The sequence below is a fragment of the Chryseobacterium ginsenosidimutans genome (genome assembly GCF_024807225.1).
GTDB lineage: Bacteria > Bacteroidota > Bacteroidia > Flavobacteriales > Weeksellaceae > Chryseobacterium > Chryseobacterium ginsenosidimutans.
Map to the genome: position 1 here is coordinate 2,364,536 of NZ_JANUCO010000001.1, position 57,671 is coordinate 2,422,206.

General features: G+C 35.0%; 50 protein-coding genes and 2 pseudogenes (2 of these 52 running past the window's edge). 33 read left to right on the plus strand and 19 right to left on the minus strand.

Annotated elements, in window-relative coordinates:
* On the plus strand, nt 1-377 hold the 3' portion of the coding sequence (locus J3D55_RS11190; RefSeq protein WP_259131104.1) for a cbb3-type cytochrome c oxidase N-terminal domain-containing protein. Its footprint begins 511 nt before the window's first position; only the last 377 of its 888 coding nucleotides appear in the window; the start codon falls outside the window, past its left edge; its stop codon occupies nt 375-377.
* A 745-nt stretch (nt 378-1,122) separates the two neighbouring features.
* On the opposite strand, the gene J3D55_RS11195 is transcribed toward J3D55_RS11190, so the two are convergent.
* Together J3D55_RS11195 and dinB are read right to left on the minus strand one after the other, a co-directional pair.
* Nucleotides 1,123-4,176 (minus strand): DNA polymerase III subunit alpha, encoded by a 3,054-nt coding sequence (locus J3D55_RS11195; protein ID WP_259131106.1) that lies wholly within the window; start codon nt 4,174-4,176, stop codon nt 1,123-1,125.
* Nucleotides 4,177-4,187: 11 nt separating this feature from the next.
* Entirely contained in the window at nt 4,188-5,330 is a 1,143-nt protein-coding gene (gene dinB / locus J3D55_RS11200) for a DNA polymerase IV (RefSeq protein WP_259131108.1), read from the minus strand.
* Between the two features lie 61 nt (nt 5,331-5,391).
* On the opposite strand from dinB, the gene J3D55_RS11205 reads away from it, so the two are divergent.
* The 9 genes from J3D55_RS11205 (at nt 5,392) to J3D55_RS11245 (ending at nt 13,415) form a co-directional block, all read left to right on the plus strand.
* Nucleotides 5,392-6,162, plus strand: coding sequence for a LexA family transcriptional regulator (locus J3D55_RS11205; protein WP_259131110.1), 771 nt, complete (start codon nt 5,392-5,394; stop codon nt 6,160-6,162).
* A 115-nt stretch (nt 6,163-6,277) separates the two neighbouring features.
* Nucleotides 6,278-6,439: a hypothetical protein gene (locus J3D55_RS11210; RefSeq protein ID WP_259131112.1), complete on the plus strand. Its 162-nt coding sequence runs from the start codon at nt 6,278-6,280 to the stop codon at nt 6,437-6,439.
* Nucleotides 6,432-6,893, plus strand: a complete 462-nt coding sequence (locus tag J3D55_RS11215; protein ID WP_259131114.1) for an alpha-ketoglutarate-dependent dioxygenase AlkB family protein — start codon at nt 6,432-6,434, stop codon at nt 6,891-6,893. Before J3D55_RS11210 ends, J3D55_RS11215 begins: the two co-directional genes overlap by 8 nt.
* Nucleotides 6,894-7,216: 323 nt before the next feature.
* On the plus strand, nt 7,217-8,041 hold the full coding sequence (locus tag J3D55_RS11220) for a helix-turn-helix domain-containing protein (RefSeq protein WP_259131116.1): 825 nt from the start codon (nt 7,217-7,219) through the stop codon (nt 8,039-8,041).
* Nucleotides 8,042-8,118: 77 nt separating this feature from the next.
* Nucleotides 8,119-8,697, plus strand: coding sequence for an NAD(P)H-dependent oxidoreductase (locus J3D55_RS11225; protein WP_259131118.1), 579 nt, complete (start codon nt 8,119-8,121; stop codon nt 8,695-8,697).
* 143 nt (nt 8,698-8,840) lie between these two features.
* A complete protein-coding gene (locus J3D55_RS11230) occupies nt 8,841-8,990 on the plus strand; it encodes a hypothetical protein (RefSeq protein ID WP_259131121.1) in 150 nt (49 codons plus the stop codon).
* 413 nt (nt 8,991-9,403) lie between these two features.
* Complete coding sequence (locus J3D55_RS11235) at nt 9,404-9,685, plus strand: helix-turn-helix domain-containing protein (RefSeq protein WP_259131122.1); 282 nt, start codon at nt 9,404-9,406, stop codon at nt 9,683-9,685.
* A 105-nt stretch (nt 9,686-9,790) separates the two neighbouring features.
* Complete coding sequence (locus tag J3D55_RS11240) at nt 9,791-11,185, plus strand: DUF3945 domain-containing protein (protein ID WP_310466885.1); 1,395 nt, start codon at nt 9,791-9,793, stop codon at nt 11,183-11,185.
* Between the two features lie 106 nt (nt 11,186-11,291).
* The gene (locus J3D55_RS11245) at nt 11,292-13,415 is read left to right on the plus strand and encodes a DNA topoisomerase 3 (protein WP_259131123.1); all 2,124 of its coding nucleotides are present in this window, start codon (nt 11,292-11,294) and stop codon (nt 13,413-13,415) included.
* Nucleotides 13,416-13,661: 246 nt separating this feature from the next.
* Here the strand turns inward: J3D55_RS11245 and J3D55_RS11250 are convergent, their stop codons facing one another.
* Nucleotides 13,662-14,840: an NUMOD4 domain-containing protein gene (locus tag J3D55_RS11250; RefSeq protein WP_259131125.1), complete on the minus strand. Its 1,179-nt coding sequence runs from the start codon at nt 14,838-14,840 to the stop codon at nt 13,662-13,664.
* A 353-nt stretch (nt 14,841-15,193) separates the two neighbouring features.
* On the opposite strand from J3D55_RS11250, the gene J3D55_RS11255 reads away from it, so the two are divergent.
* The 11 genes from J3D55_RS11255 (at nt 15,194) to J3D55_RS11305 (ending at nt 27,716) form a co-directional block, all read left to right on the plus strand.
* The gene (locus tag J3D55_RS11255) at nt 15,194-16,735 is read left to right on the plus strand and encodes a T9SS type A sorting domain-containing protein (RefSeq protein WP_259131127.1); all 1,542 of its coding nucleotides are present in this window, start codon (nt 15,194-15,196) and stop codon (nt 16,733-16,735) included.
* A gap of 3 nt (nt 16,736-16,738) precedes the next feature.
* Nucleotides 16,739-19,567, plus strand: coding sequence for an RHS repeat domain-containing protein (locus J3D55_RS11260; RefSeq protein ID WP_259131129.1), 2,829 nt, complete (start codon nt 16,739-16,741; stop codon nt 19,565-19,567).
* Between the two features lie 2 nt (nt 19,568-19,569).
* On the plus strand, nt 19,570-23,517 hold the full coding sequence (locus J3D55_RS11265; protein ID WP_259131130.1) for a polymorphic toxin-type HINT domain-containing protein: 3,948 nt from the start codon (nt 19,570-19,572) through the stop codon (nt 23,515-23,517).
* A 4-nt stretch (nt 23,518-23,521) separates the two neighbouring features.
* A complete protein-coding gene (locus J3D55_RS11270) occupies nt 23,522-23,941 on the plus strand; it encodes a hypothetical protein (protein WP_259131132.1) in 420 nt (139 codons plus the stop codon).
* A 25-nt stretch (nt 23,942-23,966) separates the two neighbouring features.
* Nucleotides 23,967-24,422 (plus strand): intein-containing protein, encoded by a 456-nt coding sequence (locus J3D55_RS11275; protein WP_259131133.1) that lies wholly within the window; start codon nt 23,967-23,969, stop codon nt 24,420-24,422.
* Nucleotides 24,423-24,442: 20 nt separating this feature from the next.
* Nucleotides 24,443-24,994, plus strand: a complete 552-nt coding sequence (locus J3D55_RS11280) for a hypothetical protein (protein WP_259131135.1) — start codon at nt 24,443-24,445, stop codon at nt 24,992-24,994.
* Between the two features lie 69 nt (nt 24,995-25,063).
* A complete protein-coding gene (locus J3D55_RS11285; protein ID WP_259131136.1) occupies nt 25,064-25,402 on the plus strand; it encodes a hypothetical protein in 339 nt (112 codons plus the stop codon).
* 140 nt (nt 25,403-25,542) lie between these two features.
* Nucleotides 25,543-26,232 (plus strand): hypothetical protein, encoded by a 690-nt coding sequence (locus J3D55_RS11290; RefSeq protein ID WP_259131138.1) that lies wholly within the window; start codon nt 25,543-25,545, stop codon nt 26,230-26,232.
* A gap of 274 nt (nt 26,233-26,506) precedes the next feature.
* Nucleotides 26,507-27,010 (plus strand): Hint domain-containing protein, encoded by a 504-nt coding sequence (locus J3D55_RS11295; protein ID WP_259135092.1) that lies wholly within the window; start codon nt 26,507-26,509, stop codon nt 27,008-27,010.
* A gap of 4 nt (nt 27,011-27,014) precedes the next feature.
* The gene (locus J3D55_RS11300; RefSeq protein ID WP_259131139.1) at nt 27,015-27,266 is read left to right on the plus strand and encodes a hypothetical protein; all 252 of its coding nucleotides are present in this window, start codon (nt 27,015-27,017) and stop codon (nt 27,264-27,266) included.
* A gap of 123 nt (nt 27,267-27,389) precedes the next feature.
* A complete protein-coding gene (locus J3D55_RS11305) occupies nt 27,390-27,716 on the plus strand; it encodes a hypothetical protein (protein WP_510185683.1) in 327 nt (108 codons plus the stop codon).
* Here the strand turns inward: J3D55_RS11305 and J3D55_RS11310 are convergent.
* Nucleotides 27,682-28,832 (minus strand): annotated as a pseudogene (locus tag J3D55_RS11310) (IS3 family transposase). The gene J3D55_RS11305 and the pseudogene J3D55_RS11310 sit on opposite strands and share 35 nt — an antisense overlap.
* Before the next feature lie 104 nt (nt 28,833-28,936).
* On the opposite strand from J3D55_RS11310, the pseudogene J3D55_RS11315 reads away from it, so the two are divergent.
* Nucleotides 28,937-29,614: pseudogene (locus J3D55_RS11315) on the plus strand (type 1 glutamine amidotransferase domain-containing protein).
* A 71-nt stretch (nt 29,615-29,685) separates the two neighbouring features.
* Here J3D55_RS11315 and J3D55_RS11320 read toward each other — a convergent pair.
* The gene (locus J3D55_RS11320) at nt 29,686-30,570 is read right to left on the minus strand and encodes an NmrA family NAD(P)-binding protein (protein ID WP_259131141.1); all 885 of its coding nucleotides are present in this window, start codon (nt 30,568-30,570) and stop codon (nt 29,686-29,688) included.
* 74 nt (nt 30,571-30,644) lie between these two features.
* Here J3D55_RS11320 and J3D55_RS11325 point away from each other — a divergent pair, with 74 nt between their 5' ends.
* The 4 genes from J3D55_RS11325 (at nt 30,645) to J3D55_RS11340 (ending at nt 33,147) form a co-directional block, all read left to right on the plus strand.
* Complete coding sequence (locus J3D55_RS11325; protein WP_259131143.1) at nt 30,645-31,031, plus strand: winged helix-turn-helix transcriptional regulator; 387 nt, start codon at nt 30,645-30,647, stop codon at nt 31,029-31,031.
* Between the two features lie 471 nt (nt 31,032-31,502).
* The gene (locus J3D55_RS11330) at nt 31,503-32,345 is read left to right on the plus strand and encodes a transporter (RefSeq protein ID WP_259131144.1); all 843 of its coding nucleotides are present in this window, start codon (nt 31,503-31,505) and stop codon (nt 32,343-32,345) included.
* 175 nt (nt 32,346-32,520) lie between these two features.
* Nucleotides 32,521-32,658 carry a hypothetical protein gene (locus tag J3D55_RS11335; protein WP_259131145.1) on the plus strand — a complete coding sequence of 46 codons (138 nt, stop codon included), beginning with the start codon at nt 32,521-32,523 and terminating at the stop codon, nt 32,656-32,658.
* Nucleotides 32,659-32,970: 312 nt separating this feature from the next.
* Entirely contained in the window at nt 32,971-33,147 is a 177-nt protein-coding gene (locus tag J3D55_RS11340; RefSeq protein ID WP_259131147.1) for a BF3379 family histone-like protein, read from the plus strand.
* 55 nt (nt 33,148-33,202) lie between these two features.
* On the opposite strand, the gene J3D55_RS11345 is transcribed toward J3D55_RS11340, so the two are convergent.
* The 8 genes from J3D55_RS11345 to J3D55_RS11380 form a co-directional block, all read right to left on the minus strand.
* The gene (locus tag J3D55_RS11345; RefSeq protein WP_259131149.1) at nt 33,203-33,961 is read right to left on the minus strand and encodes an SDR family NAD(P)-dependent oxidoreductase; all 759 of its coding nucleotides are present in this window, start codon (nt 33,959-33,961) and stop codon (nt 33,203-33,205) included.
* Nucleotides 33,962-34,291: 330 nt separating this feature from the next.
* Nucleotides 34,292-34,882, minus strand: a complete 591-nt coding sequence (locus J3D55_RS11350) for a Crp/Fnr family transcriptional regulator (protein WP_259131152.1) — start codon at nt 34,880-34,882, stop codon at nt 34,292-34,294.
* 106 nt (nt 34,883-34,988) lie between these two features.
* Nucleotides 34,989-35,240 (minus strand): SDR family oxidoreductase, encoded by a 252-nt coding sequence (locus J3D55_RS11355; protein WP_259131154.1) that lies wholly within the window; start codon nt 35,238-35,240, stop codon nt 34,989-34,991.
* A gap of 518 nt (nt 35,241-35,758) precedes the next feature.
* The gene (locus tag J3D55_RS11360) at nt 35,759-36,112 is read right to left on the minus strand and encodes a nuclear transport factor 2 family protein (protein ID WP_259131156.1); all 354 of its coding nucleotides are present in this window, start codon (nt 36,110-36,112) and stop codon (nt 35,759-35,761) included.
* A gap of 102 nt (nt 36,113-36,214) precedes the next feature.
* The gene (locus J3D55_RS11365; protein WP_259131157.1) at nt 36,215-36,337 is read right to left on the minus strand and encodes a hypothetical protein; all 123 of its coding nucleotides are present in this window, start codon (nt 36,335-36,337) and stop codon (nt 36,215-36,217) included.
* Between the two features lie 90 nt (nt 36,338-36,427).
* A complete protein-coding gene (locus tag J3D55_RS11370) occupies nt 36,428-36,631 on the minus strand; it encodes a hypothetical protein (protein WP_259131159.1) in 204 nt (67 codons plus the stop codon).
* Nucleotides 36,597-37,058 (minus strand): aspartyl protease family protein, encoded by a 462-nt coding sequence (locus tag J3D55_RS11375; protein ID WP_259131160.1) that lies wholly within the window; start codon nt 37,056-37,058, stop codon nt 36,597-36,599. Before J3D55_RS11375 ends, J3D55_RS11370 begins: the two co-directional genes overlap by 35 nt.
* Before the next feature lie 461 nt (nt 37,059-37,519).
* Nucleotides 37,520-37,675, minus strand: a complete 156-nt coding sequence (locus tag J3D55_RS11380) for a hypothetical protein (protein ID WP_259131161.1) — start codon at nt 37,673-37,675, stop codon at nt 37,520-37,522.
* An 842-nt stretch (nt 37,676-38,517) separates the two neighbouring features.
* Here J3D55_RS11380 and J3D55_RS11385 point away from each other — a divergent pair.
* The 4 genes from J3D55_RS11385 (at nt 38,518) to J3D55_RS11400 (ending at nt 45,815) form a co-directional block, all read left to right on the plus strand.
* Entirely contained in the window at nt 38,518-38,961 is a 444-nt protein-coding gene (locus J3D55_RS11385; RefSeq protein WP_259131163.1) for a JAB domain-containing protein, read from the plus strand.
* A 108-nt stretch (nt 38,962-39,069) separates the two neighbouring features.
* The gene (locus tag J3D55_RS11390) at nt 39,070-40,302 is read left to right on the plus strand and encodes a DUF3945 domain-containing protein (protein WP_259131165.1); all 1,233 of its coding nucleotides are present in this window, start codon (nt 39,070-39,072) and stop codon (nt 40,300-40,302) included.
* A 489-nt stretch (nt 40,303-40,791) separates the two neighbouring features.
* On the plus strand, nt 40,792-41,049 hold the full coding sequence (locus tag J3D55_RS11395) for a transposase (RefSeq protein WP_259131167.1): 258 nt from the start codon (nt 40,792-40,794) through the stop codon (nt 41,047-41,049).
* 506 nt (nt 41,050-41,555) lie between these two features.
* Complete coding sequence (locus J3D55_RS11400) at nt 41,556-45,815, plus strand: hypothetical protein (RefSeq protein WP_259131169.1); 4,260 nt, start codon at nt 41,556-41,558, stop codon at nt 45,813-45,815.
* A gap of 240 nt (nt 45,816-46,055) precedes the next feature.
* On the opposite strand, the gene J3D55_RS11405 is transcribed toward J3D55_RS11400, so the two are convergent.
* Complete coding sequence (locus J3D55_RS11405; protein ID WP_259131171.1) at nt 46,056-46,490, minus strand: hypothetical protein; 435 nt, start codon at nt 46,488-46,490, stop codon at nt 46,056-46,058.
* A 62-nt stretch (nt 46,491-46,552) separates the two neighbouring features.
* The gene (locus J3D55_RS11410) at nt 46,553-46,987 is read right to left on the minus strand and encodes a hypothetical protein (RefSeq protein ID WP_259131173.1); all 435 of its coding nucleotides are present in this window, start codon (nt 46,985-46,987) and stop codon (nt 46,553-46,555) included.
* Nucleotides 46,988-47,482: 495 nt separating this feature from the next.
* On the opposite strand from J3D55_RS11410, the gene dndC reads away from it, so the two are divergent.
* From dndC to J3D55_RS11425, 3 genes are read left to right on the plus strand one after another with little or no spacing between them, the layout of a single operon-like run.
* Nucleotides 47,483-48,847 (plus strand): DNA phosphorothioation system sulfurtransferase DndC, encoded by a 1,365-nt coding sequence (dndC, locus tag J3D55_RS11415; RefSeq protein ID WP_259131174.1) that lies wholly within the window; start codon nt 47,483-47,485, stop codon nt 48,845-48,847.
* A gap of 2 nt (nt 48,848-48,849) precedes the next feature.
* Nucleotides 48,850-50,940, plus strand: a complete 2,091-nt coding sequence (locus J3D55_RS11420; protein ID WP_259131177.1) for an AAA family ATPase — start codon at nt 48,850-48,852, stop codon at nt 50,938-50,940.
* Complete coding sequence (locus J3D55_RS11425; protein WP_259131179.1) at nt 50,924-51,343, plus strand: DndE family protein; 420 nt, start codon at nt 50,924-50,926, stop codon at nt 51,341-51,343. Before J3D55_RS11420 ends, J3D55_RS11425 begins: the two co-directional genes overlap by 17 nt.
* 48 nt (nt 51,344-51,391) lie before the next feature.
* On the opposite strand, the gene J3D55_RS11430 is transcribed toward J3D55_RS11425, so the two are convergent.
* The 4 genes in view from J3D55_RS11430 to J3D55_RS11445 are tightly spaced (at most 28 nt apart) and all read right to left on the minus strand, a layout consistent with a single transcriptional unit that may run on beyond the window.
* Nucleotides 51,392-52,624, minus strand: coding sequence for a DGQHR domain-containing protein (locus tag J3D55_RS11430; protein ID WP_259131181.1), 1,233 nt, complete (start codon nt 52,622-52,624; stop codon nt 51,392-51,394).
* Nucleotides 52,624-53,262: a hypothetical protein gene (locus J3D55_RS11435; protein ID WP_259131183.1), complete on the minus strand. Its 639-nt coding sequence runs from the start codon at nt 53,260-53,262 to the stop codon at nt 52,624-52,626. The genes J3D55_RS11430 and J3D55_RS11435 overlap by 1 nt, the downstream gene beginning before the upstream one ends.
* Before the next feature lie 18 nt (nt 53,263-53,280).
* A complete protein-coding gene (locus tag J3D55_RS11440; protein ID WP_259131186.1) occupies nt 53,281-57,072 on the minus strand; it encodes a helicase HerA domain-containing protein in 3,792 nt (1,263 codons plus the stop codon).
* 28 nt (nt 57,073-57,100) lie between these two features.
* Nucleotides 57,101-57,671, minus strand: the end of a protein-coding gene (locus J3D55_RS11445) for a hypothetical protein (protein WP_259131188.1). It continues 764 nt past the right edge of the window; only the last 571 of its 1,335 coding nucleotides appear in the window; its start codon lies beyond the right edge, outside the window — the gene reads right to left on this strand; its stop codon occupies nt 57,101-57,103.

Sequence of the window (57,671 nt, forward strand, 5' to 3'; positions counted from 1 at the left end):
CTCAGATTACTCTCGAAAATGCAAAATACAGCGCAGATAATATCGCAGAAGGTCAGGAATTATTTAAAACAAACTGCGTAACCTGTCACGGTGAAAACGGAAAAGGTGGAATCGGACCTAATTTAACAGATACTCAATGGATCAACATACAACAAAAAAGCCTTTTCAAAAATGTAATCTGGATGCTGGAAAACGGTTCGCCTAACAATCCTACAATGCGTCCTTTGATTAAAGAAGGAACGATTACAGGAAGAGATGCAGAGAAAATTGCAGCTTATATTTATCACATCAATCAGGAAACTGCTCCGATTACTCAGGCTCAAGGTGGTGCAGATCCGCAAGGTGAGGAAGTAAAATGGGAAAATGGAAACGACTAAAACAAATTTATTATCTCAATATATAAATTATCAATGCCCCTTTAAATAACTAAAATAACATTTGAATTTTTTAAACCTTTTCAACATTAAAAAATGATAAAAAGGGGGTTTTTAAAAATAATCCGTGCTTTGGCTGTCATCATCAACTATTCACTTGACAACTAGAAAACTAAATTCCATAAATGGGCAGTCAGGGCAGGGTTTTAATTATGTGTTTTATTGACTTTCAGGATGGTGTATTTCGTATCCTAGAGCTTAGTTCTTAAAGTTATGAAGTATGAACTTTTTAAATACAAAAGAATTGTCCTGTGTATTTGCAAATAACTCCTAGATTATTGAAGGTAATTGCTGTCCTACTTTATGGAAAGTTTCTTATTACTGATCTTAATATTCTAATTATTTGAATTCTGGCGTTTGCTAATTGCTTTTCGCTTCAAGGGATTGTACTCCAATTACTCCATCCTCCTGAATAACGATTATAGCCACATTTTAAAGGCTTGTAAATAAACGTTATAATTTTTCTAATGACAATTACATGTCAATGGCAGATTTGAAAATTGTCCTGTTGGATTTACTTCCAAGAAATAATATTGATTATATTATCTTTAGTTAAAACCCAATCTATTGAACCCGTATCTATGTTAAGATCATTCATAACTAAAAGTTTATCCACTAAATCCTTGGAAAGTTTAAATAAAGTATTTCCATTTGGTTTTTATAGAATTGAATTATATGATCGTTTTTCTCAACCCATTTTTTGTCTCGGCAATCCTATTTCATGCTCCTGAGGATAAGGTTTTCTCTGCGTCATACTGATATCTTCATGTAGAATTCTTGCTGTTTCCAAGGACTTTTCTCTGTCCATTGAGTATCTGGGATCTGGAATAAAAGGCATCTTGGCCATTTTATGTATGGTAATTGTCGGAAAATGAAAATCTACTTCTACCGTTCCCAGCAATAAATAACAACCTCCACCCTGAAACGGATATTCTGTAAGAGAGTTTGGAAAGTAGGCTGTATCAAAATATTCACCCTCTGCATCGATCCAGGTTCCGAAGAACATGATTCCTCTTTTAGTAGGGACATGTTTTCTGGATATAAGGTAAGCGAGCATTTTAATCTGTTTCTTATGATGCTTAACAAGATCTTTGGCCATCACAGTGCCCCTGTATTTTGTCTGCAATAAATCAAACGGACTGAAAGACACGGAAAAACCGAGAATCTCTATTTCATCGAAAGCGTCTTCAAATTTATTCTTATCAATAATTGGTAATTTATAATCTTTTTGAGGTTCATCAAATAAGGAAATGATCTTAGTTTTATAATGACCTTTAGAGAACAGGAATCTGGCTTCGATCAGCAATTCATGTTTTTGTTTTCCAGTAAATCTGAATGCGCCAATAAAGATGAGGGTCTGTAATGATTCAATGCCAATAGGTACTCGTTTTACAAAGTCTTCCAGCGATCTGTAATCTCCCTTGTTTTTTCGTTCTTCAGCAATGAACTGTTTGATCGCAGCTTCCAGTTTTTCGATATGCATAAAACCCAGATATACATCAGTTCCATAAACCGTTGTATGAAACTCGCTGAGGTTGGCGCAAGGGTTATGGATGGTTGCTCCGGACATTTTAGCTTCGTGAACATATACTTCCGTTCTGTAAAATCCACCACCGTTATTGATAGCGGAAACCATAAATTCAATGGGGTAGTAGGCCTTTAAATAAAGACTCTGATAACTTTCTACCGCATAAGATGCTGAATGAGCCTTGCAAAAAGAATAGCCTGCAAAGGATTCGATCTGTCGGTATACTTCCTGCGAGAGTTGTTCTGGATGCCCTTTTCTCTCGCAGGATTCAAAAAAATCATCTTTTAATTTCTGTAAGGCAGTTAGTGAACGTCCCTTACCACTCATTGCTCTTCTTAAAACATCACCATTTTCCGCAGAAACACCACCGAAATGCATGGCAATTTTGATCACATCCTCCTGATAAACCATGATACCATAGGTCTCGCCTAGTTCCTTTTCAAAGACCTCGTGAAAATATTCAAACTGGTCTGGATGGTTATGCCTAAATATATATTCCCGCATCATCCCGCTTTGTGCCACACCGGGGCGAATGATGGATGAGGCAGCAACCAATACTTTATAGTTATCGCATTTCAGTCTTCTCAATAACCCACGCATTGCAGGGGATTCAATATAAAAGCAGCCTATGGTCTTTCCGATACTTAAATAGTCATTGCATTTGCTCTCATTCTTTGAGATCCTGGCATCTTCAATGTTTACGGTAATCCCTCTTTTTTCCTCGATCAGTTTAACCGAATCTTTAATGGTTCCCAGTCCCCTTTGAGAGAGGATATCAAATTTTTCAAGACCGATATCTTCGGCCGTATACATATCGAACTGCACGATTGGGAATTCCTTTGGAGGAAATTCCAAGGCAGAATAATTGGTGATCGGTTCTTCTGAGATCAGGATCCCACAGGAATGCATGCTTCTTTGATTAGGAAAGCCTATTAATAATTTCTCATATTTATAGATCTCCTGAACGATGGAGTTCTGGTCATGCTGATCTTTCGGCCTTTTAGAAAGCTGATCCAGTTCATCTTTGGGAAGCCCGAATACTTTCCCCAATTCTCTGAATCTCGATCTGCTCTTAAACTCCACATTGGTTCCGCAAAAGGCAACGTGGTCTTTTCCGTATTTGTTAAAGATGTATTTGAGAATAGCATCCCTGTTTTTCCAACTCCAATCCAGATCAAAATCGGGCGGAGTTTTCCGGTTGAGGTTTAAGAAACGTTCAAAATACAGATCCAGTTCCAAAGGACATATATCAGTGATCCCGATACAATAGCTGACAATGGAATTGGCGCCACTCCCTCGTCCCACATGCATAAACCCCATACGGTTGCTGTACTGGACAATGTCCCACGTGATTAAAAAATAACTGCAGAAATTCAGTTGATTAATCACTGCGAGTTCTTTATCTACTCTGATTTTTGCCTGTAAGTTCTCATTAGGATATCTTTTGCCCAGGCCCTCATATGCCAATTGTTTCAGCAATTTAAAATCACTCTCTTTACTTTCGGTAAAATGTTTTTTATTTTTAGGTGTTTTAAAGTCAAAGTCAAAACTGCATTCATCTACAATGTACTTTGTGTTTTCAATGATCTCCGGATATGGGGAATACTTCAACAGCAGTTGTTTTTTATTTGTAAAAGTTTCATTGTCTTTACAATGATTATTTTCAGTCAACTTAGTAATCAGTGTATTTCCTGCTATGGCTCGTAAAATCTTATGCAGCTTATATTCTTCATCCGCTTTAAAGGTTACCGGATGCAGGATGATCATTTTATGGGTCAGCGTTTTTAATTCAGGTTTTATTAAAAAATTTAATTCGTCCTGTTTTATTCCTATATATTCGTGTTCCAGCAGTTTTTCAGGTATATTCTGTAAAGGATAAACCACAAAGGTATTTTCCAATTCAGGATTAGCCTTAGGTATTTCAGCTCCTTCACAGTTATAATTGGTCAGAAGCCTGTTAACTTCTGCAATGCCTTTTGAGTTTCTTGCAAGGCATATATAGTATTGTTCATTCTTAACCCTGACATCAACCCCGACGACCGGTTTGATTCCCTTTTCCTGACAAAGCTTATAAAATTGATAAATACCGGTAACCGTATTGATATCGGTGAGTGCCAAAACCTTTAGTTTGTGGTCAACAGCCAACTGAACCAGATCTTCAACAGAAATGGTCCCATAATGTAAACTGTGATATGAGTGGCAATTGAGATACATCTAATTATACTTTACTGTAGAAAACCTGAAGCTCTGCCTATACTCTCTGAGCCGAACCTATTCTTGAGATAATCCATGGTCTGATATAATGAGATTAGTTCCTCCGTGTCCTCAAAAAGATCCATTTGGTGGAGTCCGTGAACCAATCCTGTGAATTTAACACCGATTAGCCGTATTCTCATCCTTCTGGTATATAGCTTATTAAAAAGCTCCAATATATATCTGAGCAAAGTATGGTCTGCCGAGGTGTATGGGATTCTGCATTGCTTGATCTCGGTGTCAAAATTGGAATACCTGATCTTTACCGAAACTGTTGAGGTCAGCCACTTTTCCCTTCTCAGCTGGAAAGCAAGCTTTTCAACCATACCGGATAATAGGCTTCTGATCTTCAGTATATCGATTGTGTCCTGAGCAAATGTATCCTCCGTGGAGATCGACTTTCTTTCGGAATAGGGAATGACGGGTGTTTCATCAATGCCATGGGCTTTTTTCCAAAGTGTTTGTCCGTTCTTTCCAACCAGCTCCTGTAAAACATCGACCGGCATTTCAGAAAGAGTTTTGATCGTCTTGACTCCCAATCTTGAAAAAAGCTGGAAGGTCTCAGGTCCTACCATAGGGATCTTTTTTATCGATAATGGATCTAAGAAATGCTGAATCTCTTTTTCCTTGACCTCAAATCTTCCTAGCGGCTTTGATTCCCCTGTCCCGATCTTTGAAACCGTTTTATTGGTGGAAAGGGCAAAACTGATCGGCAGACCTGTATTCTTTGTAACGGCATCTGCAATTTCATTGGTCCATTGGTAGCAGCCAAAGAATTTGTCCATTCCGGAAAGGTCAAGATAAAATTCATCAATGCTCGCTTTTTCCAATACCGGTACTTTTTCCTGAATCACCTCTGTCACCAAATGAGACATATTGGAATAATATTCCATATCTCCCTTGATCACTCTGGCTTCGGGGCATAGACGCAACGCCATCCTAATGGGCATTGCCGAACGGACACCAAATTCTCTTGCTTCATACGAGCAGGACGCCACCACACCACGATCTCCACCTCCAATGATGATCGGCTGTTTCTCTAATACGGAGTTTTTCAGTCGTTCGCACGAGACAAAGAACGTGTCCATATCCATATGCGCAATTGCTCTTTCCATATTGTAAACTTAGTCACGTTTTTGTACAAATTTTGTATATTTGTTGTCATAAATTATGACAATGTCAATTTTTTCAGATAACATGGTGTTTTTGAGAGGTAAGAAAAATCTTACACAGCAGAAGCTTGCAGATGACCTGATCCTTACACGGGCCAGATATATTTCTTATGAATATGAGAAAGCACAACCTCCTATTGATGTACTGATAAGGATATCTAAGTATTATAGCATCAGTATTGATCTTTTGGTGACGGTCAATATCAGAAAGTACCCATTGGATGACATTTTAAATTTACCTAATAATCGAATCTTGCTTCCGGTTATTGTGGATAAAGAAGGAAATAATTATATCGAAATTGTTCCCCAGAAAGCGTCGATGGGCTATTTGAAGGGCTTCAGTGATCCTGAATATATTGAAAATCTTATGAGGATCCTCCTGCCATTTTTAAAAAACGGAAAATACAGAGGCTTTCTGGCAGATGGCGATTCAATGCCGCCTTTTGCCGATCAATCGATCATTATCGGAGAGTATGTCGAAAAACTGGATGACCTCAAACCTGCTAAGGACTATATTTTTGTGACTAAGGAAGGTATAACTTACAAAACTTTTTTAAAGAGAAATAAAAAATCGATTACCATAGCTGCTGATAACCTGTTCTATGAGCCTTATGAGATTGCTTTAGGAGATGTCGTGGAAGTGTGGAGCTATGTTATGGGAATTTTACCTAAAGATTATAAGCCTTTAATGCCGGATTATGTCAATTTAAAAACAATGATCGGGGATTTAAAGACGACCATTCTTAACCTGGAAAATAAGGTTTCTGGTTTTTAAATATAGTTCTTAACGAAAAAACTCCCCGAAGGGAAGTTAAAAACACAAATGATGAAAAAAAATTATCCCGTAGAAACGGGATAGTGTAAAGGTAATATTTTAAAAGAAAATTGCAATGGGTCAGCTGAGTTTATTTGAGTCGGAAGAGTTTTACGAGTTTCCAAAAGATCTTTTGGAATACAAGGAAAATTTCCTGAGCGGGGAAGAGGCAGACCGACTAAAGAAACCATCTGCTTCAGACAGCTCCATGGGAACAGCGTACCCAGAAAATGTATGATAAGACAGTCATAACCCCACGACTAACCGCGTGGTATGGTGATGACAAAAAATCTTACAAATCGGCTGATAATAATGCTTCAAGTACCAATCTCTGGACTCCGGAGCTGCTGGCACTAAAAGAAAAAATTGAACACGAATTCGGTTATCGGTTCAATGGTGTTCTACTTAACCTGTACCGGGACAATAATGATTCCGTTGCCTGGCACAGGGATAAGGAAAGCAGATATGGAAAACGTCCTGTTATTGCATCCATCAGTCTCGGTCAGACCAGAAACTTTGATTTTAGAAAGAAAGACCATCATCAAAGCAAATACAGCCTGCCACTTCCGAACGGCTCCTTGCTTATTATGAAAGGAGACCTGCAGGAAAACTGGGAACACCGGATTGCCAAATCTATTGTGCCTATGAAGAAACGTATTAATTTAACATTCCGATTGATTCATGAGGGATAAACTATCCTATTTTATATCAACAAAAACATTTAAATAAAAACACTATGTCTATTTCGTATTATGATTTTAAAAATCTAACAGACCAATCTCAGCAAGAACTTGTTATTACTGAAGGAGTAGTGATCAATGAAATATATAAAAATGAGCTCAGATTTGTTATCTATAAGTTGTCATCTTTTTCCGTTGAGATTGTTTACAATACGGTCAATGGAAAGATTGAAAGTTTTACTGCCTTTCAAACCATAGGGAGATGAAAGCAAATTACCGCTGTATGTTATAAGATTTGGAAGTAAATAGTTGTAACTTTACGATATTCATTAAAAATGGCAAAAAACGAAGAAAATTACAGCAGCTTTAAAATAGCTGTTCCGGCAGATTATGAAGAAGTTTTTTCTCATTTTTACTTTGCCGAAAATACGGGCGTTGAAACCATTACCAAAACATTACTCCCTTCATATCAAACCATTTTAATATTCAATTTTGGAACACCAGCTGTTCTCTATTCCAGCCAAAAAACAGAATTAAAGATTGATAAATGTTTAGTTTTAGGACCTGTAAAACAGGCTTTTACCTATTCGCTACCAGAAAATTCCGGGATTTTGGTTGCTAATTTTAAAGATGATGCATTTTACAATTTCTTTGGGAATGCTGCCGTTGCAGAACATTTGCCTCTCAATCCGGATGACTTATTAGGTGAGAATTGTTTTACTTCTCTATGGACACAACTCAATAGGATTAGTGATAATAATGATAGGGTAGAATATATTTTAGAATTCTCAAAACCTTATCTCAGACAGAGAAATATCATCGCAGAGCAGTTAGCCAATTTTAAAGGTGCCAATTTGAATCCTATTAAATCTATAGCTGATGCTCAAAACCAGACAGAAAGAAATATCCAGCTCAACCATAAGAAACATTTGGGGTATACGGCTAAAGAAATTAACCGTTATCAAAGGTTCTTAAAGGCTGTTGAACTCATACAAAGTGTTGCGTCCACTTCCGATAAAATGGATTGGTTTAACATCATCAACGAATGCGGTTTTTACGACCAAAGCCAGCTGATTCACGATTTTAAACATTATATCAATCTTAGTCCTACAAAATATCTCAAATTCCAACAGGATATTTGCAATCCTAAAGCTACATAGTCCACATTTCGTTTTCTTACAATTTTACCAGACTTCGCTCATCTACTTTTGTTCTATCAAATTAAAAGAGTAGAACAATGAAACATTTAATCATTTATGCCCATCCAAATCCCGAGAGTTTAAACAGCTATTTAAAGCAAACACTTATAGAACATCTGTGGGATTCAGGAGACGAAGTAATCGTTAGGGATTTATACGAGCTCAATTTCAGCCCGGTCCTTTCCTTGGAAGATATGCAGGGACAAAGACTCGGAAAAGTGTCAGAGGAAGTTAAACAAGAACAGGAATTTATTTCTTGGGCAGATCACATTACCTTTATTTACCCTATTTGGTGGACAGGAATGCCTGCCATAATGAAGGGATTTATCGATCGTGTCTTTAGTTACGGTTTTGCCTATCGTTACGACGGAGGTATACAAAACGGCTTGCTTACCGGCAAACAGACCACAGTGATCAATACACACGGAAAATCAAAAGCAGAATATGAAAACATAGGAATGGATAAAGCACTTTCACTGACATCGGATAAGGGTATTTTCACTTATAGCGGACTTGAAATCAACCAGCATTTCTTCTTTGAAAAGGCGGATCGACCATTACCGGAAAGCGTGGAAAACTGGGCAAGCCAAATTGTATCTTCCTATAAAGCTGAGTGATGAAAAAAAATAGAAGGCTTAGAAATATAGGATTGGGGGTAGTCTCATTTCTTTTGGCAATATATGTCAATAGAGTATTGACTCAACTCATTAAAAATTAAAGCGGAAAAATAGTTTATTTAACAACAATTAAAATCAAAAAAATGGAAAAGACAACAAAATTACCTTTCGACAAATCGGTTTACAATCCGGTATTATTTAAAAGCTACAAAGTAGCAAAAAAGATTCTGAAATATAGCTTGTATACATTTGTTTTATACTTTGTCTACGAAGAATTTATGGATTGGGAATAGTAGCTATACCTGCTTCGGCTTTGCTTCAAATCATTTTAAGTATAGTGATGGAAACCGTGATTCAATTCGGAGGCGTAGTCTAATCAAAACCATCTGTATTAAGTGAAGAAAGCAAATCATCTGGAAGTTTATAAAGCCTGCTAATAATTATATTTAGCAGGCTTTTTCTTTGCCCTTAATTTGTGTGCACACTCCTTGCCGATTCCCAAAAGCTAGGAGGTGAAATGCTGGGATATGATGGGCTTTTATTATGCTTAAAATGATAAATTTCCGATGCTTACTTTTTATTTACTAAAAAAATATTTTCGGTACTACGAAAAGGTAGTGATTTTATTTGATGTGCAATTTCCAACTTTACCCCAATAAAAAGTTGATCAACTGTTCAAACCCTATTAACCTCAAAAATCACCGTTATGAATACCGAAAGAACAGAATTTATAGCATGGATGGAGAAGATCATGGAACGATTTGACATCCTTAAAGAACAAGTAGCATCAAGCCAATCCAGATTTATCGAGATCGACGGGGAGGTACTGTTAGACAATCAAGACGTGTTGCAACTCTTAAAAATCAGTTCTAGATCACTGCAACGTTACCGCACTAACAAGAAGCTTCCATACTATTCCATCAGTGGCAAGCTGTATTATAAGTTGTCCGATGTCCATCAGCTTATCAGAGAATGTCTACGTTCATAATAGAAGATAGACATTAAATGCCAAAGAAACATTGGGAATACCATTTTTAAAGATTGGGAATAAGGTTCATTTATTTTCGTCTCATCAAAATTAAAATTGATTGTGATGGAAGAAATAGCACAGAATGAAGCCAATGAGATCAAGCCAACGTCAGATACACTGCTTGTTCTGAATATCAATACCCATACTATTGAGATGGTGAAAGGAGTAGACAAGGATGGAAATCTGCAAAAGTTCCCTCCGGATGAAAAGAAAGACAATGATCAGCTGATCAGGGTTGACAAGCATGGTGACTTTTTCTCCAACTTCTTTTCCAATTTTTACCGGCAGCTTAAAAACCCTTCCCATTTTAATTTCTTCAAAGTCTCGGAATATGATGCTGTTGATACGGCAAAAGACCTTCAGCAGTATGTCAATCAGGCATCACCTGAAGAAAAAGAAAAATTGAAGGAATACGAGCTCTTACCTAAAAATACAAACCCATTAAAAAATCAGAATACAATGGAAAACAACACAGAAACTCAGGAATATCGTTTTCAGCCGGAACAGATCGACTGGAAAACGATGGAAAAATTCGGGCTAAATCGGGAAAAACTCGAAAAAATGAATGCTTTGGATCCACTTCTCAGAGGCTTTAAGACCAATACCTTAATTCCCATCACCATTAATCTGGGAACAGCGGTCAGTAAAATGGATGTCAGGCTGTCGCTACAGACAGCAGACACCGGCGAGGTGGCTATCAACCTGCACGGTATCCGCAAAGAGCCAAACTACAATCTTAAGTTCCTCGGTCACGAGTTCACCGAAGAAGACAAGAAAAGCCTCAAAGAAAGCGGAAACATGGGCAGGGTCGTAGACCTCGTGAATCCTAAGACCGATGAGATCATCCCATCCGTCATCAGCCGTGATCGCCTAACCAACGAGTTGGTTGCTTACAGAGCTGAGTATATGAAGATCCCGGATGAGATCAAAGGCATCAAGCTGGATGATCATCAAAAACAAACATTGCTGGAAGGTAAGCCGCTTTATTTGGAAGGAATGACCTCTAAAAAAGGAGAGCTGTTTGATGCGACCGTTCAGTTCAATGCGGATAAGCGCTATGTCGAATTCATTTTCAACAATAACCAAAGCCACCAGCAATCCCAACAACATACCCCGTCCAGTCAGCAAGTTCAATCCAAAGATGGGGAAGCCCCGAGAGTATTCAGAGGGAAAGAACTGGATGATGCACAATACGACAAATTCAAAGCAGGGCAGACGGTGTATGTTGACGGTCTTGTGGACAGCAAGGGAAAAGCATATCAAGGCTATATCACCTTCAACCAAGAAACCTCTAAAACAGATTTTTCGTTCAATAATCCCAATAGGCTTAGGGAACAAGCCCAGCCATCGGAAAATCATAAGACTCAGAAGGCGGTCAATTCAGATGGCAAAACCAATGAGGCTACCAGGAAGATCAAAGAAACCCTTGGAGTCCAAACAGCAACAACCTGCCAATAAACAGCAGGAAGAGCAACAGCAACAACCGACCAGATCCAAAGGACGCAAGATGTAGTCAACTGCTGACAATTAAAAATAAAATTCCAACCACAATAAATCCAATCCTATGAAAGCCATTATCGCAGAAAAGCCCATTGTTGCAAGAGAAATAGCCCAATTGTTACATGCCAATGAAAGAAAAGACGGTTACCTGGAAGGCAACGGGTATTGTGTGACCTGGGCATTAGGTCACCTGGTGTCGTTAGGAATGCCGGAGGATTATGGGATAAGAGGCTTTGACAAAGCCTCTTTGCCTATCTTTCCAAATCCATTCCTATTAATCCCAAGACCCTTCAAAAAACAAAATTACAAAGGGTATCAAGCTGATCCTTCCGCACTCGAACAATTAAAGATCATACAAAATGTCATCAGTCGATGCAGCAGTATCATTGTGGCGACCGATGCAGGAAGGGAAGGAGAGTTGATATTCCGATATATTTACGATTACCTCAAATGCAATAAACCTTTTGAAAGGCTGTGGATCAGTTCCTTGACTGAAAAAGCCATACAAGACGGTTTCAAAAAACTTCAATCAGGTTCAGTATTCGACGGTTTGTATGAGGCAGCTAGGGCCAGAAGCGAAGCAGACTGGTTGGTCGGGATCAATGCCACTCACGCATTAAGCATTGCAGCCAACCAAGATGTTTATTCTTTAGGAAGGGTACAGACCCCAACACTGGCTTTGATCTGCAAAAGGTCTGAAGACCATAAAAATTTCACCCAAAAGAAATATTGGCAGATCCAGCTGAAGCACCGGAAAGAATATCTGGACTTCAGCAGCCTTTCCAATGAGCAATGGGAAGATAAAAAACAGGCAGAACAGACCTTAAAATCAATAGAACGAGAGGGCAGGGCCACTGTCGAAGATGTATCCATCAAGACGGTACAGGAGCAGTCGCCTGTTCTGTTTGACCTGACAGAACTTCAAAAAGAAGCCAACAGGAAGTTAGGTCTGTCAGCCGATGAGATCCTACAGACGGCACAGGGTCTTTATGAAAAGAAATTCATCACGTATCCACGAACCGGCAGTAAATATATTCCGGAAGATCTTTGGGCGGAGATCCCGGAACAGGTCAGAATTCTGAATACCATCGATCAATTCAAACCCGCTGTTTCAACACTCAAATTCGGCAACTTTAACAAGCGTATGGTCAATGACCTGAAGGTAACCGACCACCACGGACTGTTAATCACCACCAAAATACCATCTGCGCTCACTGCAATGGAGAAAGCTATCTACGATATGATTGCCTACCGTTTGCTGGAATCCCTTTCGGAACATTGTTCCAAACAGGTCAGTCATATTACGATCAAAGTACATCATTATGAATTCAGCATCAAAGGATCAAAAATACTCACCAAAGGCTGGCGAGCCATCAAAAGGATACTCTCAGACCAAAACCAGAATAGCAAAAATGACGAAAGCACTTCCAATAAACATAAGGTTGAAGAAATGCTCACTGAACTCCCTGAACTTAAGATCGGGGATGAGCTTAAGATCTCCCAGGCGGATCTACAGGAAAAAATAACCCAACCGCCCAGATTATATACTGAGGCAGATTTATTATCGGCGATGGAAAATGCAGGAAGATTGATTGAGGATAAAGAAGAACAAAAAGCACTCTCAAATATCGGTATCGGGACTCCTGCAACCAGAGCCTCCATTATTGAAACCCTGATCAGCAGAAACTACATTACCCGAAAAAGCAAAACTCTCATTCCAACTGAAAAAGGAATCAAAGTTTATGATCTTGTCAAAGGAAAAAAGATCGCCAATGTACAAATGACCGCAGAGTGGGAAATAGCATTGGACAAGATCGAAAAAGGTGAACTCAATGCCAGACAATTCATCACCGGTATCAAAGACTACACAACAGAGATCACTGAGGAACTCTTATCATTAGCCATCCCTCACGAAAACATTCCAGAACTCAAATGCCCAAAATGCCAACAACAAAATCTCATCATCAATGACAAGATTATTAAATGTCCAAATGTCCAGTGCAATTGGATATTATTCAGAACAATATGCGGAGTACAATTAAATATGGATCACATTTCCACTTTAATTAAAAAAGGGAAAACTCCCGTGATCAAAAACATGAAAAGCAAAAACGGTAAAAAGTTTGACGCCTTTATATTGCTAAATGATAATTGTAGTACAGTATTTGAATTTCCAGGCAGAAATTAAATTCCTGACAAAGTCGATATTTTAATGTATTGTCTTCCTATTGTTCAATACCATATGTATAGAACTCCGAATACAGACAGGCTGAATCCCGAAAAACATGAATAAGATTTGTAAAAAGTATCCGACTATAGCCATATTCCTTTTCTGCTTTTGAGGAGTTTTTTAAAGGCTCCGTAATTGGAGCCTTATTTTCTTTATTGTAAGTTGAAGAAAATGACAATCTATTAAGATGATTGTTGAGCCAATTTAATCTTCCTTCGATTTTTTTTGGTTATTAGGTGTAAGGACAGAATTTCTGGAGCATAATTTAAGCTTTGAAAGATCTATATTCCCAAACGGGTCGCTTTGATTTACTATGGTAAGCTTCTTGTCATTCATGTCAAATTGCTCAATAAAACAATAATAAAGCAATCGGTTAATTGCCACATGAAATTTTTTTCCGTTATAGCTTAATTTAGTATAAAAATAATAAGTTTTGCTATCAGGTCTTAATACAAAGAGCGAGATAATATGCTCCTTCCAAAAAGTTTTGTTTTTATTCTCAGTCCAGGTATTTAGCCGTTTTATTCTTCCTTTATTGGAAATCATAAAATATTCTTTTAGATCGGGAACTGGTTTCCACTTTTCACCGGGAAGGTTTTTTAGTGATAAATTCATACAGGCAGGAGGGTTGTTTTGATCAATGGGTGGTTCCCCGAGTCTTTTCCAAAGACTTGTATTGAGTATTTTTTCCGGTATGCTTTTAGTCTCCGGTATAAAATCTTCTTTAACAGGTGTATAGCCTTTTATAAACCATCGGAATGTTCCCGCAGTAGTCCTTTTTTTGTTGATAACAGCCAGTATATGAGTATGATGGATTCCTAAGGTTTCACTTGCTGCATAAATATTTTCATAGCTGGCTATAAAATCACCATCAACAGTATATTGGGTTACTGCCTGCTGATAATTTCCTTTTTTTCCTCTGCCTGTATTCAATACTTTATTACGAAGCTCAATGGCAGTTATTTTCTCTAAGTTGCTAAAATGTACATTAAAGCGATTTTCATCTTTAAATGATATACGGAATGAAAGATCATCCATATCAAATTTTTCAACAAAATGATAATAAACCAAACGGGCTGTTGATCTTCCATGTACTTTCCCATCGATACAGAGATTGCATCTCACATTATAAAAATGAGTCTTTAGATGCTTGTTGAAATATCTGAAGGCTTGTGGCTTCATAATCCTGGCTAATATTTTCTGTTCTCCGCCGTTGGGAACTGAAACCCATCGCTCCAGGCTTTTTACTCGCCCATAATTGGAAACTGCATAGTTCTTAAAACCTTCAATAAACTCCCACTGCTCATCCGGAAGATCTTTTAAGGAAAAATTGGAAAGGACGGTATTGATATATTTATCTCCTAATTCTGTAGGCAGCTTCATAAGTCGAAATATTTCTTTTAAGTGATTTTTTTTATTGGTGTGCCATCAATATGATACAACAAAAATATACATTTGATATTAAAAAAGCATCTTATATGGTATCCCGTAACGGATGTGCCATTACCTTTCTTAATTTTGATTTCCAACCTTCAAAGAGTTTTTAGCATCTTTATAATACGACATGGTTTGTCGCTTTGGAGATGTATGTTTGCATTAGTTGTAAGAAGACAGGGATTATGAAGATTTGAAGCAGGTATTAAATGTGTTTAATAAACCTTATGGATATGAAATAAAAGCGATATTTTTGCAGCGTTAAAAAAATTAATAATTAATAACTCAAAATAAACACGGGAATGAACAAATTCTATACGGGTGCATTATTTTTATGCACTGTCTTGGGTATGTCTGCTCAGGAAGTGGTTTGGCAGAAAGATATCAAATCCTCGACACAGGATTTCCTTTCTCAGGTCACTACAACCATTGACGGACAGTATCTGATAACAGGCAGTTCGATTCAATCAAAAAAGCTTCAAACAGAAAGTAAACAAAACAACGGTTACGATTTTCACTTGGTTAAGCTTAATCAGCAAGGAGATGAAGTCTGGGAAAAATATTTCTCAGGGAAAAACCATGATTTTTTATCGGCAACGGTGAATACTCAGGAAGGTGGATTTTTACTGGCCGGAACTTCATATTCAGGAAAAGGACTGGATAAAAAAGAAGAATCTAAAGGAGGATCTGATATCTGGCTTATCAGAATCAATGAATTTGGAGATGAATTGTGGCAAAAAACCATTGGTGAGACTTCTGATGAAGAAGCCAGAGCAGTGATCCAGACGACGGATTTCGGATTTTTTGTCGCGGGAAATACCCAAAACTCAGCCAAAGGTTACGGATCCAAAGATGTTCTGATCGTAAGACTGGATAAAAATGGAAAAGAGATTTCTCAACTTGTTTTAGGCGGAAAAGGCTTGGATGAAGTGGAAAAAATGATTCCGACTAAAGATGGCGGAGCTTTACTGGGAGTTTATTCGAGAAGCAATGCAGGGGGAACAAAGAAAACCGAAAACTTTGGAGAGGGAGATTACTGGATCATTAAATTAAATAAGGACGGAAAAGTAGAATGGGAAAAGAACTTTGGAGGGAAAGGTGATGATCATTTAAGAACACTGGCTTTAACATCAACCGGATATTTAATCGGTGGAGAATCAAGATCGGAAAGATCAGGAAACAAATCGGTTGGAATTGAAGAAGGAACAGATTTATGGCTTGTTTCACTGAATGAAAGAGGTGAAGAAATCTGGCAGAAGTCTTACAATTTCAAAAACAGGGATGTTTTAATGGGGATGAGTGTCTTGCATGCTTCTGATGCTCAATCTTCGAAAGGGATTTTATTGGGCGGTTACACTCAGGCAGAAGGAAGAATTGAGAATGATGATGAAAAATTCTGGATGTTATATTTGGATCAAAACGGAAATGAACAGTGGAGAAAATATGTGAAAGGTGAATCTAGTAAACGTGAAGAAAGGCTTTCTGATATTAAATTGAACAGAGACGGATCGATCATTTTAGCCGGAACGAGCGCCGAAGAACTCGGAAAGGAAAACTGGAAGATTGTAAAACTGGGGGACAAACAAATCGACCAGTTGATCGAGAAACAAGATATTAAGATTTATCCGAATCCTGTATCAGATTATGCGTATGTAGAAATCGGTTTTGATTTTAAAGATGCTGATATTGTGATGTATGATATGGGAGGAAGACAACTCCAAACACTGAAAACTAAAAACAAAGTGACCAAGATGAATACTCAGGCTTTGATTCAGGGAGCTTACCTTATTGTTATAAAAACAGATACGAACAAAACGGCTAATGCTAAACTCATAAAAAAATAAACAATGAAGAAAAATTATAAAGCCTTCACAAAATATATGATGGCGATCTTTTTACTTTTAATAAGTAGTGCTATTTTAAAAGCACAGGGCTTTGAGGTACAGAAAGATTCTTACAATAAAATTCCTAATGGAAATATGGCCAACGGATTACCACAAATTGGATTTCCCTTACTTTCTGTTCCTACGAGTTCACCCAAACTGTCTTTTAATTTTGGGGTAGATTATAATGCTAATAGAACTTCCAATCAGAATTTACCCGGTGATGTAGGGAAAGGCTGGAGTCTGTCTTCAGATTATGCGGTTATTCGCGTGTCACATGGTTTGCCTGCGGATTATAATATTACTCATACAGCAGGATTTTATGCAGATAATATTAACAACGGAAATGTATTTCAATACAGCATCCCGGGAGAGTCTGCCAGATTCATGATCAACTATGATAAAGCAACTCATCAATATGTAGGGATTTCTGACCACGGTTTTAAAAGTAAAATACTGATCGAGAAAAATACGACGGACACTCTGGTCTATAAGATTAAATCTTTCACAGTGATCGATGCCAAAGGCTTAAAATATGTTTTTGATAAACCTGATATTTCTTATTACAGAGGAATAGGTGACAATCACATTTTTCAGAAAAAATGGGTAGATCTCTATCACGGAGCATTTCATATTACAAAAATACTGGATAATCAGGATAATATATTAGCTACTTTTGAATATCTCACTTCGACAGGAACCGTAAGCGACAGCAGAGGATCGTATGGTATTAGCCAAAGTAAAATAAGCAAGATTGTTATTCCGAATGTCGGAAGCATCTCATTCACATATTCCGGATGGGATATCGTTTTTCCACAAATGGTTCCCTTACCAAAAATTATTGTTAAAGATGTTTCAGGAAATATTATAAATCAGGTATTGTTTGAGTACAATGGTAATTATTTAAATTCTTTTGCCACCCTCGATAAAAACAATGCTGTTATTGAAAAATACACATTTGAATACAATATTGGCGGAAGCAACAGCTTTGATCAGTTTGGTTTTCCCAATAACTTAAGTTACTGTTCTATTGATGGGAATGAAAGATTCTTTAGTCCTATTGCTCCCAATCCTAAGTACAGTACCGTAGATTTGCTGAAAACCGTATATCTTCCTACAGGAGGGCGAACTGAATATGAATATGAATCTAATACCGTAAGCTCTCCCGCTCCCTATTATACCTATCCTGGTTATTTTGATTCTTATAATATGGATGTAGTGTATGATGCAGATTTTTCCAAGCAGTTAGCAGGTCCTCCGGTGGTTATTAATGTAGACCCAGTCAAGTATCAAAAATATTTTGTTACGGTAACTGATGGAATAACGTATTTTAAAAGTACCGATAGAATAGATCATTATGGGGTGGATTATTATATAACAAAGGCTAATGATGGCTCTTCCTTAGATGATCTTTTCACTTATCATGATATGGACACTGACACCAATGAAACATGCGACGATCTAAAAACATTTACACCTCCTAACGATTCACCGGTAAATATTAACATTGCCGGTAAATCATCCGGACATATAAAAATATACGCTATAAAAAGTGATCTTGCACCTTTTTATTATACCGAAGGAGTACGAATTAAGAATATAAAAAAATATGAGAACGATAACAGTTCAGTACCTACTGAAAATCTGAATTATCAATACAATTATTTTGATAATCCACAAGCATCAAGTGCTGAAGATTATGGGATCATCTCTTATCCTCTTCCCTCAGGATTGGATAAAGTTTTAAGACAAATGGTGTATAAAAATGTAAAAGTAACGGATGCGGTCAGAAACTTTTATACAAAGTATACTTTCCTTCTTCCGTCTGAAGCCATTGGAGGAAATACACTTCTTGATTATGGAGCACCTTACAGCACGGGACTACCTTTAAAAATAGAACAGTACACAGCAGGTAATCAATTGGTGTCTGAAAAAAATATTCAGTATACTTTCAGTTCTAAAACAATAGATGACAAATATTTGGTTCCTTCTTATTTCAACTATCCCCTTTTGCAGAAACAGACAGTAACTGAAAAAGTATACAGAGAAAACAATACCATATTAACAACATCCAGTGAAAAAATCTATGAACCGTTGTTCAGTAACCTGATCTCTGAAAAAAGCACAGACTTTTCGGGAGAAACGATAGAAGCAACCTATAAATATGCTTCAGAAGTACAAAACCAAAACCTTCTCTCAGCTAATAAAGTAGGAACTCCTGTCATTATCGAAACGAAAAGTACGCGCAGTGGAACAACAACTCCACTTTCTAAAACAGAGAATCTATATACGATAGCTAATTCTTCCGAACCATCCGGAGTATTATCTTATGATCCTGTTAGTGGAACTCCTACAACAGAAACTACGATCGATAAGTATGATGCTTATGGAAACTTAATTCAGGCTACGGGTAAAGACGGAATGATCCACTGTATCATTTACGGTTATCACGGGACGCTCCCTATTGCAAAAATATCAGGAATTACCTATGATGCCTTGCAAAACCAAGGGTTATTATCTGCAATGATCTCCGCTTCTGATGCAGATGCAGACAATTCGGCTAATGAAAATCAGCTGATCAATGCACTGAATGTTTTCAGAAGGAGCGATGCCCTGAAAAATCTTCCTGTAGCAACATTTACCTATGATCCTTTAGTAGGAATTACCAGCGAAACGGATCCTGCCGGAATTAAAAAAGTATATCAGTATGATAATGCCAACAGGCTTATTAAAATACTGGATGCATCTGGCAACACATTACAGGAGTTTAAAACACATTTTAAAGGACAATAACCATGAAAAAAAATATTTTTCTCTATCTATTTATACTGGCGACGACAGGGATTCTTCGTGGTCAGGTACAGCCAACTGCTGCTGAGAACTATCTCTATACCAAGACCTGCCTCAATGATGACTGTACCAAGAAAACTGAGACTGTAACTTATTATGACGGTTTGGCAAGAGCTAAGCAGAATATTCTGCTGAATGCTACTCCGCAGGAAAAAGATATCGTAAACCGGATAGAATATGACAGCTACGGAATACAATCTAAAAGCTATCTTCCCTTACCCCAACAAATAAGCCAGAATGGAGCGATATACACCTCACCCGATGCTTCTTTTTATGGTGGTGAAAAGATATACTCTGAAAACAAAATCGAAGAATTTCCTAAAGCAAGGCTTACGGAAAGCTATCCACAGGGAACGGCATGGGCGGATAAACCCAACCGTTACACCTATGGAACCAATGCTGCAAATGAAGTGAAAATGTATGTGGCACAGACCGCGTATTCAAATAACAGCCCCTCCACAAGTATCACACAGTCTGTCAACTATCCGATTGCTACGTTGGATAAGGTTACCGTTACGGACGCCGATCTTAATCCTTCTACCGAGTACAAAAACGGAAAAGGACAAACGGTAATGGTCAGCAAGAATGACGGAATCCACAATACAGACACTTATTACGTCTATGATAATTACGGAAGACTTTCGTATATTATTCCGCCTCTGGCATCTGCAGTTCCGCTTACCACAACAAATATCGATAAGTTGTGTTATCAATATCAATATGATACCCGAGGAAGGCAAATTGCTAAAAAACTTCCCGGAAAAGGCTGGGAATATATGGTGTATGACAAAGCTGACCGATTAATTCTTACTCAGGATGCTATGATGAATCCCAAAGGGCAATGGCTGATCACGAAATATGATCAGTTTGGAAGAGTAGCTTATACAGGTATTTTAAATACTGGAGGAGACAGAGCAGCAAGACAAAATGAGATTAATAATCTGATTATTACTGAAAGCAGAAACACAACAGGTTTTACAAGAAATGGGATAACAGTATACTATACAGATAACTATTATATTAATGAAGTCCCTACGATCCTGACTGTTAATTATTACGACACCTATCCGGAAGGCAGCCCCACCATTACCACTCCGGTTTTAGGGCAGAATGTATTGCCACAGGATCTTCAAAACTCAACGGTGAGTACCAGAAGTTTAGCCGTAGCTTCTTATATTAAAAATATCGAGGATGATAACTGGACAAAGATGTATAATTGGTATGATAATAACGGAAGAAATATTGCAACATATTCTATCAACCATTTAGGAGGTTATACTAAAACGGAAACCGAAATTGATTTCACAGGAATAACAAAACGTGCGATCACCAAACATAAAAGGAGCAATACAGATATAGAAAGAACTATTATAGAAACTTTTGAGTATGATTCACAAAACAGGTTATCGGTTCACACACATCAGGTCGATAATAACCCTGTCGAAATCTTAGCCCAAAATTCTTACAATCCAATTTCTCAGCTTACTAATAAAAAAGTAGGTGGAACATCGGCATCAACACCTTTACAGAGCATCGATTATGCCTACAACATCAGAGGATGGCTGACCAAGATTAATGATCCTAAAAACCTGAACGGAAAGCTCTTTGGATATGAAATTAAATACAATCAGGTAGAAGGATTACAGATTCCTAACAGCGATTATCCTGATCTGCAGGTGAAGCCGAAATACAACGGAAATATTGCCGAAGTAGACTGGAAAACCAATACCATCACGGGAGATTATCTTAGAAGATACGGCTACGTATATGATGGACTGAACAGACTTTCTGCAGGATTCTACCAGAAAGATAACAATGCTTCGGCAAAAGAATATTTTGAGAAGATAGAATATGACCTCAACGGAAATATCACCAACCTGAAAAGATCTGCAGAAACGCAACAGGGAGCTTCCGCATTTTTAATTGACAATCTTACCTATGTTTCGGATGGCAACCGACTGACTTCCGTTACCGATTCTTCTACAGATTACAGAGGATATCCTGACGTATCGGGAATTGCAATTACCTATTACGAAGAAAGCGGTAATATGAAAAGCCAGAAAGACAAAGGAATTCTGGATATTAAATACAATTATCTGAACCTTCCCAATTCTGTAACTTTTGATAAAACCTTTGTACCAAGGTTTCCAATTCTCGGAGGAGATTTCAATGTCAATACCCAATATCTTTACAGAGCAGATGGAACGAAGCTCAGAAAAACGTATACCTATGGATCAGGAAAAACAAATGCCGAAACCTCTACAAGAACAGAATATCTGGACGGCTTTCAATATGAAGCAACCAGTACAACAGGGAAATTTACTTTAGGGTTAAAATTTATCCCGACTGCCGAAGGCTATTACAATTTTGAAAATAATAAGTATATTTACAGCTATACAGACCATTTGGGAAATGTGCGTTTGAGTTATTTCAAAAATGGTACAAGCGCAGAAGTTCTTGAAGAAAACAACTACTACCCTTTTGGATTGAAGCATGAGGGATATAATCCTACTGCAGGAAATCTTTCTTACCAGTATAAATACAACGGTAAGGAATTACAGACGGAATCAGGAATGCTGGATTATGGATGGCGACAGTATATGCCGGAGCTCGGAAGATGGAACGGAATGGATCAGCTCTCTGAAGTGTATAATTCTGTTTCTCCCTATGCTTATGTAGGTAACAATCCGATCAATATGTTTGATCCGGACGGAAGAAAGATGAGTGGTACTAATGGTAATGGTCCCGAAAAAGAGGTACAATGGGATCCTAACAAACCGGGTGGAGACAATAATCCTGCTAATATAGAAGAAGTTGTAGTCGGACAGAAATATAGTTTGACACCTCCTTTAGCAAGTCCCGGTCTTTTAAACTTTCTTTTGGGGTCTGTTACCAGCTCCGGAGATGCCTTCAACAATATGCTTACCAGTGCATTTTTTGGATTAAGTTCTAACCAGGCGATGCAGAATTACCAGCAAAATCTTTCTAATTTTCAGATAGCGGTAAATAATAGTAAGGCAGCAAAAAGTACCGAAGAAGCCGAACAGTTTTTATTCTTAGAGCTTCCAGCATCATTTATGGGGGGAGAATTATTAAGCGCAGGATGGAGAGCAGCTAATGTAGGTAAGTATCTTTGCCGACCTATAGGCAGATTAAGCAACGGACTTCTAAAACTATGCTTTACAGAAGGAACGTTGGTTGCCACAGACAAAGGCAGCAAAAAGATTGAAGACATTAAAGAAGGCGATCTTGTATGGAGCTATAACGAAGAAACAGGCAAGAAAGAACTGAAAAAAGTAGTTGAGCTATCCCGCAATACTTCTTCTTCATTAGTGAAAATCTCTGTAAATGGTACAGAAATTACCTGCACACCGGAACACCCGTTCTATGTAAACGGAAACTGGATAGAAGCCCAAAATCTAACAAAAGGTACATTTCTAACCACTTTAGACGGAACAACTTCTCCTGTAGAATCTATTAATTTCTTGGATGAGAAAGTAAAAGTCTATAACTTTGAGGTAGAAGACAACCATAATTATTATGTTTCTGAGAAAGGGATTTTGGTACATAACAATTGCGAAACATTTTTAGGTTTAACAGATGACTTGTATGCGGAAGGGCAATATTTTGTATATTCAAAAAACTATATTTCTGGAAATACATATACAAAGTCTATTTCATTATTAGCGAAAGCACAAGAGTCAACTGACCTTAATTTATTACTAAAAACAATGTTTAATGAAGCAAAAAGTCATGGAGCAACAATGCTTGAATTAAGAGGAACAGATATAATGAACAATAAGCTATTTAATGAAGCTGTTGCACGAAGATTAGGTTTCACTTTTGAAAAATTAAGTGAATCATCTATAAGACTTACATCCCCAATTCCTTAATAAAATGAAAATATCAATTTTAGAAGCAAAATTCAGAAGAAGTAAACTTAAACTGAATTATACTGAACTCTGGAAGACTTTAAATATTTCTAAACAAAATATTATTTTACAAAGTATTAATTTATCCATAAATGAAACACCTATTGTGACATCTTTTATTAATAATATTGAATGGTGGTTATTAACAGATCAAACAATTTATAATTATAACAATTACTTAGATATAATACTGTTAAGTAACATTTCAAAAATTGAAATGTTCAAAGACATTAAAACTCTTAATGAAAGTTGTATAAACATTTACTATAATGAAAAAATATTACTATTAAAACTTGAGGAAACATCTTGGATAATAATAGTAGAAATATTAAAACATTTAACGCATTTGAATATTTCTATTGATAAGAATTTTGATCAATATTAAACCCTAAATTATTCCTTCACAAAAAGTGAAGGAATTTTTATATTCTGATACAAGAGTCTATAACTTTGAAGTAGAAGACAACCATAATTATTATGTTTCTGAGAAAGGGATTTTGGTACATAACAATTGTGAATGGGCAAGTGCTATTAAAAATACATTAGGAAATAAAGCATCAGGTTTTACAAGTCATCTTTCTGATCATTTTTATATAATAAACAAATTAGGAGATATTAATCCGCAGGGAAGAGCGATATCTCAGATGTTCAAAAAAGGTCTATCATATACAGATGTATTAGAAGAAGCAGCTTTACGAATGGGAAGAGGTGAAGGTACATTTGGAACTTCTGCAAAAGGAGTAAACCAAGTAATACTGGATTTTGGAAGGCTAATAAATGAATCCGGAACTACAACTCAAGTTAGAATATGGATGGATGAAACTGCAACAAGGATTGGAAGTGTGCATCCTTATCTTTTTAAATAAAAATTTAATTCTTTTATTGAATGAAACTAGACATAAATAAAGAACTTTTTGGTTTTCAACCATATGAATTTTCCAGTTTTTTGCGAGGGTATTCTTTAGCAAGAGGTTATAAGTATAGAGATAAATTAATATGTGATATATTAATTTATGAAGAGGAAGGGCATTATTATAATTATGAAGATGAAAATGTTAATTTTTACAGTCCAACAGAAATTAATGAAAACGGAACTTTCTTTTTTGAAATAAAAAATAAATTCTTATTGACCGAAAATGAAAGCTTCTGGTTTTATACAAATTTTCAAGTTGATAGGGAAGAATTAGAAATTATTATGATTGAAGCTATTTCAAAAAATAGCAAGAACTCTTACTTTTGGACTTATTGTACTTTAGATTATTTAGTTCAAACAACAAATAAAAGATCGGAAGATATATACGTTCAATATTATCCTACCGAGGTTGCTTTTGTTTTAAATAGGTTTCTACTTCTAAAAGAAATTACAAAAAGTGATGTGATTGATAAAATCCAATCTTTAAAAACAGAAGAAGATATAATTTCTGGATTTTATAAATAATAAAAGAGTTATTACACTTATGAAATAACTCTTTATCCATAATTTAAGGATGAAAATAAGGTGAAAAGAATGAACTTTAAAATAATTTTTCCAACGGGTTATAATATTGTAAACCCTAATAATGATAATATTGATGTAAATATTGTTTTAGAAAATAAAAAAGTTTTTTTTGCTACAATATTTACTTTAGAAAATATTAAACATCTACTTGATGAAGGGCATGAAAGTTATTTTTTTGTTACAAATATGATTATAGCTAAAAATATTACTAAGCCAGAAATTAAAAAAGTTATAACGGAAATTGTCAGTGAAGAATGTATTGAACATATTTGTTCTGAAATAGGTAATATAGAAGATATATTTCCTGATTCAAAAATACAATATATTGATATAGAAGATATGGTTTAAATGCAATATTTCCTTGCTTATTTATGTAAGGAAGTATTTTATTAAAACAAAAAGTCTATAACTTTGAAGTTGAAGGCAACCATAATTATTATGTTTCTGAGAAAGGGATTTTGGTGCATAATAATTGCTGGACAGATAGAATGGCTCAATTTTTAGAATATGCTGGAAATATTGAAGCTAAATCTCTTACTTCACAAGAAGCAACTATAAAACATTTAGAAGGTGTATTTAAAATTCTTGATAAAACAAGGACAGATGACAGAATTCTCAAATTAGTTGCTGAGGATATGGGAAATGTATTTCCTGAGGCTAAAGGAATATTAAGGATACAACAAAGAGGGGTTGGTAATGCAACGTATGTTCATCCAGATGGAGGATTTCAAATATTTCAAAATGGAAAACTTATTATTAATAAAATAATGATAGAAAAAATTAAAAATGCGATCTTTAATATCCCCGATTTTGAATATATAAATTTTTCTCAAAATTCGAAAGGTATAAGGTTTATCTATTATGATGTCATTATTCTTGGAAATAAAGATTCTATTTCTGTTTTTTATGATAGTGAAGAAATGGGAGTATTTAATAAATTACAATTCATTAATAAAAAAATTTCATTAGAAACATTTAATGAAATTTCGGATGCCTTAAATTATATGAATTATCTTTCTAAGGTAGTCAATGATATCCGATATGAGACATATCATTATTTCTTTTATAAAATGAAAAAAGCAAAAATAAGCAGTATTAATATTTCTTTTGGATTTGGAGGTTATTCCCCTAATTCTTCTAAAGAAAATTTGGTTATTCGTTGCGATGTAAGTGATTAACTATAAATGAAAAAAAGGTAAAATATAATTTCGTTGTTACTTTTGATAAAAATTATAAATGTAAATTATCTTTTTATCCTAAAAATCCTATATGGGATGAAGGAAAAGATTGTCCAGAAACTGATGTAGATAAAATTATAGAATATATTTTGAATCTTAAAGTTGAGAATTACAATGATATACCATTAAAAGAATCATAAAATTTAAATTAAAAGAGCAGCTTTACAAACTGCTCTTCTTACTTCTATATAGAGAATTTATATAAAATAAGTTAATAGAAGCCAAAAATCTAACAAAAGGTACATTTCTAACCACTTTAGACGGAACAACTTCTCCAGTAGAATCTATTAAATTTTTGGATGAGAAAGTAAAAGTCTATAACTTTGAAGTTGAGGACAACCATAATTATTATGTTTCTGAGAAAGGGATTTTGGTGCATAATGATTGTGGATTACCGCAGTTATTTTCCAGGGTAGAAGGTAATATTATTGGTGGTGAATTCAAATATGCAACTGGAGAGTCAATTGAATTTCTTGCAAACCACAATGTAAATGGAAGTACTTTGGAATTAACTGAAATGGCTTTCTATCCAAAAGGTTCCGTTGGAAACGAAATGGCTAATACATTTGGAAACAGACAAATGATTCAAAGTTTTAAAGTTCTTCAAAATTATGCAAAAGAAAATGGATTTACTCAATTAAGGCTCCAATTCCAGCGTGCAGCCCATAGTTCTTCAGCAAACCCAGGGCATATTTTTGATCAATTAATTAAATTATAAAATCATGAATAATACAGAATTATTAGAAAAATATAAAGATTATACTATAAATAATATTGAAGACTTAATATTAAACATGAAAACAGATAATTTATCTATGATGCAATCAACAATGTTATTAGTTTTTAAATTTAAAATATCAATTACAGAAGCAGACAATTATATATTAAATTCTAAAGCTTGGCAGGATAATAAACAATCTGTAGAAAAATTTAGAGACAATATTTTTGACAATATTGATAAATTAGATAACTAATTAAATATAAATGAGATTGTCCTTTTTTAGGACAGTCTTTTTTATTCTATGTAAGAGAAAGTAAAAGTCTATAACTCTGAAGTAGAAGACAACCATAATTATTATGTTTCTGAAAAAGGGATTTTGGTGCATAACAATTGCGAAACATTTTTAGGTTTAACAGATGACTTGTATGCGGAAGGGCAATATTTTGTATATTCAAAAAACTATATTTCTGGAAATACATATACAAAGTCTATTTCATTATTAGCGAAAGCACAAGAGTCAACTGACCTTAATTTATTACTAAAAACAATGTTTAATGAAGCAAAAAGTCATGGAGCAACAATGCTTGAATTAAGAGGAACAGATATAATGAACAATAAGCTATTTAATGAAGCTGTTGCACTGACCTCCTCCCGATATATGGAACAGTCTAAATTAGAGAAATTTGTTTTTTCTGACTGTTAATGATGAATTCATTTGGTGTTAAATTCCCTAGCGAACTATGAGGTCTGTAGCCGTTGTAATCTTCTCTCCAGACATCTAACTTCTGCTGTGCATCTTCTAAGGAAAGAAACCAATTTACATTAAGACACTCGTCCCGGAATGATCCGTTAAAACTCTCAATAAATGCATTATCAGTAGGTTTTTCCGGTCTTGAGAACTCCAGTTCTATTTTCTTTTCATAAGCCCATCTATCTAATGCCTTACTGATAAACTCAGGTCCATTATCAATTTTAATCCGCTTAGGAGAAGCCTGTTGTTCAAAGGTAACATTTTTTAATACCTCTGCAACATTTTCACTCTTGATGGAAATTCCGCAATGGATCGCCAAAGATTTTCGGCTATAATTATCCACTAAAGTTAAAACCCTGAACTTCTTCCCGTCAAAGAGGGCATCACTCATGAAGTCCATGCTCCAGCATTCATGTAAAGTAGAGGCTTTACCATCGGTAGGAATTCTGGATCTTAACGATTTTATTCTTTTTTTTAGTTTTCGTCTCAGATTTAACCCTTCTTCACAATAAATTCTGTAAACCCGTTTTTGATTATCTTTCCAACCCTCACGTCTGAGCAGAACATGTAAACGCTCAATACCATAGCGAACACGGATGTTTGATAATTCTATCAGTCGCATTCTAAGTGCTGTATCATCCCGTCGATGTGGATGGTAATAATAAACACTGGATTGTAAAAATATCAATCGACAGCTTCTTCTCTGTGAAATTCTGTAATCATTTTGTATAACTCTTGCCAGTTCACGCTTCTGAACCGGCTATAGAACTTTTTTTTCAGCACATCCTAGAGAATCTGCTTATCCAGGCTTAGGTCAGCTACCAACTTCTTGAGTTGGCTGTTTTCTTCCTCTAATTGGCGTAAACGACGAAGTTCTGTAATCCCCAAACCTCCGAATTTCTTCTTCCAATTGTAGAAAGTTGCCTCACATATACCCATTTTACGACAAACTTCTTCAACTTTCACCCCCGCTTCAGACTGCTTCAATGCAAAAATGATCTGACTCTCTGTAAATCTGCTCTTTTCATTAGATTTTTCTTTATTTAAATTTAAGTATTTCTTGAAAATCTCTACTTTTAACTGATCCGGTTTTTTGGGAGAAAGTCAAAAGTAAAAGTCTATAACTTTGAAGTTGAAGGCAATCAGAATTATTGTGTTTCTGAGAAAGGAATTTGGTGCATAACAATTGTGAATGGGCAAGTGCTATTAAAAATACATTAGGAAATAAAGCATCAGGTTTTACAAGTCATCTTGCTGATCATTTTTATATAATAAACAAATTAGGAGATATTAATCCGCAGGTAACGCTTGTATCTCCAAAGGGAGGTCAACCGCCAATTGATCCGAAAAGTGAAGATCCTTCCTCTCAAACAGATGCTACGCAGAATGGATGATGATGAGGTATTGAAGGACAAACTTAAAAACACACACAAATTATCGGAAGTCAGAAGTGAAGACTTTGATGCGGTATTTTATCCGGGTGGTCACGGTCTTTATGGGATCTGGCTGAAGACAAATTATCCCAACAGCTTATCGGTGATTTTTATACCGGTGATAAACCTGTAGCATTTGTCTGCCATGCACCGGGAGTTTTGAAAGATGTAAAAATAGACGGTGAATATCTGGTGAAGGGTAAAAATGTCACAGGATTCACCAATACAGAGGAAGAGGCGGTGCAACTGACTGATGTTATTTCTTTTTTGGTTGAAGATATGTTGAAAAAGAATGGCGGCGTGTTCAGTAAGATCGAAGACTGGAGTCCTTATGCGGTAGTTGACGGAAGATTGGTCACAGGACAAAATCCTGCCTCTTCTGAAAAAGTGGCAGAAGAGTTACTAAAACTTATCTAAAAGATATCCAACACAGCAATTTATAATAGGGAGCGGCTTTTGCCGCTTTCCTATTATAAATTAAATCTCAATTACATGTCCTTAGAAGACTGTAATGATTTGATCTTCTCAATACCTGTATCATCCAGCCATTCTTCGAAACTTGTCAATTTCGGCAACCAGGAAGATATAAAATTATAATCAATAGGGCCATATCCTTCTTCGGCGACCATCTCTACCAATTTTGCAAAGGTTTCACTTTGCTGATAAAGCATTTCTAAAGGAACCTGTACAAATTCGATCGGTTGATTCAATTTTTTCTCCAGCAGTTCTAAAATTTGTCTGGGCGTAAAAAGTTCTCCGCCAAAATCTATTGTTTTACCGTTGAAATCTTGATAATTCTGAAATATGATGCGGGCAAATGTTCCAATGTCTTTTGTAGTGATCCAGGATATTGCTGTTTGTTCAGGCAACGGATTAATGAATTTGTTGTCGCTCAACCCAAAGCTTGGCAAAAGAAGATTTTCCATAAACGAGGCAGGTCGTATGACAGCCCCCTGTAATTTACTTTGCAGTAAATTTTTTTCAAGGGTAAACTTAAATTTCGGACGAAATCTATCCTGTTTGTCAGAAGCCATAACCGAAGAATACAAGACAAATTTAAGGTCATATTCCTCTGCCAGTTTAATCGTTTGGATTCCTAATTCAGCTTCCTTTTCATCGGTCTCTTTACTGGAGACCCAAACTCCCGGAAGTACTAAGTATAGTCCGTCTACTTTTTGAAATACTTCTTTTAAGACATCAACATCTTCCAGATCACCCTTTATCAAAGTGGCACCTGCATTTTTTAAAAGCTCAGCTTCCGGAGAGTGAGGATTTCTTGTCAGTGCAAACACTTCAAAATCATTTTGTAATAGTTCATATACGGTAGCACTTCCTTGATTTCCGGTTGCACCTGTAACCAATATTTTTTTCATTGTAAAATTTCTTTTGAGCAAATTTACTTTCCTTGTTTAGTATATTTGTGTTTACTAACCTTTAGGAAAGTATCATGGAAAAGAAAATAAAACCCTGTATAGAAAATGAACAGATCTTAAAACAAAGATTTTTAGCGCTGAGAGATACTTTGGATCTACTGAGCGGGAAATGGCGTTTTTGCATTCTGCTGAATCTCCACTACCATGAGAAATTAAGATTTAAGGACTTTTTCGAGGTTTCGGAGGGAATTTCCCCTAAAGTGCTGACTTCTGAACTCACGACGTTAGAAGCACACCAGCTGATTCAAAAGAAAATTGAATATACACCTACCAGGGACATCACTTATTATGTGTTAACGAAACACGCTCAGGAAATTTGGACGGTACTTAATACATTGATTGAATTCGGTTTATCGAATCGTCAGGAGGTTATCAAATCCTTTCATTCGGATAAAGATTAGATAAGCTGTAAATACATTTTACAATAAATATACATAGTGGGTATCATTCTTTTCATTTCCTGACCGACAGTAATCGCAACTGTTGAAATGTTGGGAGAAATTAAGATTTTGTACGCTTTTTTAAAATATAATTAACACCATTGATCATCTAAAAATGCATTTACTTTCTATAATTTTGCAGAGGAAATCCACTTATAAGGTTTTCATGGTTATTAGTTTTTATCCCCATATCATTTGGGGATTTTTTATGGCTAATCAGGTTTATAAGAACATACAACAAACCGATGGCTTCTTTCCTTTGCTGTTAATAAAGCTATACCTTTCAGATCAGAACTTTGTGACACCGTTTCTATAAACTGTAATTTATCACACGGAACCTATCAACAATAATCTTATTCAAAAAATCAAAACGGCACAACTTTATCTATCCAATATGTCAACGTCTAAAAAAATACGTTAAAAATGATCGATATGCATAAAAATTACAAGATTTTAATACCGCTTCTTTGCGGGCTGTTATTTCCTGTGAAAATTCTTTCGCAGGAAACCTTGCAGAAGAAATTCTCATTATTCAACCCTGTTCCCCGCGCACAGATGAGAGAAATGGAAACCGACCGTCCCGATGTCACCGAATCGCCTGTCACCGTAGATGCAGGACACTTCCAGCTTGAAACAGATCTGATAAGAACCATAAGGGAAAAATCCGAATCCCTGCAGACCAATACATTACTTATCAATCAAATGAACCTAAAAGTCGGACTCACCCATTCTACAGCAGTTCAGATCGGTTTCCAAACGTATGGAAAGCAGAGCGAAAGGAAATTTGATTCCGGTGAAAAAACAATTACGCACGGTCAGGGAGATCTTACACTCAGGATCAAACAAAACCTTATAGGTAATGATGATGGAAACTTCGCATTGGCATTACTGCCGTACGTGAAATTTGCAACTTCCAAATATGAAGACAGTAAATTCGAAGGTGGATTGATAATCCCTATGCAGTACAAACTTCCCGGGGAATGGAACCTCGGATTCCAGGTGGAAGTAGACCGTCTCAAAGATCAGGATGAACAGTCAATGCACACAGAATTTTTACAGACCCTGACCATCAGCCATTCCATTGTCAAAGGTGTGGATGGCATTGCGGAAACTTATTATACCTACAATTTTAAAGCGCACCAGTTTTCAAATTATCTCAATGCAGCTATCCAGATGGATGTGGCAAGAGATTTTAAACTGGATGCCGGATTAAATCTTGGACTGCAGCATACAGCTGCAAAACATTTTTTTATAGGGGCTTCTTTTCGACTTTAGGTGCTGCGTATGCCAAGGCTCTGCAGGGTAAACTATTTGCACATGGTTTTTACCATTCATTTTACAGGACAACAATAAGGGCAAGATAGTTTTGTTTTTAATCCGTATATATTCTACTTAAGTTCAATAAGCAATATCTTTGTACTGATCCTGATCTTAAACGATAATCACTAGTATGGAGGACAACGAAATGAGTTACCCGGTTTATTCTCCGGCATCTGTGATAGGGATTTTCAGTCATGCATTAAAGCTGATCACTATTGCTTTTTTAGTAGCTCTGATTATCGGATTTATTTTCGCAAAATTTGTATAGGTTTCATTTTCAGATTCTTTCCGTGGAATTCTTTTGGGGCAACTCCAACAAGTTCTTTTAAACCTTTTTTGAAGTGAGCCGGATTGTAATAATCATTCTCATGGACCAAAGCCATAAGGTTAGCGGATTCCTTTGTCAACAGCGTTTTGAGCGCTGCCTGCAGAACTAATGGTTAGGTTCAAATGTCTGGTAATTCATTGGTTTTTAATTTTTTTATAAAATAAAAAAAATCAGCTAAACTTATTTAAAAAACATACAATAATCCGCATAAACATTATATTTGCCATCCAATTAATTTTAAATTATCACGTTATGAAAGAACTTATCGAAAAAATTAATGCTGAATTTGAAGCATTTTCAACTGAAGCAGCTCAACAATCTGAGAAAGGGAACAAGGCCGCCGGTACAAGAGCAAGAAAATCAGCGCTTGAACTGAGCAAACTGTTCAAAGACTTCAGAAAAGTTTCTGTTGAAGAGTCAAAGAAATAAAGGCTAAATAAAAATAAAAGATCCCTGCTTGAAAAACAGGGATCTTTTATTTGATCTAAAAACCATACATACCACCGGAAACGGAAATCTGTTCTCCCGTGATCCAGGCTGCATCATCTGAAGCAAGAAATACGGCAGCTTTCGCAATATCTTCGGGCTGACCTCTACGACCAAGCGGTGTATTGGAGATAAACATTTTTTCATAATCACTTCCGCGGGTGACACCGGCACTTGTTGCACCTTCTGTTTCTGTAGCGCCTGGTAATATAGAGTTGATACGAATATTCTTTCTCCCCAACTCTTTTGATAAAGCAATGGTAAAGGCATCTAAAGCCGCCTTGGTTGACGAATACAATGAGGCATTGGGAAGCGGATATTTGCTTGCACCCGAACTGATATTAATGATATTGCCGCCCTTATCTCCAAACAGTTTCAAAGCTGCCTGGATTGTCAATATAGGTCCTAATACATTGACATTGAAACTCTGATGAAAAGCTTCTGTCGATATTTGTTCAATAGGAGCGTATCCTTGAGCAACTGCGTTATTTACCAAAATATCCAATGTACCGAAAGCTTTCTTTGTTTCTTCAAAAAGCCTGATGACATCGGCTTCCTGTGATACATCGGCCTGTACCGCAATGGCCGTTCCACCATTGTCGGTTATGGATTTTACGACTTTATTTGCTGCTTCTTTACTTGAAGCATAATTTACAACGACCTTAGCCCCGGCTGCCGCAAAGTGTTTGGCAATAGATGCACCAATTCCTTTTGCTGAACCTGTAATAACTGCTACTTTGTTTTCTAATTTACTCATGATTTCTATTTTATTAATAATTATTTTTCAGTTTTTTTCTGTCCTGAATCCTATGCAAAGATGCTACGCTGTAACAAACTGCGTATTGACATACATCATTAAACCTCCTTGATATGGGTCAATTATAAGGGATGATCTATATTAGGTTGATACAATAACTAACTGTAAAATAGTGACTTAATAGAAAGAAGAAAAACCAAAATAACACGAAGTCAGACAGTTCACAACGCGTTATATTCCATGGATAAGCTATTTATTACATTCAGGAATATTTATCGATGGGGGAAGCGGCAATTGAAATGCCTGCTGCGAATGGAAAACTATAATGCTCTATTTAGAGAAGTTTTTCTTTATCCTGCTCAAAGTTTCCGGGGATAGACCAAGGTAAGAAGCGATCATGTTTTGGGGGAACCGCTGTAGAAAATGCGGATAGTTATTGACCAAATCCATGTAACGCTGTTCAGCCGTATAGCTCATAGCAGCCTGCATTCTTTTTTGATTTGCAATGGTATAATTTTGATTGATCGAGTTTGCCATTATTGAAAAGGCAGGGATATGCTTAAGAAACTCTTCAATTTGAGCATGAGTTGTTTGCAGAACCTCCAAATTCTCCAGCGCTTCAATATTGAAGCGGCTTGGTGTTAACAGGTAAAAGCTTTCAAAATCGGCCAGCCACCAGTTTTCCAAGGATAATTTCAGAATATGTTCATGTCCTTTTTCATCTACCGTAAATGTCCTGGCTGACCCTTTAACAATAAAGCCAATATATTTGCATACGTCTCCTTCCTGCAAAAAGTATTGCCGTTTTCGGAGTTTTTTTGGTTTGAAATGTGCCGTTAACAACTGCTTATCATCTTCTGAAAGCAGTTTGCCTGATATTTCCTGGATGTAATCGAAAAGCGCTTCAAAATTGGACATCATTCGAATATATATTATTGCAATTTAGTAAAAAAAATCCCTGCTTTTTATGAAAAACAGGGATTTAAAAAGGTACTTTTATTCAAACTCGTTTTACCCAGGATGGCAATTACTTAGACAGATAGGTCATTCCACCATCCACAAGGATTTCGGCACGAAGGATAAATGAAGAATCATCAGAAGCCAGGAAAACTGCTGTTTTACCAATGTCAGATGGTTGCCCAATCCTGCTTATCGGCATTTCACTTGGAAAGTGTGTTTTTATAGATTCAATTTGTTCTAAGGGAATAAACTTTTCAAATGAAGGGGTATCAGTAGACAAAGCTCTGCATTTTATACCAAGAGGAATTTTACAAATCATAAAAAATAATATTATTTGATGTTGGCTCTGATATCCCAATTGGCGATCTCTATATTTTCATGGTATAGTTTTCGCAGGTTTTGTGTATTGAGTTTGTACAATGTACAATCTTCCAGCAATTCAACATTTTCGTATCCTTTCGGATTGGCAATATAACTTTTGAAAGAGATAATGGTATCGCCCTCTTTTCCGAATGAAAATGCAGTTTCATTACCATCGCTAGTAACAAATGTTCTCGCAATTCCTTTTTTTTGATAAAATAAAAATCATTTTCAATTGTATCCTGTTGAATGATCACATAATTTTTAGGATAGTTGAGATCAGTGATGTGACTTTTAAGTATCAGCTTAGAAGATTCAGACAAAGAAGAGATCTTGTCAAGTATGTGTTCAATATCCATTTTGAGATTATGTGGATGGAAGTTTACAGTGATAGCGGTTAAAGTTTTGTCAATGATGAATTAATTATTCAATAGTTAAAGCTTACTAAATCAACTTGTCGCTTTTTATTTTATTGGTTTACGCCGTCTCTATATCCATTCTTCTTAATAGGTCGTCTTCTAATGTGTAGATATGCTTTACGGTACCATCAAAAATTATATTTCCTTGCAGGTCTTTTACAATCTGATGAACTGTTACTTCAAATGTGCCGTTAGCTCTTTGGTTAAATGCAATGGGTTCAACTGTTGGATTTATTTCTGTCCATTGCCTTGTCCAATAGGTTCTTATTTCATCTTTACCGTTGACATAACCACCTTCAAAGGCTTTGGGCCATTGAACATCCTGATGGAATGTCAATAGGGCAGTATCGATGTCTCTGGAATTAAAAGCGGGATATGCTTTTTTAATTAATTTTTCAAAATGTGTTATCATAAGTTTTATTTAGAATTATTGATTTTCTGACGGTTTCAGTTAGCATCTGTATTTCATCATTAGAAAACTTGTAATTTCACTATCTCAGTACTGCATCAATGCTTAATCAGCAATAAATATCTTCTTCTTGGCAATATCAATAGTTAAAACTTTACCCAGCCAATCTATACTGGTTTTCCCTTCATAAATCAGTCCATCAATAAAAGCGATGTCCAAGTTTTCCACCTTACGTAATTTATTGACTGTATTTAATTTTGAGATCTTACCAATATAATAATTGTTTTCTTTTTTAAGTCGCTTTTTACAGGAACGGCTTTAAAATCTGCTTTGTTCAATTTCAAAGGTTTCCATTAATTTTGAACTGAACCAAAATGAATTTTTTCCGGCTCCGCTGTCCAATAAGGTTTGGATCTTTAAATGGTTATTCAATTCGACATACGTAAAAATATCGATTGCTTTCCCTGCATAATCTGCTATTTGGATATCAATACTTTTTTCGTTTTTTGGTAGGTTTATCAAAAAGGATTTTTTTGTTAACATAGTCGATCGTGACAGGTGTATTTCTGAAAGGCTGCAATGAGATCATCCCGTCAATATCTCCAAATTCCAGATCGATGATCGTATATTGCTGATCACTAAATTGTTTATTGTTGATCTCAAGACTTTTGGCATTATAGAGATCTACATTCAATTCTTCACCGGTTGCTCTGTGTCCCACAAAAAAATTATTGGTCTTTTCGTTTTTAATTTTATTGGAAAACTTTGTAAAAACAGCATTAAGACCAGCTCCTGTATCAAGAATGAATTTTCCCTCAACATCATTTATTTTTGCCTTGATGATGATGTGTCCGTTATTATTGACTTCAAACGGAATTTGTGCATTTATTTTTAAAGAGAATAATAGAAATATTAAAAGAATGCTTGTCGTGAATATTGATCTTGTCATGGTTACTTTTTTATAGATGATAAAGCTACGGGATATGTTTTTTATTAATTTATTTTAAATAGCTAAAGTTTTGATTTTAGTCTTTTGATCATCTCTTCTGCATTTTTGTTCTGAGGGTTTAGTTTTAAGGTCTGTTCCTAATTTTTAAGTGTGAGACCATATCCTCATTCCATATGAAGATAACTGATTTTCTATAACAAATATACTCCGTTGTTACCGCTGAAAAAAATCTTTTTCAGTATTAGGAAAGCACAGCTTCCCAAAACATTCAGAAAAATATCTAAGCTTACATCAATGTTTTTTCCTATTGTTTTCAAGGAATTGAATTGCCGCTTTTCTTGTGCCTGGATGATTAACCGCATAGAAAAAGTTAGAAACCTCACAAGATGCAAATGCAGTTCATTGAAATTTTGATCCTTATTATTCTGAATATCTATTCTTGGCACTATTCCAATGCTGTATTAAATCCATTTTTTCTCTTTGGCAATTACGGCAAGGTGAAATAGAGTTTTAACATTATAGATTTTTCTAATCGTTGTAAGCCTTTTCTCAATGCTGCTTTTACTAATTACGATTGCTTCGTCGTCCTTAAGGTACTTCGATATTTCACCGATCATTAGGCCTTTTGATAAATATTTTAGTATAAGAAAATCCAGTTTTTCCATTCGGCAAAGTTAAAAAATATTTACGTTTTGTAGAAGTCGACTATTAAAACGCATGGTCGCTGCTTTTTGTCCTTGTCCTGATTTCTTTTCAATAACGTCCGTGATCAGGCTTGATCCCAAATAGCAAGTGATAAATATTTAGTCTAGCCCGATAGTACCAAAACTTATATATGGTTTTGTAAGGAAATTAATATAGGGAATACAGGTGTTGAAAAAACTTCTTTACATTTTAAACTTACCACCTCACTCTTTTCATTTATTCTTTCATAAACAGATCAAAGTTCAATTACCATCATTCCATATGAGGATACCTGATTTTCTATAGCAAATATATTCCGTTGTCTCTGCGGAAAAAAATCTTTTTGGGTATCCGGGATCGGAGATCCCAGACCCTCCGCAAAAATATTTCAAGCCTTCATCAATGTTCTTTCTTATTGTTTTCAAAGTATTGATTGCAGTTTTCCTTGTGCCTGCCTGAATGGTTACCTGCATAGAAAAAGTCAGAAACCTCACAAGATGCAATTGCAGTTCATTGAAATTTTGATCCTTATTATTCACTTGGTATAAATCATCTTATCAGATGTTGGTAAAATCAATTGATCAGATTCTTTTATAAATCGATTAATCAGATTCTTATATAAACCACTTCATCAGATGTTTTTATAAATCAATTTATAAGATGATACTACCAAGTAAAAGATAAGAAAAGTCAAAGTTTCCTTCAAGCTGCAATTCACAGGGTTTTATGTAAGTGCGGGAAAAACAGGTCTCCGCCGTACTCGGAGCAGGAAATTATGAAATTCAATATTGTGAACGAAATTAAATTGAGCTACTCAAGAAAAGGAAATTGTGAAAGGTCTATATCATCATCACGCGATGCGGTTGATATTTTCAGAGCACATTTTGATGCGGACCAAATGGACTACAGGGAATCATTCTTTGCACTGTATCTGGATCAGGCGAATAAGGTTTTAGGCATCAAGAAAATATCGGAGTGTGGGATTTCTTCGACTTTGGTTGATGTAAGAATTATTATGCAGGCGGCGCTTCTTTGCAATGTTTCGGGGATCATTGTTTCTCATAACCATCCTTCAGGGAATTTAAGGCCGTCATTTGCCGATATTAAAATGACCGCAAAGATTAAAGATGCGGCAAAAACACTCGATATAGCATTGCTTGATCACGTGGTTTTGACGTCGGATTCTCATTTTTCATTTGCTGATAATGCGATGATCTGAGTATTAAATAATAAGCAATCAAAAAAGTAATAGCATCAAATAATATCTAAAATAATCATCATGAACAAAATAGGAAATCATACGGCAGTTTCAGAAGTCAGTACTTTATTGGTACTCCGTCACAGTAGCAATTCCATCGGAATTGTACAGGGAATCGAAAACAACGGAAATCTGATAGACTTTCAGCCTGACCGAAGTAAGGTTGATACGGTTATGCGGATCGATTCGTCAGAGAATTCTTTTATGGACTTCTATTCGGATTTCTACCATCAGCTGAAAGATCCCTCCAACTATTCATTTTTTAAAGTGAGGGAATTCGAGGCGCACGATACAGCCATAGGTTTACAGGAATACATTGATTGTTTATCGGATGTTGAAAAACAAGATTTGAAAGCGGTTGAAGTTTCTATTGAAGCGGTCACTGCTATCAGAAATAAGAGAACCATTGAAAATAAGCCTTCTGTTCTAAAGAATGGTTCTAGTAACGGCTCGTCTATGATAAGTAATCGTTCTCAATACCGCTATCAGATTGAAGATGTTCCGTGGGACACGATGTGTGAATTAGCTCTTGACAGGGAAAAGTTGGAAAGCTTAGAGGCATTAGATACTCTGTTGAAAGGCTATAAAACACCAATGTTGATTCCGATACTTCTTAAAGATGGGGAAGAGGTAAGTCGGATTGATGCACGGTTGCAGTTGCGGATCAATGATGATGGTGAATTGGTTGTTAAGGTGCACAGGGTTTGTAAGAAAGTGGATTTCAGGAAGAAGTTTAAGGGTCATAAGTTTACAAAAGAGGATAGGGTCAATCTTTTAGATTCCGGGAATATGGGCAGAGTGGTGGATCTTATTGATACGGTTACAGGCGAAATAATTCCTTCATTGATAAGTTTGGACAGGCTGACTAATGAGCTGATCTCTTTGAGGATGGAGTTTGTAAGGATTCCTGATGTTCTTTGCGGTGTGAGATTGGATTTGGAGCAGAAACAAACGCTTCGTGATGGGAAAGCTTTGTTTATTGAAAATATGGTATCGAAGAAAGGAACACTGTTTTCTTCAACGGTGCAGTTCAATGCAGATAGACAATGGGTGGAGTTTTTGTTTGAGAATAAGTTTAAAAGGTCTGGTTTTAGCGAAGTACATCATTCTGAAAGAGTAGTTCCTTCACATTTCAGGGGGATAAAGCTTCGTAAATGGCAGATGGATAAGTTAAAGGCTGGGGAGACGGCTTATATAAAGGGATTGGAGAGCAGAAAAGGCAAGACTTATCAGGGTTATATGAATTTTGATAAGACAATAGGGAGAATTATGTTTTTGTTTACGAATCTTAAGAAGAAATAGGAGAGTGTAGAAAATGTTTTAAGGGTTCTATAGGAAACGAGTAATTAACTTTATATATAAAATTTAGTAACCTGCAAGGTCTATTGACTTTGCAGGTTGCTTTGTTTGAGTTTAAAAATGAGATGGTTGATGAAAATCGGGCGGCAAAAATACAATTCCTCCCTGTGGTCGGAAACGCATTTTTGCGGAAAATGGAGCAACCATATTTCTAAAACATTGCTGGGTAGGGCTTTTCTATGTTTTTGAAAAAAGGTTGCGAGGCTCGATAATTCTACAATCTTAGTTAATGAAATAGAATTAAAATATTTCTATCTCTTGATGACAAATGTTTGAGGCAAAAGAATTAGAATTGATTATTGAAGAGAAAGTCAGATTCATAAATGTATATTCACTTTTTACATTCATTTTTTAAAGATAGTAGCCAGAATTAATATCGGTTTAACATCAAATCATATTGTACGACTATTAGCTATTTCTATATGTTAAATTTTGCAATTACTAGAAAAAGTAAGATTAAAAATAAATCAAAAAAGAGAACCAAGTTTAGGTATAATGGACAGTCAGAGTGTAAGATGGGGAAACAATCGTGCATTAAATGGTTTTGACGGGAACAAAAAAGTGAAAGGAATTAAAAGACATGTGGTGGTTGATAAAAACGGATTTTTATTAGCAATAATGGTTACTGTAGCCAATATTAACGATAGTAAGGCTGTAGGTTTTCTCATGAGAACTCTGGCTTTTTTTTAAATCCTGTAAAAATTATTATTGCCGATGGAGGTTACAGAGGAGAAATCATAGAACAGGTAAATAGTAAGTTTGGTTATTTAATCAATGTGGTGATGAGAAATGATGTAAACCAACCGATCGAATTCATACAGTTAGTCGCAACTTTTACCAATTTAGAAAACATTTGTCATCAAGAAAACCAATGAGATTGGCAGATAAAACGGGATGTTTAATATAATAGTTTTTGGATGATAATTTAAACTGCTATCTTTGGTATATCAATTGTGTCAACAATATTATAACTATAAAACAGTTTATAACTATTGAAATATCTTTAAGACTGTTTCTGCTTTTAAGGCTATTGATTAAGCACTTTTGTCAAAAGATTGCTTATTCACAACATAAATGAAATGAGAAAAATTGCAAACAATTTAATGCTTACTTTAAAACAACTGTTGCTATGGTAACGCACATTAATTTAATAAGTGGCTTCCGCATGGAAGCCTTTTTACATTACTGAATTAAATATGGCAAATAAAAATAAGTTCAAAGAGATTACAAACAGAGATGCATGGAGCACGATACGAGGCTTTGTATATCAGGTTGACACCACAATATTACGTTGGTTAAATCTAGCGGATGATGAAATATTAGAACTCGAAAAAGGTGAAGATATTGACCAAGTTAAAGAAGGCATTGCAGATCGCATCGAGTCTCGTGTTTTAGAGCAAGTAAAGTTTAGGCAATCTAGTATATCACTAAATACGGAACTTGCACTCGAACTTCTTTTTAATTTTTTTGCGCACAAGCAAAACAACCCAACACAAAAATTATTGTTTCGGTTTGTTTCCAATGCGGGATATAATATTGAACGTCCCGCATTATGGCAAAACGGCAAAAGTGCTATTGTCGCATGGCAAGAAATTTTTGCAGAAACAAATGTGTCGGTCACCGACAATCGATTACTTGTTATCCAGGAATTTCTTGTAAAAAAAATCACCGATCAATCTAAAACGACTGATAAAGAAATACCTATCCAAAACCTATGGAACGACTTTAAAACTTTGCTCGAAAACCCCGCATTTTTACTGCAATTTATAAAAGAATTTGAATGGAGTCTTGAAAGCCCAGATGCTGAAAAAGTTAGTGAAGATGTTAAAAATATGATTTCAGCTTCACCGCATGTCCCACAGACTATTGACGTTGATCTCTTGTATCAAAGGCTTTTCATGTATGTGTTCAAGCTTCTTACAAATAGCTCAGCCAAGAAACTAGATATTGAAATATTAAAAGCACAAGGTTTATTACCAGCATTGAATCCCCAAGATCAGACAATATCTTTACTCATTTCAGAATTGCTGGATAGCCTGCAAGGCAGGGTTTCAGCTTTGGAAAATACTGTTACAGCTTCGTTAGATCAGATTAAGTCATTGGCTGAGGATGTTTTGGGAGTAAAAAAAATGGACAATGTTTTTGAGGTGCGATTGAGAAATATTTCATCAACACCACCTGCTACACTAAGGAATGGATCACTACGCGAAAAAAAAACTACAGCATTACTTGCGTTATTTGAGCAGACACCGTGGATTAATCTGCAAGGAATTAACGGCACAGGGAAGACACAATTTGCAGCTTTGACATGCAGAACAATCGAAAATATTTATTGGATCGAGCTTCGAGAATATAAAGATTCATCCGAAAAATCGGCATTGCTGATTGAAGGGTTACTGGCATCACTCTCAGGTATCCCGGTAACTAATGACAGAAACGCTTGGACTTACGCAGTATTTGGCAGGCTACCAAGAAAAGCTATAATTGTTATAAACGATCTTCCAGAAATAAAAAACACAGATCCATTAAAGACACTTTTAATAACATTCGCCTCAAAGCTGGAAGAGAAACAACTACGACTCCTGACGACGTCAAATCATAAAATTCCTGCATCTGTTATGAACGCAATCCCTAACGGCACTTTTCAGGAATATAATGATCTTACTTTTACTGACAGTGAAGTTGAAGAACTTCTTGTTAAAAATGGTGCTCCAGAGCATGTACTAAAGTTTGCTGAACTTTTTGCATCTATAAGCCATCGAAACCCTCAAATACTTTCAACTATTGTCAACAGACTTAATGCTATAAACTGGGGAAAGGATTCTACGGAAGTATTTGAGAAATTATTTAGTAAGGAATTCTCAACTGAAATTTTTAAGGATGCGCAATCAACCATCACAAGTTTTATTACCGACCCGCAAACGAAAGAATTGCTATATAGGCTAACATTAGTTCATTGGGGTTATGAATTTGACGTGGTCACTGCAATAAGTGAGGCGGAAGACAAAATCGAGTCGGCATTTGAAAAATTTGGAGGTATTACCAACGTTTGGATAGAGGAATCTGGATCAACGTATAAAACCTCACCCTTAATACATGACCTTGGACTTCGTAACCTTAGTGCTGCAACAGCGAAATCTACTTACGGCGCAATTGCACGTTCAATCCTTAAAAAGAAAAACGTTAATCTAATAAGTGCTTCTCGTATAATTACCAATTTTATTAAAGCTCAAAGCTACAACGAGGCAGCCATCGTCCTGTTACAGCTATTACGAGCAGCGCAGAATGACGAAGCGGCTAAGAGCCTATATAACTGGGGATATCTCGACTATTGGAACGGAACAGAGATGCCAAAGGAGATGTCGAACAGTATTAAATCACACATCACTACTGAACAAATAAGGCTACGTAAAAGCCTTGGTGAAAATGTAGATTTACTTGAACACAGGCTCGATAAGATTATTTCCGAAATTGATGATGCTGTAGAAAAGACGATTACACTAGTTCTTATTTTGGCAAACAATGGTGTGGCCGACACAAGACAATACCTGTCCTACGCCAAATTCGTTTTAGAAAATATTGAACAATTACCGGATTCATTTAAAGATATTGCGACAAATCAACTTATTGAAGGATTTGTATGGATGCCATTACAGGAGATAACCACTAATGATGAAGTTGCCAAGTGGCTAGAATTGGCAGAGATTTATAAAAAAGTTACCGGCGACTCTTTTTACAAGAACGAAATTGCCGAAGCTGGAATCACTGTCTTAGCAGATCATATCGTAACATATGAAAAGCAGCAGATCCCCTTTGATCCTCAGCGTCTGGCAACGAGACTTGATATGCTAGTGTCTTATTTCGACCAGAAGGGCTTGGAAGTTTTTGCTGCCACCATGCTTAAGGAAAGAATCGCATTGCAATTTCAAATATTTTTCGACGCGGAAAAAGCGGAAGCGATGACAATCGAATGGAGCGAAAAATTCCTTACAACCGAAGCCAAATATTTGGTATATGAGAATCTGGGAAAACTCTACTACAATGACAAAATAAATCCAAAAAATGTGGCTTGGCTAAAAAAAGCCATAGATTTAAATTGCGAACATCAGACAGCTTTTGCAGACACACTCGCTTATGGTGCAGCCTCAGTATCTGATTCTGATAGTGGATTAGCAGTCAATTATATGGAACGTGCTGTCAGGATTACAAATGATACTCCCTGGGCGAGCGATCTAGACAAAGTGCAGATGAACTGCGAGCTTGCCTTTTCGTACTGGAAAAATGGAGAATATATGAAGAGTTACAAAACATTCAATATTGCACTGACCAGATTGCAGCGCTTGAAAAGTGAAAAATTCGGACCGTTTTGGGTTCGGATTTTATCATGGCTGGCCCATACTTTGGGATATGTTTCTGCAGATGTTTCAAAAGACAAACTTCCGAAACACTTTAGCAATGGTTCTGAATATACGAAACCTTACCAAGGCATCTTTCTTTTTAACACAAAGGACCTTACGGATTTATATTCTCCAAAAAAAGATGTCCTTATGCTCGCACAAATGGCCGTTTTTTCTGAAGGGGTTGGCGATATCGAAGGTGCATACCAATGGACATTGCGTGCATTTGACGAGGCTCGTTTTATTGGCGATGAAACGCTGGTTATGATGGTTTTAATTCTCTGCGGTCAATATCCGTTACTCAGACATAAATTCAAAGAACATTTTGAAATGTCTCTTCAATTTCATGCAATAACAGCTCACACAAGCGGCGCAACAGAAGACAGATATAATTCGGCAGTAAATTTGAACTATGAGGAAGTACTTAAAAATAAACCCAGTGCCGACTGGAACGCTGCGGAAGATACAATATTTAGCGTGTCTATTTTGCCGATGGTCATAATGGTCTTAAACTCATATAATGAAAATCAAGATGGGCAAAAATTTGCGCACGAATTGTTGCAGCTAATTAGAAATTATTCTGTAACCGCGTCTGATGTCGCTATGTGGGAAAGTGCATATGACCTTTTAACTAAAATGTTTGACAAGACATTCACAGTAGGTGAACTAACTAACGAAGCAAATAAATATGGTGCTGCTGACAATAGAAACTTTCAAGTCGTATGTATATTGGGAAGTATTTTTCTAGAAAAAGGCAGTGCAAATTGCTTAAAACAAATCGTGAACATATTTCCTTTCTTCACAAGAACGTTTAGCAATATTCCCGCGATATCGCGCAATATTTTAGTACCATTTGTGAAATTCTATGCAATCAAAGCTATAAAGGAACATTATGTTGGTTCAAGACAGGAACTGAAAGAATTAATTGAACAAATTGAAAATTCTTCCTCAGAGAAATTAAATGCCGTTCAAAAAGTACTTGAGCCTGCAATAGAAATTTCCGAAGTGGTTGTTGAGGGTGATAGAAGAGAATGGCTATTTAATCATGTGGAAATTTAGGAAGTCCTCAGTTAGTGGCAAAAGGAAGAGAACGTTCTTCTACTATCCTGGTACTATTTCCGGATCATATTGAACATTAAGTTTATCTAATAATTTGTTAGTAAAGTTTTTGTTCATTCACTTTATATTTTAATTAAGTAATTTTTTTAAAGTCAATGTAGTGTATTGGGGGAAATAATCCCAACTTTTTGTCGGGATATTGTTTAATCTGAAATAATATTATAGTTATTCCTATGAAAATTACGACATATTTTCCTTTATTGTAAACTCGCTGATATGCTTGCTTAATGGAGAAACAAAGCCTAAATGAAATCTTTTGACGCATTTCGCTAATTCTTGGAATGTTACTTGAAAATCAAATGATTGTATATCTGCTTTATTGTCATTATTTTTTAAATATTCAGAAATTTCATCAAAAGAGTTTCCGTATTTTTTTGTTTCAAGAAGAAGGACAAAACAGTAAATAGAATCTTGTTTTGAAACATTTGTGAGAGAACTGGTTCCAAAATGAACCCCCAGTAAGAAGTACTTCTTCATGTCAATTCCCTTATCAGTACATAACTTTTGAAAATCATAGCTGTCACTTCGATCCACCTGAATCAGACCGCCAAAATCACCATATTGTGTGCGCACAATATTTTCTAAAACTTCTAAATTGAATTTTGTGTAACTCATTGCAATATTTTTAAATTTTTATTAGAATTAAATTATAATCATTTGATTTTCTATATCGATAACTATGGGATTTTTGCAATAATTTTATTAATTATTTCATTCTGTACAAAAGGTAGAAATTCTTCATATAGAGTTGCAGCCCTAACATTTGTCAATTTTCCTGTGTTCGAAGGAATTGTAATGAAGAACTCATCGGTATCTATCCACTCAACAGGTAATTCAAAATTGTTCCTTGTACTTGACAAATTTTCTCCCTTCTCAAAAAGAATATTTAGAAGCGAATTTCTAACTATTCCGATCCCTTTAATTCTTAGATCTAATGAACCTGGTCTATTGGCTTTCAGGTATATTATGTCTCCAATCTTTACAGTAGAGAGCATATTATATAAATCCTGAGCATCGTTAATATCCCATCCGATCACATAGTTGTTATTTGCGAAAAAATCATCTTTAATTTCGTCTCCGTCCCAATTGGAACCAGCGCCATAAATTGCCATAGTTTTAAATTTTTTGAGTGTTATCTTGAATAATATAAGTTATACGTCATACTCTTACAAATCTACAAGTTGCTGTTAGATAAATTTTACGGATTACCGTAATGAACGAAATTAGACATTTGGAATCTGTTAGAATTCAGTAGTTCTACTGAATTTTTTATACCACTTTAAATATGTTTACCAGAAATTAAAGTTTATTTTTAGATAATGTTGATATTTCCAACAATTCTGAGAAAATTAGTTTTTAGAATGATAGTTTGATAGATGAGAGAAGGATGCTTAAGCAATCAAGGTTTGAGTATTGGAATTTATTTAAAACCCTTATCTGGTAGGAAGTCAGATAACTATGATAAGAAGTTGAAATTTCCATAATATGTAATTAGTTCATCCATAGTTTTTTACCTAAAATGGGTCAGTGGTTTTTATTTTTTCTCGTTATATTTTCATAAATTTGACTGGCATGTTATGCCATAATCATGCAATGAGAAAATTTTTATGCAAAAGATAAAGAGCAATAAAATAGAAGGAATTATTGACCAGATTACTGATCAATATTTATATGCTGATAGATCAGAAAGACCTTGGATTATTGGATTTAGTGGAGGAAAAGACTCTACTGTATTATTGACTTTGGTTTGGATTGCTTTGCAGCGAATTAGAGAACAACTTCCACATCCATTTCAATTACGAAGAAAAGTATATGTAGTTTGTAATGATACAATGGTTGAAAATCCAATTTTGGCTGATTATGTAACGGATGTTCTTAAGAAAATTGAAGAGGAAGCACGAAATCAAGATTTACCAATATTTGTTAAAAGAACAACACCGAAATTAGAAGAGACATTTTGGATAAATGTTATAGGAAAAGGTTACCCGGTACCAAATAATTCATTTAGATGGTGTACAGATAAGTTAAAAATCAAGCCTACTTCCAGTTTCCTTTTGGAGCAAATTGATGATATGGGAGAAGCAATCGTTTTATTGGGAACCAGATACGAAGAAAGTGCTACTAGAGAACGTTCTATACGTAAACATGAGGTTGCGGGTCGTAGATTATCAAAACATCAAACGTCTCCCAATACTTACACCTACGCACCAATTAAGGAACTTCTATTACACGAAGTTTGGTACATCATAAACGCTGTAACATCGCCTTGGGGCTTTGATAATTCAATTCTATTTCAAATTTATGCAGATGCAAGTGCAGATGATTACGAGTGTCCTACTGTTATAACAGATAAAAAACATACCTCTTGTGGACAGAGCCGTTTTGGTTGCTGGACATGTACTGTGGTGAAAAATGACAAATCAATGAATGCCCTTGTAAGTAATGGACGAAACTGGATGCAACCATTACTTGACTTCAGAAACCGATTGGTTGAAGGTAGAAATTTACCTGAAAACCGAAAAGACACAAGAAGAAATGGGATGAAGGCTGTAAATGATGATGGTGAGAATAATGGTACTTATGAGGAAGGATATAGATATCGTATTTTAAAGGATTTACTTACAGTGCAAAGAGATGTTCAGATTGATCGTCCAGATGTTACATTAATTAACAATCAAGAATTGATTGCGATTCAAGTTATTTGGAACAGAGACCTTTATTTTGACCATACTGTAGGAGAAGTGTATAAAGAAATTTATAATAAAGAAATTAGTACTAACAACATAAAAACTCTTGATAATACAGAGAAGAGAATTATCAGGGAAGTCTGTGAAGATGATATAAAGTATTACAATCTTATTGATAATTTGATCTCTTTGCAAGAGACTAAAACTTTGTTAATTTCAAAATACGGATTGCATAATGATATTGAAAGACGTATCGAGAAATTTGCAACAGGTAAGACATCATAGAAATGAAAATTAGTAAAATTAAGTTTAACAATTTCAGAATATATAAGGGTGAAAATGAGATAACTTTTCTCCCAAGTCAAGATGAAAAAAACATTAATATAGTTGCAGGTAAAAATGGGTTTGGTAAAACAACATTTTTAACTTCTTTAATATGGTGTTTTTACGGAAAGATGATGGTTGAAGTTGAAGAAAAATACAAGAAAGATATTAAAAATGCCGGGGGCTATGAAAAATTTCTAAACACTTTACTAAATCGTGATATTAAGAATGATTTCGAACAAAGTAATTTAAATGATTCAAGCCTGTCTATGGAAGTTGAACTTTCAGATATTTCAATTCCTTCCTTGCCCTGCGAGCGTGTTCTCATAAAAAGGTCTTATAACTTATCAACTGAAAATGAAATTTTAGAAATCTATATTGATGGTTTAGAAAATGAATTAGCTAAAGAAGTTGGTTTAGAGTTGTTTATCAATGACTTTATTTTACCGAGAGAAATAGCTAAATTCTTTTTCTTCGATGCGGAAAAGATTGTAACATTGGCAGAAGCCAAATCAAAATCTGAATTGAAAAATCTAAGTAGGGCTTATTCTGAAGTGTTAGGAATTAAAAAATACGAAGATCTTAAAAAAAACCTTGAGACTTTGCTTGTTAAACTTCGTCGAAATGGTGCTAAGCCTGACCAGCAGATCAAACTTCAACAGTTAATAGAGAAAGAAAAGGAGTTAAAATCTTTAATTGAACTTTGTTTGGAGAAAAAAACTGAGATTGAAAAGGAGATTTTATCTTATTCTAATCAAAGCGATTCATTACAGGAAAAGCTTATTAGGGAGGGGAGCGGTATCACTTTAGAAGAACTAACACAGCTTAAATCAGAGCTTGAGATGTTTAAAAAAGATTCGGATGAGATTAGAGGACGATTAAAAAAGATGATCGATCTTGTTCCAATTGTAATGGCTGGGAAAAAATTAATCGAATTGAGTGATCAGATAGAAAATGAAAGTTTTGCAGATTCCAATTTCAATATTAATATTAATGAAAATCCACTCCTTAAAAAATCTATTCTTAATAAATTACAATCATTAAATATTAATATTTCCAAAGGCAATGAGATCATTAAGTTGTTTCAGGATTCTTTGGAACAATATACGATTAAAAGTAGTGAAGAGTCATCTGTTTTACTTGACTACACTCCTGAGCAGACTCGTGCTGTCAAAGCAATTATAGACAATGTTAAAAATGGTTTCAGCATCCAATTTCAAAATATTGTCAGAGAAGAAAAAAATAATAAGTTAGCAACATCAAAGGTATTTTATAAAATAAAGCAGGCTGAGGCTAGAAAAGGAAATGCCGTTGCTCAAAAACTACGTGAAGAAAAAGCTAAAGTTGACCAGAGAATTCTTCACTTGTCACAAGAGAAAGGGGGATTGATTGAAGAGCTAAATTCATTGGAATCACAGTCCGCAATCAACAATAGGGTGCTTTCAGAATATGAAAAGAATTTTAAATTAGTTGAGGCTGACATCGCTAAAAGCGAAGTTACTGAAAAATTATTACTTAAAATATCAAAAATTATTCAAAGAGTAAAAGAAGATAAGAAATATTCTCTTCAAAAGTCAATTCTTTTAGGCCTCAAGAAAATTATGCATAAGAGTGATTTTGTGCATAACGTTAAGGTCAATGTTTATGACGATATAATGGATATTGATTTGTTAGATTCCAACGACAAAATAATAGATAAAGAATCATTATCAAAAGGTGAGCAGCAACTGTATGCTACTGCTCTGCTTAAAGCTTTAGTAGATGAATCTGGTATCAAGTTTCCTGTTTTTATTGACAGTCCACTACAGAAGTTTGATAAATTCCATTCTCAAAACATAATTAGGGAGTTTTACCCATCGATTTCAGATCAAGTGGTTTTATTCCCACTTCTAGAAAAAGAATTGTCTGAGATGGAATATAAAACGTTGCAACCACATGTCAACAAAGTTTATATTATTGACAGCGAAAATGGTGCTTCAAAATTCAAATTTTTGAAACAAGATCAGTTATTTGCCGAAATTAAAAACGAAGAAGATTATGTTCACTCAAATTAAAACCAGCAGAGAAAATAGGGAGATTGTCGCTCAACTTACTCGCAGACTCAATTTAGGAGCTGAAAACATTATTGCACGTATGGCATATTCATATTCGCTTTCTAAAGATAGGAGATTAAACTTAAATGATTTAGCTGATTCAGGAGGTAAAGAATATTCAAGATCCGTTTTATTTGGAGACCATGATGATGTATATATAGGATTACTTTGTACTCATTATACTATATATAAAACTGACAAAGATCTTGGTAAATATGTAAAACTTCATATTGATGATGGATTGAACTTAATCGATCTAGAATTAAAAAAAGCAAATAACATTGATGGTTTTGATTTTTTAGTAGAACTAATTTCTTCTAATCTTAGCACTTCATCTGATTTATTTATAGAGAAACTGACGTAGTAATCTATTTGTCAATTACAATATTTTGTAGATGAATACAGAAGACTATTAATAATTTAATAGTCTTCTGTATTCATCTACATCCTGCTTGTTCTTAATTTCATCCAAATCCATTAAGCCCATAGCAATTAATAGAATGTTTTTAATCCGGGTTTTACCTATTCCTGAAAGTTGAAAAAATGCGCTATTAAAATTTATATTTGTTGTTTTTGAAAATAAATTATTTACCTCGTAGCTAAAATAATTAACACTAATATCTTTTTCTTTTTCTATTTTGTGTAAAATCTTTTTTAAAACAATAAATTGAACTTGGATTCCAACGGTTTTAAACAAGATAGGACTTGACTGGAATAAAACATTATAAGTAGATTTAAAGAAATTTAGTAGTATAGTATAAATTAGAAGATCATTATTTTCAATATAATATTTTCTCAAAGGAGCACTACTTTTAACTTCATTTAAAATAATTCTTGATCTTTCGTTTTCAAACTTAATTTGTAATTCATCCCGATCTCTTTTAGCATTGTTCGTTATTAAGGATAAGATTCCCTCTACTATGGCTGCTGTTGAGATTGTCCATTCATTGGAATTTACACCAGAAATCTTTTCTAGTATTTCATCACTATTTGCTGCTAATGAAATATGACCTTTAAAAATTGATTTATCATCAAGATTTAATTTTCTAGTCAGAAATACTGCTAATTTTTCAGGAGACCACTTATCTGCTTCATCATCGTTTAAATCATACCCATACAATTCATAAGCTAAACTTTTATCAACTTTACGTTGATTCATATTAATCGTTGCAAAGATATATGCTTGATATGGATTAGGTAAATCTAAATAAAGAGTACATAGTAATTCATAATCTTTTTGCTCATCAACATTAAGATGTTTAAAACTGAATAAACGGTGCTGACCATCTATAACAGTTCCATTGACTTGTAATTTTGGTATCTCTAAATAGTTTTCATTACTATTACTTAGGTTTTGAATAACAACTTTCCATTGTTCATCTTCTGGTAAATTTCTCGTATTTCCAGCAATAATTATTGAGTTAGGTAAAGCGCTTTCTGAACTTTTTAAGAATTTTGAAATTTCTCTTCCTCTTCCTTCATCAAATCGTCTTTGAATACCTTCATTTCTAAATTTACCACCTTCCAAGCTTAAATAATATGGTTCAGATTCAACTAGTTGTAATAATTCAAAAGCAGATATTTTAAAAACATAAAAAGTTCCTAAGGGTTGTTTAATTTCTAAAATGTTATATTTATTTGACATTATACTCCAGTATTAAAATTTGTTAAATCACCATTAAGATTACTTTCTTGTTTATCTTCTCCTTCTGCAGTATCTCCTTCTGCAGTATCAGCATTCCCTCCAATTATATTTACATAATTTTTCATATAATTTGAAAGGATTTTATTTCTAACATTAGAAATCCACCAAATAAAATATGCAAACAATAATAAAATTGAAGAAAAAATTATTTTTAGCAAATCGATATCAAATATATTGTTTATTAATATCCAAAAGATAAATGAGATAATTAAGCTGCTTAAGCCGAATATACGTACCCCTCTTTTCAAATTCTCTAATTCATCAAAATTAAGATTAAGTTCCTTAGTTTCTTTTTCAATACTTTTTCTAGGTATAAAGATTAATTCAATAACTGATGCCGTTACTAATGCCAATCCAGTACTTGAAATATTAAAACAAGAATTTTTAACTTTAAAATGATCAAATTTGCAACTCAAACAATAATCTATTGTAAACAATTCTGTAATGACTCCAAATGTTCCAACCAGAACAATCACGACAAAAAAGTATAAGACGTATGAGGGGATTTTCCATGCTTCCATAAGTCTTTCACCAAGAAAATCAATAAGTAGTTTCCAATCTCTTCGTTTATTTTTCATGACTAAATTAAGTTATTTTCACAATTCCCAAAAAGCTTTATCTCTTATGACTAATGGAGCGGAGCCGGCAAGGTTTACAACACTTTGATGTTTTTCAAGCCCTTTTATTATATTGATTAAATTTTCTTTTTTCACTTTACTGTCCAAAGCGAAAAGTGATTCAACTTCTTTAATCTTAATTTCGTTTACTCTATGAATTACCCAGGTCAATATATAATTAGAGTATTCGTTTTCACCAGTGGCAAAATGATTTAAGAATTGAGTTGAAAGCACAGTGCCTACTCCAAATTCACGTCCTTCTTTCAATATTTTTTTTAGTGACTGAAAATTTTTACTGAGGAAATTATCTGCTTCATCTACCAAGATGATTTTACGTAATTGGCGTAAATTGTTTTCAATCGCACTGTGTCCGTGTCGCTGCATCTGTGTGTAAAAAGCGTCTAATGTAATCGCTACAATTAAGTTTTGAATAGATTCATCATATCCAGATAAATTGATTACCACAACACCGTTAATAAAAGAATACAAAGACTTGGTTTTAGAAGGGTTTGATTCAAATATTTCAAAGTCAGATAAATTGGAGATTGCAGCATATAAACTATCATGAGACAATTCTGGATTATCAAGAAAGATATTACACACGTCAGCTAAAGTTGGGGGTATATTTGTCCAGGTATCTCTTTTAGATTTTTCTATCCCTTTACTCTCATAAGCTTCAACTATAATGTCTCTCAATTTTTGTTTTTGAACATTTCCAAGGTTAAAAGCATTAGCAATAGTTTCCTTAATGTCGTTTGCCGTATGCAATGGCAGCATCGGTTTGGACTGATCTGTTGCATCCAAAGCCAAAGGATTGTAAGGTAATTTGTGTGGTTCAAATACTTTAGCATTGGTCGCTTGCACAAAGTCCTCTTTTACGTAATCTCCTTTGTAATCAAAAATAAGTATTCCCAATTTTTCATCCCCCGGATTGTGGTCAACGTTTTTATAGATTTGTGTAATTAAAGACTTTGTAAATTGAGTTTTACCCGTACCCATTGTTCCAATGATTCCTGTATTTGTATGCATAACCATATCAGAATTATTTGGTTCCCAAATAATTGGTTGCTGTGTATTCAAATCAGTTCCGAAGAGAATTTTAATGCCGGATCTTGAAGGCTTTTCTTCCGGCTTTTCTGAAATTGTTTCCTCGGAAACGAAAGGTTCGTCCGGGGCATTATTTTCGTTTTCGGGTGCTATATTATCCGACTCTACTGTTGTATTTGAAATCGTATTACAATTATACCTTGAATTCAATAATTTAGAAGTATCAATAGTAGTAGTTGTGTTATGAAATAATTCAATAAGCTGATCAACTGATTTAACAAGGAAATTGTAACCATCCTGTTCCATAAGATTAACTTCCATACAGTTTTCAGAAGTATTCAGTTTTCGTGTAATGGTGTCATTTCCAAAATAAATTAATCCAAAATCTCCGATAATTGGCTTGAGTGATGTCGAAATGGTAAACTGATTATTCAACAATTCTGTTTTATAATCATTCAGAATATTGTCCCAATTCTGATTCTCCCATATTTGAAATAATTTCATCTTTTCGGCACTGGCCAATACCAATTTAGCAAAGAAATTTTTGTAAAATTCTGAAATAAAACCATCTTTAGATAAGTGATTGTAAATTAATTCAGCCGTTTTCTTTCCTTGAATCCTTCCTTTATTAACAATGTTTAAACCTCCGATTTTCAATTCAACAGGATAAAAATACATTTCTAATTTCTCCTTTTTTTTCTCCAGACCGATCAGCAGTAGATCATCACTGTAAGATCCCCCTGCACCTAGATTTTTTGTTGAAAACAAACCTTCTTCTTTTGTAAGACCAGCATTTCCGGAAACTCGTAAAATCTCCTCCAGTGAAATTGGAACCCAGATTATACATGGATTATGTAGAAAGGTTAATGCCGTTTTAACACCTGACAATAAACTTAGTTTCTCTTTCGGAAAATGGCTTTTTTGCCGTACCAGTCCCAATAACCAGTCTCCATTGATTGCGTTGAAAAAGTTGATAATAGGTATGGTGTCTGTTTGTGGGGTAAACAAAACTTTGTGCTTTGCAAGAAATTCCTGAACCACAAATGCATATTGCTCCGTTTTTCTGCTTACAGTAATCGCGTCGTAGCCACTCGAATTGGTATATTGATCGCTGTAATGCACAATTACCAAATCTGACTGATCTTTGAAAAAATCTAGATCGACCCTGGGGTCAATGTATGTCACCCAATGTGAACTCGTATATAATTTTTCTAATTGAGTACGAATAGTATTATTAATAGTTGTACACAGTGCTTTTCTTGAGTCAAAGGGGTCATCATTAGATGCTACTTTTGCCAGTGCATTGTAACGAGTAGTCAATTCAATTAGATCAGATTTCTCTGTTGGTAAAAAGCGCGTTCCGAATCCTGTTCGATAGGTATCTTGATGTGGTATAAACGAAACATCAGAAAGTAAACCGTCTAAAGATAAGCCCGTTTTAACATCTTTCATTTCGTTAAAAGAAAACGCAGATGTTTCGGTGTCAAATTGGTAAAATGTAATGTGTGCATACTCATAGAGTTCCTCTTTCGGAAATGATCGAGAATAGAATTTCACTTTTTCAAAAAAGGTGTTAAGCAAATCATCCTTATCAAAATCATTGGTTTTCAAATTAACTTCTAGTTGCTCTTCAATTTCACTGGTTGAAGAGTAAAAAGTTAATTCTTCAAATTTATTAACAAGATTTTCAGATCCATAGATGAATACTTCGATCGGAATTAGCTCATTCAGCCTTTTATTTTTGTGGGTGTTCAAATCTGTCCTGTAAAACTCAAAGAGTCCATGCAGTACTTCTTTACAGTCTCCATGATTGATTACATTTATTCTAATCGGAGCTTGCTTCGATTGATCAAATAAAATATTGTAATTGCTCTTGAAATCTCTCAATTTTGAAGAAATCAAATTAGAAACATAACTTTTGGAAATTCCCTGTTTTGTGTCTGAGTACATAGAGTAATACATCCATTCAGGAGAATGAATAGATTCAGTCGGAACATAAATTTCCCTGGATTTCCCTTCTATATATGGTAATAGATTATTTGGGTTTAATCGTTTTAAAATCGCATTATAGGATTGTGTGTCATCATCTAAAGTTCTATTAATCTGTAATTGGTATGCAACATTCAATGGATGATAAGGACTCAGTTTTATTTTTTTTGCTCCTGAATTTTCTTTGATTACGCCCAATAAGAAGACATTTTTTTGCTTCGATGTCAATATTTGGTTTTCTGCAAAAGCTGTAATATAATTTAAAATTGCTTTCACATATTTGGATGCAATCTCTTTTTCCGAATCTTCTAAGTACGCTAAACTGGGCTGCACTTTTTTAGTTCTAAAAACCGTGCGAAACTGATTGAATGCATCCTTGATCGATTGATCCAAATCAAGTGAAATCTCTGAAATCTCCTCATTAACATTCTCCTCCCAACTGTATCCATCAGAATTTGTTAATTTTTGTTCAAGTAGAAGGTTTTTCCTAAATTCACCGCTAACAGTTCTTTCCTGCTGTTCTGTTTTGAGTTGAATTTTTATAATTTCGTTCTCTTGCTTATAGCGGAAATCAGACCTATTGATTCTTTTTGCTTTCCACACTTCTAGTCCGTTTATTAATCTCGGAGGATCAAAATCAGGTTTGATCTGGACGGAAATCAGAGTCTCTTTAATTGTGACTTGAAAATAAACCTCTTCTGCATCTATGTTTGCATAATCACAGTTCAATTTCAAAGATGAAGATTCAGGCACAAGGTAGTTCTTACTGTATTCTAGTTTCTTCTTCTATTACTTTCTGTTCACCTTCATTAAAAATGATAATATTGTCATCTTTTACAGAAAGATAATTTCCAAGAGATCCTGCTCTGATAAGAAAATTAGATTCAAATTGACTTAAATAATTTGATTCGAAAGGAACATGCAATAACTTAAACAGGAATTTTTTCCCGGAATCAGGGTCTCTGTATTCAACGAGGTGAAAATTATTAGTGTTCTCACATTTAGGTAATGTTACCAAAAGATTGTATCCACTGCTTTGAACTGTTAAATCTCTTCCTTTGTAGTTTATGCCTTCTTTTTTAGTACGTTGATCAAATTTAATTTCTATTACAACATCTTCCTGCAGGTTTTGATTGAAGACAAGCAAGTTGTAATTTCTTTTCTTCGAAGCCGTTAGACCATCTGTTCGTTTCCAAAGGGTAACATCTTTGGAGTCACAAGATATAGACGTAATTTCTGGAATAGATTTATTTTTTTCAGTTTCCAGCCACTTAGATAAATCTCCAAAATCTGTTGTCTTCCAATCTTCTTTTATAAACTTTGTATAAGCGGTT

What these genes read in the sequence shown, in the direction of transcription:
- J3D55_RS11195 (WP_259131106.1), bottom strand. Translation starts at nt 4,176, where the DNA reads ATGTATCTCAATTGCCACTCATATCACAGTTTACATTATGGGACCATT.
- dinB (WP_259131108.1), bottom strand. Translation starts at nt 5,330, where the DNA reads ATGGAAAGAGCAATTGCGCATATGGATATGGACACGTTCTTTGTCTCG.
- J3D55_RS11205 (WP_259131110.1), top strand. Translation starts at nt 5,392, where the DNA reads ATGTCAATTTTTTCAGATAACATGGTGTTTTTGAGAGGTAAGAAAAAT.
- J3D55_RS11210 (WP_259131112.1), top strand. Translation starts at nt 6,278, where the DNA reads ATGGGTCAGCTGAGTTTATTTGAGTCGGAAGAGTTTTACGAGTTTCCA.
- J3D55_RS11215 (WP_259131114.1), top strand. Translation starts at nt 6,432, where the DNA reads ATGTATGATAAGACAGTCATAACCCCACGACTAACCGCGTGGTATGGT.
- J3D55_RS11220 (WP_259131116.1), top strand. Translation starts at nt 7,217, where the DNA reads ATGGCAAAAAACGAAGAAAATTACAGCAGCTTTAAAATAGCTGTTCCG.
- J3D55_RS11225 (WP_259131118.1), top strand. Translation starts at nt 8,119, where the DNA reads ATGAAACATTTAATCATTTATGCCCATCCAAATCCCGAGAGTTTAAAC.
- J3D55_RS11230 (WP_259131121.1), top strand. Translation starts at nt 8,841, where the DNA reads ATGGAAAAGACAACAAAATTACCTTTCGACAAATCGGTTTACAATCCG.
- J3D55_RS11235 (WP_259131122.1), top strand. Translation starts at nt 9,404, where the DNA reads ATGAATACCGAAAGAACAGAATTTATAGCATGGATGGAGAAGATCATG.
- J3D55_RS11240 (WP_310466885.1), top strand. Translation starts at nt 9,791, where the DNA reads ATGGAAGAAATAGCACAGAATGAAGCCAATGAGATCAAGCCAACGTCA.
- J3D55_RS11245 (WP_259131123.1), top strand. Translation starts at nt 11,292, where the DNA reads ATGAAAGCCATTATCGCAGAAAAGCCCATTGTTGCAAGAGAAATAGCC.
- J3D55_RS11250 (WP_259131125.1), bottom strand. Translation starts at nt 14,840, where the DNA reads ATGAAGCTGCCTACAGAATTAGGAGATAAATATATCAATACCGTCCTT.
- J3D55_RS11255 (WP_259131127.1), top strand. Translation starts at nt 15,194, where the DNA reads ATGAACAAATTCTATACGGGTGCATTATTTTTATGCACTGTCTTGGGT.
- J3D55_RS11260 (WP_259131129.1), top strand. Translation starts at nt 16,739, where the DNA reads ATGAAGAAAAATTATAAAGCCTTCACAAAATATATGATGGCGATCTTT.
- J3D55_RS11265 (WP_259131130.1), top strand. Translation starts at nt 19,570, where the DNA reads ATGAAAAAAAATATTTTTCTCTATCTATTTATACTGGCGACGACAGGG.
- J3D55_RS11270 (WP_259131132.1), top strand. Translation starts at nt 23,522, where the DNA reads ATGAAAATATCAATTTTAGAAGCAAAATTCAGAAGAAGTAAACTTAAA.
- J3D55_RS11280 (WP_259131135.1), top strand. Translation starts at nt 24,443, where the DNA reads ATGAAACTAGACATAAATAAAGAACTTTTTGGTTTTCAACCATATGAA.
- J3D55_RS11285 (WP_259131136.1), top strand. Translation starts at nt 25,064, where the DNA reads ATGAACTTTAAAATAATTTTTCCAACGGGTTATAATATTGTAAACCCT.
- J3D55_RS11290 (WP_259131138.1), top strand. Translation starts at nt 25,543, where the DNA reads ATGGCTCAATTTTTAGAATATGCTGGAAATATTGAAGCTAAATCTCTT.
- J3D55_RS11300 (WP_259131139.1), top strand. Translation starts at nt 27,015, where the DNA reads ATGAATAATACAGAATTATTAGAAAAATATAAAGATTATACTATAAAT.
- J3D55_RS11320 (WP_259131141.1), bottom strand. Translation starts at nt 30,570, where the DNA reads ATGAAAAAAATATTGGTTACAGGTGCAACCGGAAATCAAGGAAGTGCT.
- J3D55_RS11325 (WP_259131143.1), top strand. Translation starts at nt 30,645, where the DNA reads ATGGAAAAGAAAATAAAACCCTGTATAGAAAATGAACAGATCTTAAAA.
- J3D55_RS11330 (WP_259131144.1), top strand. Translation starts at nt 31,503, where the DNA reads ATGCATAAAAATTACAAGATTTTAATACCGCTTCTTTGCGGGCTGTTA.
- J3D55_RS11335 (WP_259131145.1), top strand. Translation starts at nt 32,521, where the DNA reads ATGGAGGACAACGAAATGAGTTACCCGGTTTATTCTCCGGCATCTGTG.
- J3D55_RS11340 (WP_259131147.1), top strand. Translation starts at nt 32,971, where the DNA reads ATGAAAGAACTTATCGAAAAAATTAATGCTGAATTTGAAGCATTTTCA.
- J3D55_RS11345 (WP_259131149.1), bottom strand. Translation starts at nt 33,961, where the DNA reads ATGAGTAAATTAGAAAACAAAGTAGCAGTTATTACAGGTTCAGCAAAA.
- J3D55_RS11350 (WP_259131152.1), bottom strand. Translation starts at nt 34,882, where the DNA reads ATGATGTCCAATTTTGAAGCGCTTTTCGATTACATCCAGGAAATATCA.
- J3D55_RS11355 (WP_259131154.1), bottom strand. Translation starts at nt 35,240, where the DNA reads ATGATTTGTAAAATTCCTCTTGGTATAAAATGCAGAGCTTTGTCTACT.
- J3D55_RS11360 (WP_259131156.1), bottom strand. Translation starts at nt 36,112, where the DNA reads ATGATAACACATTTTGAAAAATTAATTAAAAAAGCATATCCCGCTTTT.
- J3D55_RS11375 (WP_259131160.1), bottom strand. Translation starts at nt 37,058, where the DNA reads ATGACAAGATCAATATTCACGACAAGCATTCTTTTAATATTTCTATTA.
- J3D55_RS11380 (WP_259131161.1), bottom strand. Translation starts at nt 37,675, where the DNA reads ATGATCGGTGAAATATCGAAGTACCTTAAGGACGACGAAGCAATCGTA.
- J3D55_RS11385 (WP_259131163.1), top strand. Translation starts at nt 38,518, where the DNA reads ATGAAATTCAATATTGTGAACGAAATTAAATTGAGCTACTCAAGAAAA.
- J3D55_RS11400 (WP_259131169.1), top strand. Translation starts at nt 41,556, where the DNA reads ATGGCAAATAAAAATAAGTTCAAAGAGATTACAAACAGAGATGCATGG.
- J3D55_RS11405 (WP_259131171.1), bottom strand. Translation starts at nt 46,490, where the DNA reads ATGAGTTACACAAAATTCAATTTAGAAGTTTTAGAAAATATTGTGCGC.
- J3D55_RS11410 (WP_259131173.1), bottom strand. Translation starts at nt 46,987, where the DNA reads ATGGCAATTTATGGCGCTGGTTCCAATTGGGACGGAGACGAAATTAAA.
- dndC (WP_259131174.1), top strand. Translation starts at nt 47,483, where the DNA reads ATGCAAAAGATAAAGAGCAATAAAATAGAAGGAATTATTGACCAGATT.
- J3D55_RS11420 (WP_259131177.1), top strand. Translation starts at nt 48,850, where the DNA reads ATGAAAATTAGTAAAATTAAGTTTAACAATTTCAGAATATATAAGGGT.
- J3D55_RS11425 (WP_259131179.1), top strand. Translation starts at nt 50,924, where the DNA reads ATGTTCACTCAAATTAAAACCAGCAGAGAAAATAGGGAGATTGTCGCT.
- J3D55_RS11430 (WP_259131181.1), bottom strand. Translation starts at nt 52,624, where the DNA reads ATGTCAAATAAATATAACATTTTAGAAATTAAACAACCCTTAGGAACT.
- J3D55_RS11435 (WP_259131183.1), bottom strand. Translation starts at nt 53,262, where the DNA reads ATGAAAAATAAACGAAGAGATTGGAAACTACTTATTGATTTTCTTGGT.